This window comes from Sporosarcina luteola, from assembly GCF_007991495.1.
GTDB lineage: Bacteria > Bacillota > Bacilli > Bacillales_A > Planococcaceae > Sporosarcina > Sporosarcina luteola.
On the sequence record NZ_BJYL01000035.1, the window covers coordinates 1 to 57,671 of the forward strand.

59 protein-coding genes and 1 tRNA gene (1 of these 60 running past the window's edge) are annotated in these 57,671 nt (G+C 45.9%); 19 read left to right on the top strand and 41 right to left on the bottom strand.

All coding sequences use genetic code 11. The features are described 5' to 3' along the window. Positions 1–45 precede the first annotated feature (45 nt). Positions 46–1,713 carry an arginine--tRNA ligase gene (gene argS, locus SLU01_RS12900; RefSeq protein ID WP_147058980.1) on the bottom strand — a complete coding sequence of 556 codons (1,668 nt, stop codon included), beginning with the start codon at positions 1,711–1,713 and terminating at the stop codon, positions 46–48. Further along, positions 1,710–2,135 carry a YwiB family protein gene (locus SLU01_RS12905; RefSeq protein WP_170232709.1) on the bottom strand — a complete coding sequence of 142 codons (426 nt, stop codon included), beginning with the start codon at positions 2,133–2,135 and terminating at the stop codon, positions 1,710–1,712. The genes argS and SLU01_RS12905 overlap by 4 nt, the downstream gene beginning before the upstream one ends. Positions 2,136–2,298: 163 nt before the next feature. Here SLU01_RS12905 and SLU01_RS12910 point away from each other — a divergent pair, with 163 nt between their 5' ends. Continuing rightward, entirely contained in the window at positions 2,299–4,356 is a 2,058-nt protein-coding gene (locus tag SLU01_RS12910; protein ID WP_147058984.1) for a transglycosylase domain-containing protein, read from the top strand. A 562-nt stretch (positions 4,357–4,918) separates the two neighbouring features. Here the strand turns inward: SLU01_RS12910 and SLU01_RS12915 are convergent. Further along, positions 4,919–5,449, bottom strand: a complete 531-nt coding sequence (locus SLU01_RS12915) for a YwhD family protein (RefSeq protein ID WP_147058986.1) — start codon at positions 5,447–5,449, stop codon at positions 4,919–4,921. Between the two features lie 68 nt (positions 5,450–5,517). On the opposite strand from SLU01_RS12915, the gene thmT reads away from it, so the two are divergent. Next, the gene (thmT, locus tag SLU01_RS12920; protein WP_147058988.1) at positions 5,518–5,706 is read left to right on the top strand and encodes a 2-hydroxymuconate tautomerase; all 189 of its coding nucleotides are present in this window, start codon (positions 5,518–5,520) and stop codon (positions 5,704–5,706) included. Positions 5,707–5,914: 208 nt separating this feature from the next. Here thmT and SLU01_RS12925 read toward each other — a convergent pair whose 3' ends face one another. Both SLU01_RS12925 and SLU01_RS12930 read right to left on the bottom strand, forming a co-directional pair. Next, positions 5,915–6,424 carry a YwgA family protein gene (locus tag SLU01_RS12925; protein ID WP_147058990.1) on the bottom strand — a complete coding sequence of 170 codons (510 nt, stop codon included), beginning with the start codon at positions 6,422–6,424 and terminating at the stop codon, positions 5,915–5,917. 16 nt (positions 6,425–6,440) lie between these two features. Further along, entirely contained in the window at positions 6,441–7,739 is a 1,299-nt protein-coding gene (locus SLU01_RS12930; RefSeq protein WP_147058992.1) for an HD domain-containing protein, read from the bottom strand. 182 nt (positions 7,740–7,921) lie between these two features. Between SLU01_RS12930 and SLU01_RS12935 the strand changes: the two genes are divergently transcribed. Beyond that, on the top strand, positions 7,922–8,557 hold the full coding sequence (locus SLU01_RS12935) for an RsfA family transcriptional regulator (protein ID WP_147058994.1): 636 nt from the start codon (positions 7,922–7,924) through the stop codon (positions 8,555–8,557). Positions 8,558–8,602: 45 nt separating this feature from the next. On the opposite strand, the gene lipL is transcribed toward SLU01_RS12935, so the two are convergent. Beyond that, complete coding sequence (lipL, locus tag SLU01_RS12940; protein WP_147058996.1) at positions 8,603–9,436, bottom strand: octanoyl-[GcvH]:protein N-octanoyltransferase; 834 nt, start codon at positions 9,434–9,436, stop codon at positions 8,603–8,605. Between the two features lie 188 nt (positions 9,437–9,624). Here lipL and hemQ point away from each other — a divergent pair, with 188 nt between their 5' ends. Next, positions 9,625–10,374, top strand: a complete 750-nt coding sequence (hemQ, locus tag SLU01_RS12945; protein WP_147058998.1) for a hydrogen peroxide-dependent heme synthase — start codon at positions 9,625–9,627, stop codon at positions 10,372–10,374. A gap of 341 nt (positions 10,375–10,715) precedes the next feature. On the opposite strand, the gene SLU01_RS12950 is transcribed toward hemQ, so the two are convergent. Then, positions 10,716–11,369 (bottom strand): hypothetical protein, encoded by a 654-nt coding sequence (locus SLU01_RS12950; protein WP_147059000.1) that lies wholly within the window; start codon positions 11,367–11,369, stop codon positions 10,716–10,718. Between the two features lie 41 nt (positions 11,370–11,410). Further along, entirely contained in the window at positions 11,411–12,262 is an 852-nt protein-coding gene (locus tag SLU01_RS12955; RefSeq protein WP_147059002.1) for an aminopeptidase, read from the bottom strand. A gap of 85 nt (positions 12,263–12,347) precedes the next feature. Between SLU01_RS12955 and SLU01_RS12960 the strand changes: the two genes are divergently transcribed. Beyond that, positions 12,348–12,767: a cell wall hydrolase gene (locus SLU01_RS12960; RefSeq protein ID WP_147059004.1), complete on the top strand. Its 420-nt coding sequence runs from the start codon at positions 12,348–12,350 to the stop codon at positions 12,765–12,767. 18 nt (positions 12,768–12,785) lie between these two features. Beyond that, on the top strand, positions 12,786–13,175 hold the full coding sequence (gene gerQ / locus SLU01_RS12965; protein ID WP_147059006.1) for a spore coat protein GerQ: 390 nt from the start codon (positions 12,786–12,788) through the stop codon (positions 13,173–13,175). A gap of 269 nt (positions 13,176–13,444) precedes the next feature. On the opposite strand, the gene SLU01_RS12970 is transcribed toward gerQ, so the two are convergent. The 7 genes from SLU01_RS12970 to SLU01_RS13000 form a co-directional block, all read right to left on the bottom strand. Next, the gene (locus SLU01_RS12970) at positions 13,445–14,506 is read right to left on the bottom strand and encodes a beta-carotene 15,15'-monooxygenase (protein ID WP_147059008.1); all 1,062 of its coding nucleotides are present in this window, start codon (positions 14,504–14,506) and stop codon (positions 13,445–13,447) included. 100 nt (positions 14,507–14,606) lie between these two features. Then, complete coding sequence (locus SLU01_RS12975) at positions 14,607–14,813, bottom strand: hypothetical protein (RefSeq protein WP_147059010.1); 207 nt, start codon at positions 14,811–14,813, stop codon at positions 14,607–14,609. 69 nt (positions 14,814–14,882) lie between these two features. Further along, entirely contained in the window at positions 14,883–15,263 is a 381-nt protein-coding gene (locus SLU01_RS12980; RefSeq protein WP_147059012.1) for a DUF423 domain-containing protein, read from the bottom strand. A gap of 68 nt (positions 15,264–15,331) precedes the next feature. Beyond that, positions 15,332–15,595, bottom strand: coding sequence for a YwdI family protein (locus SLU01_RS12985; protein WP_147059015.1), 264 nt, complete (start codon positions 15,593–15,595; stop codon positions 15,332–15,334). Next, positions 15,592–15,768: a uracil-DNA glycosylase gene (locus SLU01_RS12990; protein ID WP_147059017.1), complete on the bottom strand. Its 177-nt coding sequence runs from the start codon at positions 15,766–15,768 to the stop codon at positions 15,592–15,594. The genes SLU01_RS12985 and SLU01_RS12990 overlap by 4 nt, the downstream gene beginning before the upstream one ends. A 15-nt stretch (positions 15,769–15,783) precedes the next feature. Then, entirely contained in the window at positions 15,784–16,467 is a 684-nt protein-coding gene (locus tag SLU01_RS12995; RefSeq protein WP_147059019.1) for a uracil-DNA glycosylase, read from the bottom strand. Between the two features lie 5 nt (positions 16,468–16,472). Further along, complete coding sequence (locus SLU01_RS13000) at positions 16,473–17,240, bottom strand: DUF4230 domain-containing protein (RefSeq protein WP_147059021.1); 768 nt, start codon at positions 17,238–17,240, stop codon at positions 16,473–16,475. A gap of 216 nt (positions 17,241–17,456) precedes the next feature. On the opposite strand from SLU01_RS13000, the gene SLU01_RS13005 reads away from it, so the two are divergent. The 3 genes from SLU01_RS13005 to SLU01_RS13015 all read left to right on the top strand — a co-directional run bounded on the left by SLU01_RS13005 (position 17,457) and on the right by SLU01_RS13015 (position 20,032). Continuing rightward, the gene (locus tag SLU01_RS13005) at positions 17,457–17,807 is read left to right on the top strand and encodes a YojF family protein (protein ID WP_147059023.1); all 351 of its coding nucleotides are present in this window, start codon (positions 17,457–17,459) and stop codon (positions 17,805–17,807) included. A 30-nt stretch (positions 17,808–17,837) separates the two neighbouring features. After that, on the top strand, positions 17,838–18,521 hold the full coding sequence (gene bshB2 / locus SLU01_RS13010) for a bacillithiol biosynthesis deacetylase BshB2 (RefSeq protein WP_147059025.1): 684 nt from the start codon (positions 17,838–17,840) through the stop codon (positions 18,519–18,521). A 158-nt stretch (positions 18,522–18,679) separates the two neighbouring features. Next, positions 18,680–20,032, top strand: a complete 1,353-nt coding sequence (locus tag SLU01_RS13015; RefSeq protein ID WP_147059027.1) for a YjiH family protein — start codon at positions 18,680–18,682, stop codon at positions 20,030–20,032. 56 nt (positions 20,033–20,088) lie between these two features. On the opposite strand, the gene SLU01_RS13020 is transcribed toward SLU01_RS13015, so the two are convergent. After that, a complete protein-coding gene (locus SLU01_RS13020; RefSeq protein WP_147059029.1) occupies positions 20,089–21,033 on the bottom strand; it encodes an L-threonine 3-dehydrogenase in 945 nt (314 codons plus the stop codon). A 189-nt stretch (positions 21,034–21,222) separates the two neighbouring features. Here SLU01_RS13020 and SLU01_RS13025 point away from each other — a divergent pair, with 189 nt between their 5' ends. Together SLU01_RS13025 and SLU01_RS18045 are read left to right on the top strand one after the other, a co-directional pair. Beyond that, the gene (locus SLU01_RS13025) at positions 21,223–21,879 is read left to right on the top strand and encodes a hypothetical protein (protein ID WP_147059031.1); all 657 of its coding nucleotides are present in this window, start codon (positions 21,223–21,225) and stop codon (positions 21,877–21,879) included. Between the two features lie 4 nt (positions 21,880–21,883). Then, on the top strand, positions 21,884–22,054 hold the full coding sequence (locus tag SLU01_RS18045) for a hypothetical protein (RefSeq protein WP_170232710.1): 171 nt from the start codon (positions 21,884–21,886) through the stop codon (positions 22,052–22,054). 71 nt (positions 22,055–22,125) lie between these two features. On the opposite strand, the gene SLU01_RS13030 is transcribed toward SLU01_RS18045, so the two are convergent. The 11 genes from SLU01_RS13030 to SLU01_RS13080 all read right to left on the bottom strand — a co-directional run bounded on the left by SLU01_RS13030 (position 22,126) and on the right by SLU01_RS13080 (position 35,142). Further along, a complete protein-coding gene (locus SLU01_RS13030; RefSeq protein WP_170232711.1) occupies positions 22,126–22,410 on the bottom strand; it encodes a DUF6958 family protein in 285 nt (94 codons plus the stop codon). A gap of 331 nt (positions 22,411–22,741) precedes the next feature. Further along, the gene (locus tag SLU01_RS13035; protein ID WP_147059035.1) at positions 22,742–23,932 is read right to left on the bottom strand and encodes a glycine C-acetyltransferase; all 1,191 of its coding nucleotides are present in this window, start codon (positions 23,930–23,932) and stop codon (positions 22,742–22,744) included. Positions 23,933–24,004: 72 nt separating this feature from the next. Continuing rightward, positions 24,005–25,087 (bottom strand): hypothetical protein, encoded by a 1,083-nt coding sequence (locus tag SLU01_RS13040; protein ID WP_170232712.1) that lies wholly within the window; start codon positions 25,085–25,087, stop codon positions 24,005–24,007. A gap of 100 nt (positions 25,088–25,187) precedes the next feature. Then, complete coding sequence (locus SLU01_RS13045) at positions 25,188–25,910, bottom strand: YczE/YyaS/YitT family protein (RefSeq protein WP_147059039.1); 723 nt, start codon at positions 25,908–25,910, stop codon at positions 25,188–25,190. Positions 25,911–26,000: 90 nt separating this feature from the next. After that, complete coding sequence (gene ybaK / locus SLU01_RS13050; protein WP_147059101.1) at positions 26,001–26,492, bottom strand: Cys-tRNA(Pro) deacylase; 492 nt, start codon at positions 26,490–26,492, stop codon at positions 26,001–26,003. 55 nt (positions 26,493–26,547) lie between these two features. After that, positions 26,548–27,147 carry a hypothetical protein gene (locus SLU01_RS13055; protein ID WP_147059041.1) on the bottom strand — a complete coding sequence of 200 codons (600 nt, stop codon included), beginning with the start codon at positions 27,145–27,147 and terminating at the stop codon, positions 26,548–26,550. A 112-nt stretch (positions 27,148–27,259) separates the two neighbouring features. Further along, the gene (locus SLU01_RS13060) at positions 27,260–29,425 is read right to left on the bottom strand and encodes a DNA topoisomerase III (RefSeq protein WP_147059043.1); all 2,166 of its coding nucleotides are present in this window, start codon (positions 29,423–29,425) and stop codon (positions 27,260–27,262) included. 109 nt (positions 29,426–29,534) lie between these two features. Continuing rightward, complete coding sequence (locus tag SLU01_RS13065; protein WP_246110985.1) at positions 29,535–30,815, bottom strand: diguanylate cyclase domain-containing protein; 1,281 nt, start codon at positions 30,813–30,815, stop codon at positions 29,535–29,537. Positions 30,816–30,842: 27 nt separating this feature from the next. Further along, positions 30,843–32,405, bottom strand: a complete 1,563-nt coding sequence (locus SLU01_RS13070; protein ID WP_170232713.1) for a putative bifunctional diguanylate cyclase/phosphodiesterase — start codon at positions 32,403–32,405, stop codon at positions 30,843–30,845. A gap of 163 nt (positions 32,406–32,568) precedes the next feature. Beyond that, positions 32,569–33,132 (bottom strand): NADPH-dependent FMN reductase, encoded by a 564-nt coding sequence (locus SLU01_RS13075; protein ID WP_147059049.1) that lies wholly within the window; start codon positions 33,130–33,132, stop codon positions 32,569–32,571. Positions 33,133–33,207: 75 nt separating this feature from the next. Then, positions 33,208–35,142 (bottom strand): cation:proton antiporter, encoded by a 1,935-nt coding sequence (locus SLU01_RS13080; protein WP_246110983.1) that lies wholly within the window; start codon positions 35,140–35,142, stop codon positions 33,208–33,210. A 135-nt stretch (positions 35,143–35,277) separates the two neighbouring features. On the opposite strand from SLU01_RS13080, the gene SLU01_RS13085 reads away from it, so the two are divergent. Both SLU01_RS13085 and SLU01_RS13090 read left to right on the top strand, forming a co-directional pair. After that, entirely contained in the window at positions 35,278–36,333 is a 1,056-nt protein-coding gene (locus tag SLU01_RS13085; RefSeq protein ID WP_170232714.1) for a PseG/SpsG family protein, read from the top strand. Between the two features lie 26 nt (positions 36,334–36,359). Continuing rightward, positions 36,360–36,545 (top strand): SE1832 family protein, encoded by a 186-nt coding sequence (locus SLU01_RS13090; protein WP_147059053.1) that lies wholly within the window; start codon positions 36,360–36,362, stop codon positions 36,543–36,545. A gap of 101 nt (positions 36,546–36,646) precedes the next feature. Here the strand turns inward: SLU01_RS13090 and SLU01_RS13095 are convergent, their stop codons facing one another. The 4 genes from SLU01_RS13095 to SLU01_RS13105 all read right to left on the bottom strand — a co-directional run bounded on the left by SLU01_RS13095 (position 36,647) and on the right by SLU01_RS13105 (position 40,191). Continuing rightward, positions 36,647–38,098, bottom strand: a complete 1,452-nt coding sequence (locus tag SLU01_RS13095; protein WP_147059055.1) for a phospholipase D family protein — start codon at positions 38,096–38,098, stop codon at positions 36,647–36,649. Positions 38,099–38,242: 144 nt separating this feature from the next. Beyond that, the gene (locus tag SLU01_RS13100; protein WP_147059057.1) at positions 38,243–38,788 is read right to left on the bottom strand and encodes an RNA polymerase sigma factor; all 546 of its coding nucleotides are present in this window, start codon (positions 38,786–38,788) and stop codon (positions 38,243–38,245) included. Continuing rightward, on the bottom strand, positions 38,760–38,894 hold the full coding sequence (locus SLU01_RS18370) for a hypothetical protein (protein ID WP_281288395.1): 135 nt from the start codon (positions 38,892–38,894) through the stop codon (positions 38,760–38,762). The genes SLU01_RS13100 and SLU01_RS18370 overlap by 29 nt, the downstream gene beginning before the upstream one ends. 55 nt (positions 38,895–38,949) lie before the next feature. Then, positions 38,950–40,191 carry a hemolysin family protein gene (locus tag SLU01_RS13105; RefSeq protein WP_170232715.1) on the bottom strand — a complete coding sequence of 414 codons (1,242 nt, stop codon included), beginning with the start codon at positions 40,189–40,191 and terminating at the stop codon, positions 38,950–38,952. 176 nt (positions 40,192–40,367) lie between these two features. Between SLU01_RS13105 and SLU01_RS13110 the strand changes: the two genes are divergently transcribed. Together SLU01_RS13110 and SLU01_RS13115 are read left to right on the top strand one after the other, a co-directional pair. After that, on the top strand, positions 40,368–41,765 hold the full coding sequence (locus SLU01_RS13110) for a dipeptidase (RefSeq protein ID WP_147059059.1): 1,398 nt from the start codon (positions 40,368–40,370) through the stop codon (positions 41,763–41,765). A 27-nt stretch (positions 41,766–41,792) separates the two neighbouring features. Next, on the top strand, positions 41,793–41,981 hold the full coding sequence (locus SLU01_RS13115) for a hypothetical protein (RefSeq protein WP_147059061.1): 189 nt from the start codon (positions 41,793–41,795) through the stop codon (positions 41,979–41,981). Positions 41,982–42,040: 59 nt separating this feature from the next. Here SLU01_RS13115 and SLU01_RS13120 read toward each other — a convergent pair whose 3' ends face one another. Further along, on the bottom strand, positions 42,041–42,634 hold the full coding sequence (locus SLU01_RS13120; RefSeq protein WP_147059063.1) for a nitroreductase family protein: 594 nt from the start codon (positions 42,632–42,634) through the stop codon (positions 42,041–42,043). Between the two features lie 183 nt (positions 42,635–42,817). Here SLU01_RS13120 and fakB point away from each other — a divergent pair, with 183 nt between their 5' ends. Beyond that, on the top strand, positions 42,818–43,663 hold the full coding sequence (gene fakB, locus SLU01_RS13125; protein WP_147059065.1) for a DegV family protein: 846 nt from the start codon (positions 42,818–42,820) through the stop codon (positions 43,661–43,663). 54 nt (positions 43,664–43,717) lie between these two features. On the opposite strand, the gene SLU01_RS13130 is transcribed toward fakB, so the two are convergent. From SLU01_RS13130 to SLU01_RS13145, 4 genes are all read right to left on the bottom strand, one after another. Then, the gene (locus tag SLU01_RS13130) at positions 43,718–44,203 is read right to left on the bottom strand and encodes an amidase domain-containing protein (protein ID WP_147059067.1); all 486 of its coding nucleotides are present in this window, start codon (positions 44,201–44,203) and stop codon (positions 43,718–43,720) included. A 67-nt stretch (positions 44,204–44,270) separates the two neighbouring features. Continuing rightward, positions 44,271–45,593 (bottom strand): ABC transporter substrate-binding protein, encoded by a 1,323-nt coding sequence (locus SLU01_RS13135; protein ID WP_147059069.1) that lies wholly within the window; start codon positions 45,591–45,593, stop codon positions 44,271–44,273. Further along, entirely contained in the window at positions 45,590–47,410 is a 1,821-nt protein-coding gene (locus SLU01_RS13140) for a diguanylate cyclase (protein WP_147059071.1), read from the bottom strand. Before SLU01_RS13140 ends, SLU01_RS13135 begins: the two co-directional genes overlap by 4 nt. Positions 47,411–47,617: 207 nt before the next feature. Further along, positions 47,618–47,690 (bottom strand) — tRNA-Ala (locus SLU01_RS13145). A gap of 28 nt (positions 47,691–47,718) precedes the next feature. Here SLU01_RS13145 and SLU01_RS13150 point away from each other — a divergent pair. Then, positions 47,719–48,777 carry a DUF2804 domain-containing protein gene (locus SLU01_RS13150; RefSeq protein WP_147059073.1) on the top strand — a complete coding sequence of 353 codons (1,059 nt, stop codon included), beginning with the start codon at positions 47,719–47,721 and terminating at the stop codon, positions 48,775–48,777. Positions 48,778–49,115: 338 nt separating this feature from the next. Continuing rightward, positions 49,116–49,601 (top strand): YusW family protein, encoded by a 486-nt coding sequence (locus SLU01_RS13160; protein ID WP_147059077.1) that lies wholly within the window; start codon positions 49,116–49,118, stop codon positions 49,599–49,601. Between the two features lie 45 nt (positions 49,602–49,646). Here the strand turns inward: SLU01_RS13160 and SLU01_RS13165 are convergent, their stop codons facing one another. Then, on the bottom strand, positions 49,647–51,476 hold the full coding sequence (locus SLU01_RS13165) for an ABC transporter ATP-binding protein (protein ID WP_174842654.1): 1,830 nt from the start codon (positions 51,474–51,476) through the stop codon (positions 49,647–49,649). Further along, entirely contained in the window at positions 51,457–53,199 is a 1,743-nt protein-coding gene (locus tag SLU01_RS13170) for an ABC transporter ATP-binding protein (RefSeq protein WP_147059080.1), read from the bottom strand. The genes SLU01_RS13165 and SLU01_RS13170 overlap by 20 nt, the downstream gene beginning before the upstream one ends. Before the next feature lie 290 nt (positions 53,200–53,489). On the opposite strand from SLU01_RS13170, the gene SLU01_RS13175 reads away from it, so the two are divergent. Next, positions 53,490–55,139, top strand: a complete 1,650-nt coding sequence (locus SLU01_RS13175) for a sensor domain-containing protein (RefSeq protein WP_147059082.1) — start codon at positions 53,490–53,492, stop codon at positions 55,137–55,139. A gap of 39 nt (positions 55,140–55,178) precedes the next feature. Here the strand turns inward: SLU01_RS13175 and SLU01_RS13180 are convergent, their stop codons facing one another. From SLU01_RS13180 to SLU01_RS13190, 3 genes are all read right to left on the bottom strand, one after another. Beyond that, positions 55,179–55,634, bottom strand: coding sequence for a threonine/serine exporter family protein (locus SLU01_RS13180; RefSeq protein WP_147059084.1), 456 nt, complete (start codon positions 55,632–55,634; stop codon positions 55,179–55,181). A 16-nt stretch (positions 55,635–55,650) separates the two neighbouring features. Then, positions 55,651–56,376 carry a threonine/serine exporter family protein gene (locus tag SLU01_RS13185; RefSeq protein ID WP_147059108.1) on the bottom strand — a complete coding sequence of 242 codons (726 nt, stop codon included), beginning with the start codon at positions 56,374–56,376 and terminating at the stop codon, positions 55,651–55,653. 229 nt (positions 56,377–56,605) lie between these two features. Beyond that, positions 56,606–57,671: the 3' portion of a beta-propeller domain-containing protein gene (locus SLU01_RS13190; protein ID WP_147059086.1), read on the bottom strand. It continues 1,082 nt past the right edge of the window; 1,066 of the gene's 2,148 nt are visible here — the last part of the coding sequence; the start codon falls outside the window, past its right edge; the stop codon is at positions 56,606–56,608.

A 57,671-nucleotide genomic window follows, 5' to 3' on the forward strand; every position in this document is an offset into this window, starting at 1 on the left:
AAAAACGCCCCGCCGCTGGAGTTCCAAGCGGAGGGGCGTATCATTTTACATTCTTTCCGGTGCTGCGACGCCGATGAGTTTCAAGGCGTTTGCGATTGTTGTGCGTGTTGCTGTTATCAACGCAAGTCGTGCTTCTGACAAATCGCGGTTTTCAGGGTCCAGCACTTTTTCTGCATTGTAGAAGCTGTGGAATTCTGCGGCCAACTCCTGGATGTAGATCGTGATCCGGTGCGGCGCGCGCATTCTAGCGGCATCGCTCACGATCCGCGGGAAGTCACCGATTTTCTTGAGGAGCGATAACTCCTTCTCGGATTGCAATAAATCCACATGATCCGTTGAAGCAGCCAAATCCGATTCCCCCGCTTGGCGCAGAATCGATGAAATCCGTGCATGCGCGTACTGCGCGTAGTAGACAGGGTTTTCATTCGATTGCGAAATGGCCAAGTCGAGATCGAAGTCCATTTGCGAATCGCCCGAACGCATTGCAAAGAAATAGCGGACTGCGTCTAACCCGACATCTTCGACAAGTTCACGCAAAGTGACGGCTTTCCCCGTCCGTTTGCTCATCTTGAATTTCTCGCCGTCTTTATACAACTGCACCATTTGCGCCACTTCGACTTCGAGCGTGTCGCGGTCGTAGCCGAGCGCTTCGATTGCCGCTTTCATCCGTGGAATATAGCCATGATGGTCGGCGCCCCAAATGTTGATGAGCTTGTCGAAACCGCGGCGCAGCTTGTCTTCGTGATATGCGATATCAGGCGTCAAATACGTATACGACCCGTCATTTTTAATGAGCACGCGGTCTTTATCATCCCCGAACGTCGTCGAACGGAACCATGTCGCACCCTCTTCCTCGAACACATGGCCATTCGCGCGTAGCTTATCGAGCGCGATGCCAATCTTCCCGTCAGTATACAATGAAGTTTCCGAAAACCAGTTGTCGAACGGCACGCGGAAATCTTCTAAGTCCTTCTTCAACTTCGCCAATTCGAAGTCAAGTCCGTATTTCCTGAAGAAATCCTGACGTTCTTTTTCAGACGTATTTACATATTTATCGCCGAATTCCTCAGCAAGCTGCTTCCCGATATCAATAATGTCCTGACCGTGGTAACCGTCTTCCGGCATTTCCTTTTCAAGACCTAATGCTTGGAAGTATCGCGCCTCGACTGAAAGGGCCAAGTTATTCACTTGATTGCCCGCGTCATTGATGTAATATTCCCTTGAAACATTGAAGCCGGCAAAATCGAGGATATTGCTCAATGAATCACCGATGGATGCTCCCCGCGCATGGCCTAAATGCAAATCGCCCGTTGGATTTGCTGAAACAAACTCGACTTGGACCTTTTCGTTTTCACCGTACGTAGACCGGCCATAATCTGCTCCTTGGGCAAGTACCGTTTTCACGACTTCGCCAAGATAATCGCTTTTCAATCGGATGTTGATGAAGCCTGGTCCAGCGATTTCGAACGACTTGATCGATGTCGCAGACGTGTCCAATTTCTCTAGAATCGCTTCCGCAATCGCACGCGGTGGCTTTTTGGCGATTTTCGTCAACTGCATCGCAATGTTCGTTGCATAATCCCCATTCTCTTTGTTTTTCGGTGTTTCGAGAATGATGTCCGGCATATCGGCTGCTTCTGCCATGCCCGAAGCGATTGCCGCCTCGCGGAATGCGTCTTTGATTTCTTGTTGGATTTTTTCAACTGCGTTCATGATTGTCCCTCCGTGTATGTAATTTTCAGTTCATGTATGCCAAGAAGTGCGCCTTCTGCATGCAGTTCATAGTGAGCTATGAATTGATTTTCCGTCACTTCGAGTTTCGTCGTCTTCACAATTAAGTCGAACGTCGCGGGACCGTTGCCATATGTGCCCGGCCGCATTTCCCCAGGCGTGAACGGCAAGCGCATTTGTACTGCCCCGCTTCGCATGATCAATGCGTCGTCTTCTTGCAATTTGACAGTCGTTTTCACTTGTTGTCCGTTCAAGTCTTCCTCGAATCGCAAATAGGTTTTACCGGCTTTTTCAACAACTAGCCCTATTGCTTTCAATTCGTGTTTTTCCGCCGCTTGTCCATTATGACGGATCGATGATTGAAGCAGGACATTCACGGTCCGTCCTTCTTTGATTGATTCCACGCGTGCACCGCCCTTGATTTCCAAAATATCTATTCATTATATCGTTTTTCCCCGTACTAATCCAATAGATCATCATTTTGTGAATCAAATCCTTGGCTTCCCCGTTTAATCTTTCGACTGCTGTTGCATACTGACTGGAAAGAACGGTGGGAGAAGGGATTGTATGAAAAGAGTCGATTATATAAAGAAAAAGAAAAGGCGGAATTTCTTTCGGCGGATCGCTTTGCTCATAGTCACTGCGGCAACAGCGTTTTTCACTATGTTTCTATGCCTTCGTTTATATGCGCAAATCACTGGCGCGCCTTCTTTAAGTGTGCCGAAAGCGAGTGTGTTCCTTGACAAGAACGGCAGGCAGATTGGTGATAAATTTTCCGCTGAACGCCGATATTGGGTAGAATTGGATGAGATTTCTCCGTTTTTACTTGACGCGGTCATCGCAACGGAAGATCGAAATTTTTACAATCATCACGGGTTTGATTACAAACGGATTGCCGGGGCTGTTTTGAAAGACTTGAAGACGATGCGTAAAGCTGAAGGTGCGAGCTCCATTACCCAGCAGTATGCCCGAAATTTGTTTTTGACACATGAAAAGTCTTGGAACCGGAAAATAAAAGAGGCGCTATATGCGTATCGGATGGAAGTCTTTTATGAAAAGGACGTCATTTTGGAAGGCTATTTGAATACAGTCTATTTTGGACATGGCATGTATGGAGTTGAGGCTGCGAGCAGGTTTTATTTCGCGAAGTCGGCGAAGGATTTGACGCTTGAGGAATCGGCGGTCATTACGGCGATTGCGAAAGGTCCTTCGGTTTACTCCCCATTGGATAATCCGGAACGTTCGCGCGATCGGCAATTGCTCATTCTTTCGCTTATGGAGGATCAAGGGTTCATTACAGAAAAACAGAAGGAGCGTGCGGCGGATATCGCGGTGACGCTGAAGACTGAGGACTGGGCCGATATGAAACGGGTTGCCCCTTACTTTTTGGATGAAGTATGGCGGGAAGCAGAAAAGATTTTGAGCAAGAAGGGCAGATATCCTGCGGAAGGCGGTTGGACGATCCGAACGACGCTCGACCCGCATCATCAAAAGACCGCTGAGGAATACATTGAAAAATGGATGCCCGAAAGCGAGCTGCAAGTCGGGTTCATGTCGATGGAGCCTGAGACGGGCGCCATTACTTCGCTCGTTGGAGGCGTCGATTATACAGAGAGCCCTTTCAATCGGGTGACGCAGGCGAAACGGCAGCCTGGATCGGCGATGAAACCGATTTTGTATGCGGCTGCACTTGAGGACGGCTATAATCCGCTGACGTTCATGTCTACGGAAAGAACGATCTTCACGTACGACGAAGGACGTTCAACCTATGAACCGAAAAACATTAACGGGAAATTTGCGGGACATCCGATTTCCCTCGCTCAGGCGCTCGCCATTTCGGATAATATATATGCCGTGAAAACGTTGGAAGATATCGGTTATAAAAAATTCAATAAAATGGCGGATCGGTTAGGGCTGGAGATTGAATACAAGGAATCCCCCGCTGTAGCGTTAGGGACATCCGAAGTTTCGCTGTTGAACATGACGAATGCGTATAACCGGATTTCGTCAGGCGGATTGGAAGTCGAGCCGACAACGATCTTATCGATTACGGATGCAGAAGGGAAAACTATTTACGAGCAGCCGAAAAAAACTACGAAACGAGTCATTACCGAACAGGATGCGTTTGTCATGACCCATTTGCTGACAGGCATGTTCGATCCTGTTTTCAACGATTATTCCGTCGCGACAGGATTGTCGATGCGCTCGAAGCAAAAACGGCCGTACGCCGCAAAATCTGGCACGACCATCTCAGATCAGTACCTCATCGGCTACTCCCCTTCGCTGACCGCGGGCATTTGGACAGGGTATGACGTCGGGCAGCAACTAACGGACCTTACGGATAAAGCAGCGTCGAAGAAAATTTGGATCGACTTCATGGAGACTGTGCATGAGGGCAAAACCCCTGAGCCATTCATCCCGCCAAAGGGCGTGAACGGCGTCATCGTCGACATCGAAACCGGCGGAATCGCAGTGAACGAATGTACGAAACAACGGCTCGTTTACCTAAAAGAAAAAGACATGCCGCAAAAACTATGCACCGACAAAAACTTGCGCGAGCAAAATAGCGGCGAAGACAGCGAATCCGACAGCTTCGAACTTTTTCCATTTTCGTTTTTTGAATGACGTAGTGGAATGGGAAGTTTTTGAGGGGGAATGAGAACTGTTTGAAGGAGAATGAGAACTCGTAGCGCGAGAATGAGAACTCTGGGCGTGGGAACGAGAACTCTTTGATGAAGAATGAGAACTCCATACGTGAAAACGAGAACTCTTTGATGAAGAATGAGAACTCTGGGCGTGGGAACGAGAACTCTTTGACGAAGAATGAGAACTCCGGGCGTGGGAACGAGAGCTCTTTGACGAAGAATGAGAACTCCATACGTGAAAACGAGAACTCTTTGATGAAGAATGAGAACTCCGAGAGAACTCCCTTTTCACGCTCTTCATTCAAAAATCAAAAAAGCTTTGCCTTCCGAAATACATCGGAGCGGCAAAGCTTTTTTACCGTTGAATGCGATCTGGCTCGTGATGGATCATTGCTTGGGTTGGTAATGAACCACCATTTGACAGCATTCGCATTATTCCGGTTGTCCTAGCTTACAAGTGCAAGCTGTAATTTCAGTGTACTTCCTTTTCTGCCGACATTCAACCTCAGAAGTTGCAGAAGTCATCAAATTTCACAGTTTGTTCATAATTCGGGTGATTCGGCGCCGAGATCGACACGCAATTTCGGCTCGCTGCGCTCCCACATCTCCTGATTATGCGAAGAGAGGAAGTCGGCTAAAATCTTTTTCGATGTGTCATCCATAAAATCGACCATAATGTGCCGCTTCATTGATTTGTCCATTCGATTCACATGATCCGCGAGAATTTTATAGCCTCGTCGTTTTGCCTTGTTTACGACCATTTCACAAGCGGTCACACCCGCATAATACGGGCCTTCTTCCTTGAAATCAATCGTGACCCAGACGAGCCAGTACGGTTTGCCGCCTTCGGAATCTTCGCGATTCGTCGTAAACTTGACCCCGCGCTCCGTATCGCTGCGGGCATGCATCGCCCCGATTTCAATGCGCGCCTCCCCTTCTTCGATATCGACGATGACCGGTGAGACGTTTTCAAGGGACAATGAGCCGATTCCAAATCCTTTATGTCCATCGGTCGGATCGTCTTTTATAATCGTGAATCCTAGTTTCTGTTTCGGTTTCTGTTCATTCGTCATTCCTATAACCCCTTTCATTCTGCTATTATATACACTATACCCAAGTTTGAGCGAAAGGGGGAAATAGTATGCCATATGTAACCGTAAAAATGCTTGAAGGCCGCACTGAGGAACAAAAGCGGAACCTATGCGAAAAAGTGACCGCAGTCGTTGCGGAAACAGTAGGTGCGCCTGTTGAAAACGTCGTCGTCTTCATCGAAGAAATGCCGAAAAATCATTACGCAGTCGCTGGTAAGCGCTTGAGTGACAAGGAATAATAGATGCGATGTGAGATGAGGTTCTCACATCGTTTTTTTATAATGAATTGAATGGCTTTGGACGCACGGGAGCTTGCTTTGGACGCGGGACGGACGGCTTTGGACGCACGGGAGCTTGCTTTGGACGCGGGCCCACGACGGACGCATGGCCAACTCCATAACGCGATTCCAACAAAAAAATCCCTTCGTTAAAAGGGATTTTCATCTATTACGCGACACCCGAACACGTTTGCAGCTCCGCGATGAATGCGAAGGCTTCGTTCATCTCGTCTTCGGTGAAGTTCAGTTTGTTTTTCACAATATGCACTTTGGCGATTTGCTCGTCCTTTGGCAAGTAGTCGAAATAGAGCAATGTCGATACGAGTTCTAGGAATCTTGAGCTTTTTCCGCTCAATCTGCTAATGCAGTCGCCTAGTTTCTCATGGGGTGTCTCCGCCATCTCACCGAAGCGCTCCCCTTCTTCCGTCACATTGTAGCTATATTGGACGTAGGATCCTTTGTCCTCACAGCGCTCGTCCAAGAAGCCCATTTCACAAAGCTCCTCGACCCGCAATGTCAATTCCTCCGAATAAGGGCCGTACATATGCAACTCGTATTTTTCAGCAAAAGGGAAATCCATCTTTTTCGCGATGTAGATCATCTTCTGCAGTTTTTTTCGTCCATTCACTTCATTCGCCATGGCAATGAATTGCACAATCCTGGCATGTTCTTGCAGCAAGCCACTCCACTCCTTCCTACCCTTTTAACATCCGCAAGATCTTGTCGTATAAAGGATTATCATCCCTGTTCGCAGCTAATCGATCCTCGGGGAAATAAATTTTATGGTCTGTCCTTCGTTTTCCTGATATGGCATCGACGATTTCCGATGAGCGGGATAGCTCACGCAGTTCGCCGTTCGGCGTTTGCAAATAGATCGGCACGCGTTCGTTCTCTTCGCCGGGCCGGTAGAAATCATACGGTAAATCGGATGATGAATCTGTGACGAGGTAATATTCCGGGTCGATGCCCGCTTCCTTAAACAAACTTTCCAGCTCGCCGATTTTCCGATATTCTGTCGCTGGGTCAAATTCGGCGTATTGGAACAGGCGGCGATTCAGGAAACGATCGCATAAGTCGGATAAAATCTCATCTTTTTCATTGCGCCACCATTGAAAATAGGTCAATAGCACACTTTCATCCAGTGATATATAATCTTCCAGCTCGATCGTCCGCTCAAAGAAAGATTTGAAGGGGATCGGGTCGTGCTGGAACCGGTAACCGCTCGTATGTAAATGTCTTGCGCGATGCAGGATTTTCATCAAAATGACTTCCGCACTTCGCGAAACCGGATGGAAGTAGACTTGCCAGTACATTTGGTAGCGGCTCATTATATAATCTTCCACAGCGTGCATGCCGCTAAACTTGATTACTACCTGTTCTTCTGCCGGGCGCATGACCCGTAAAATCCGTTCCATATCGAAATGGCCGTAAGAAACGCCAGTATAATAGGCGTCGCGCTGCAAATAATCCATCCGGTCCGCATCGATCTGGCTTGAAATGAGGCTGACGACGAGCTTGTCCGGATATGTCTTGCCGATAACGTCCGCGATTTTTTCAGGAAAATCGGGCGAGACGCGGCGCAGCACTTCATTCACCTCGGTGTCCCCTGTCAAAATCTCTTGCGTGAATTTCTCATGATCTAGCGTGAACACCTTTTCAAACGCATGCGAAAACGGACCGTGTCCGAGATCATGCAGCAATGCGGCGCACAGGGTCAATAGCCGTTCTTCGTCATTCCATTCTGTTCTGCCGCTGAAACCGTCGTCGATAATACGCCTGACAATTTCATAGACGCCGAGAGAATGTTGGAAGCGGCTATGTTCTGCGCCATGGAATACGAGATACGTCGTCCCGAGCTGCCGAATCCTGCGCAGTCGCTGGAATTCCCGCGTCCCGATGACGTCCCAAATGACTTTGTCGCGCACATGGATATACCGGTGGACCGGATCCTTGAATACCTTCTCTTCGAAAAGCTTTTCGTGTTTATAGTCCATCGTACACCTCCGTCGACGCGTTTTCTTAAGTATATCAAAAAGTTGATAAGGATGAAGTACGCTTTTCTTGAATCTTAAAGTATTTATTTTGGAAAGTGTTCCAGTTTGTATGAATAAAAGGATTCAACAATGTCCACACTGACCGTAAGAAAGAGACTATTAACATGGCAGGAGGCAAGGAGATGGTGAAAGTTAGACAGGATGCTTGGCTAGAGGAAAATGATATTTTATTAGCTGAGACGGTGCTGCGGCACGTCAGGGAAGGCAGCACACAGCTAAGCGCATTCGAAGAAGTAGGAGATGCACTGAACAGGACCGCGGCCGCTTGCGGATTCAGATGGAATGCGGTCGTTCGTCGCGATTACGAAAAAGAACTGGCAGAAGCGAAAAAAGAACGGAAACAAGCAATGCGCGTGTTGGGCGCGGACTTTAAAAGACGCAGCCAGCAACTATACAGCCCCGTACAAGGGAACGATCAGGATGAGATCACAGCAGTGCCTTTATCAGCCTTATCGCTTGATACCGTCATTGCGTATTTGATCCGTTTGCATCATACGGGCGGGGGCGACTCCGAATCACTTAGATGGAAGCAGACTGCTAAAATCGCAAACGAGAAGGTCGAGACTCTCCAAAAAGAGATCGATAAGCTTCATCAGGAGAATAAAACCCTCCGAAACGACTACGAGCAGTTCGTGCAAATCATGAACCGCGCGCGCCGCCTCGTCACATTGGATGATGATTCAGAGCGCACCGCACCAGTATTCACGATGGAACGCAACGGCAACCTCGTCTCAAAAGAACCGCCGATCAATCACTGATCCGGCGGTTCTTTTTCTTTGAGGTGTCGGTGGCAGGCGCCTTTTTTATCCGCGCGCAAGCATTTTCTGATTTCGCTCGACGACACGATTCAAGTAAAACAGATAGAGTTCCATTTCCTCCGTTGTGAGGCCGCCCATCTGAATGTCCTCCTCCGAAAGCGCACGAAGCAGCAGCTGGGTGCGGATATTGACGTCATTCACCGTCAGCGGCATGCCTAGCAGCTCCGAAAGCGATGCCATCACTTCCGGTTGGATCGTTGGATAGCTGAATTTCGTCTGCTCCCCTTGCAACCCTTTTTCGTATAAATCGCGGACAAGTTTTGCGCGTTCTGCACCGCTGCCTTCCACGCACAAGTACACTTGGACCGCAACGCCCTGACGGAGCCGTCTTTGTGAAATTCCCGCGAATTTACGCCCGCCGATGCTCAAATCATACGTCCCCGGACAATAGGAACCGACAATTTCATAGGCTTCGATTTGCTCGGATGCTTCTGGGAAAAGCAAGCGGACGAAGGATAACATGGATTCATAGCCTTCCGGAATATCGATGGAGCCGTCACGCTCCGATAGGACGATAGATATATTGAGCACGCCTTCATCCAGAACGACTGCGAGTCCGCCGGAATTCCGGACGATCGTTTGATAGCCGGTTTCGTGCAACAGCGGCAATGCCTCATCGATATGCGGCAGCCTGTGATCTTGGATGCCAAGCACGACGGTTTCATCATGCACCCAAGTGCGTACAGTCGGAACGGTCATTTTTTGTCCGACAAGATGGCAAAGTGTATCGTCCATCGCAAAAGACTCTAGCGCGGAACGGTTTTTAGCGGTCATCGATTCGTCGATGAAGCGCCATTTAGGTAGTTGTAGATTGGACATTTCTTTATCTCCTGGTCATTTGAATCTTATATTTTTCCGCTCTAAGCATACACTAGTTGCGCGTGCCATAACAGTCATATACTTCTTGTCGATTATGTGAAGTCGGCGGCTCTTAATCATGTTTTTGATTCCGTTGTGCTACACTAGAGGTAGCAGTAAATCCACGTATAAAGGAGTTTTTAATTCATATGAACGAAGCAGCGATTACACTCGATGGATGGTATGTATTACATGATTTCCGCACGATGGATTGGGCGTCTTGGAAGTTGATTTCCAAAGAAGAGCGTCAGGCAGCAGTCGACGAATTCATGGCTTACTTGGAAAAACTTCAACAAGCCGATGATAATAAAACCGGCAGCCATGCATTTTACACAGTTGTCGGCCAGAAAGCCGATTTTATGCTTATGACATTGCGTCCGACGATCGACGAATTGCAGGAGCTGGAAGCGGAATTCAATAAATTAACGATTGCAGATTATACGATTCCTGCGTATTCGTATGTATCTGTCGTGGAGTTGTCCAACTACCTTGCGGGCGAGTCGAATGATGATCCGTATCAGAACCCTTACGTGCGCGGACGTTTGTACCCTGAGCTGCCACGCAACCAGTACATCTGCTTCTACCCGATGGATAAGAAGCGCGAAGGCGAGGATAACTGGTATATGCTCGATATGGACAAGCGTAAGGAATTGATGCGCAGCCATGGCATGATCGGCCGCGGATATGCAGGCAAAGTGAAGCAGATCATTTCAGGCTCTGTCGGTTTCGACGATTTTGAATGGGGCGTTACATTGTTCTCGGATGATGTCCTCCAATTCAAGAAATTGGTTTACGAAATGCGCTTTGACGAAGTAAGCGCGCGCTATGGCGTGTTTGGATCGTTCTTCATCGGGACGTTGTTGGATGGAGATAAAAAAGCAGCGTTTTTTACAGTTTGATAAATAGTGAGGGAGCCCATTTTTACCGGGGCTCCCTTTTCAACTGTTGATTTCCGCTACAGGCGGACGCTTTCCGCGGGCATCGCCTCAGCCAATCGAACTACGAAGAGTTCGATTGGCCTTAATTTCTGCGTTCTTTGCAGAAATTAAGGCATCCTCATCCATCCTCCTGCTCGCAACGCTACGCTTGTGCTCGCAAACGTCGTTCTTCGTAACGACGTTCGCAGGAGTCGCCGCCTTTCGCTTCAATCAACGGAAATTATTCAAAAACACAACGTGATAATATAGAGCATTTCATTTACTTCAATCTTACTTTTGAAACGATTATCGATGAGAGAAGCCTATAAAACGCGTGTATTGTTTCCCTCAATCAATTTAAAATGAACGTCGTTTGATGTCCCACTTTCGATACGTTTTGGAATATCTGTTGCATCCAGTAACCCCTTCAAATTGATAGACTTTTCGCAATTTGCTTCTATAGTAATACTGTACGGACCACTCAAATTCATAAGGGATTCCATTCGTACTTCATCTTCCATGAAAAGGGTATCTATAAATTCTAGTTCAAATGAAACATCTTTATTGCTTCGATTATGCAATACAAATTTACATTCCCCATTCAATAAGCTTTCGCCCACAGATTCAAAATTACACTCACCATTGTTATCGTATGAAATTGCTGAAATACCATTTGCAAGTGTTTCTTGATACACGGTAATTAGAAACCGTGGTAAAACTGCATATACGATTACAACTAGTATGATTGTCCGAATACGATATTTTTTCATGCCAGCGACAAGCAAAATCATCGCAATTATAAATAAAACGGAACCCATTATACCGAGAAGAACATATCCGTTGTGATCGCGGATTGGAAACGACATGAATGTAGAGCGTGCATCTAACAGGACATTATCGGGAAATGGGAAAAACAAGTACATAGATATACCCAAAATAACAACTGAACTAATGAGTGCAGCTTTACTTCTTATCAACATATCCCTCCTCTCTTAATGGTATTTAACTGTCTACACTATTATTTTCTCAACCACTCCAATAGGTCCTTTTTCAGATCGTTGCCATTCCAAAATGTCAAGGCGGCTTCCTCGCCGATTCGCTCGACGAGTTGTTCGACGTAATCCGTTCCGAGCAGGTAGCCGAGGCGGTTGTGGCCGAAATAGCTGCCGCCGGACAGGCGGAACCATTCTTTTTCCTTCGCCATCTCCCACTCCCCGAGTGCATCTTCCAAAAATCTGCGCTTCACTTCGGCTTTATTCTCCTCATAGCACTTCACCCATGGATTCCCGTTGTTGTCATATGTAAAATAAACAGGCTCTTGTAGACCCGGGACTGTCTGCTTGGATAAATACGTGGCCGCTCCTTCGGTGAAAAGCGTCGTCAAGCCGTGCATCCAATCAACTTTGGACCAATCCATCCCTTGGCGCGTCGCCACTGAAAAATGAGTGACGTGGCCGATTTCATGGGCGGCAATCACTCTTAAGTGGTCCCGCTCAGCCGATAGTTTTTCAACTGCAAAATAGATTTCCCGTTTATTGTCCCTTGTTACGAATGCATTGGAGCCGAATGTGCCAACGAGCAGCTTATAGCTCAGCTCTACCTCCAGATTGTACCTCTCCCGATAAACGTTCGTCATCTCTTGAAGAATAGCCGGTAAGCTGTTAGAAATGGATCGGATGTCATCCAGTTTATCGTCATATTTCTGAAGCGCTGCGTTTAGACGCTCCTCCGTTCTCGGACAGTGAATCGGAAAATAGTTTGCATAGATCGCTTCATGTTCATTCAAATAATGTTCCAGACCGGCAAGTGACTGGTTTTCTTTTGATTCCCAAAAGCTCAAGAAACTTGGAATGTTATTTTCGATTTGCATGTGATCTCCCCCCGCCTACAGTATATCTAATTTTCGGTAATGATTGAACATTAAATCGCATATGGTGAACCGAGGGGGTTATGCTGTGGCAGTTATTAAGTTCACAGATAAGGAAGTTGACTTACTTGCAAGACTGATGCGTGCGGAGGCCGAGGGTGAAGGGCAGCTCGGCATGCTCATGGTCGGAAATGTTGGTGTCAACCGGGTGCGTGCCGATTGTTTGGATTTTCGAAACATCCGCTCACTCGATAATATGGTGTTCCAGCGACCCGGAGGCTTTGAGGCGACGACGAAAAGCTATTTTTACCAACGAGCGCGTGAAGTGGATCGGAGATTGGCAAGACGCACAATCGAAGGCGAACGCTTCCATCCCGCAACCCGTTCACTCTGGTTTTTCGAACCATCCGGCGCCTGCCCTGCCCAATGGTATAACCAATGGAACACCGGAAGATACAAAGCGCACTGCTTCTTCTCCCCTACCGAACAAGATTGTCCACAAATTTAAATTTGAAAGGATGAAAAAATGGTCCAATATTATTGGAACCCCGGCTTTCAGCAACAACAATTCCAACCGCAATTCCAACAACAATTTCAACCGCAAATGGGCTTCAACCCGCCACCGACAACGATTCCAAGCGGAAGACCCACTGGACAGTTCCGCGAAGAATCGTATATCGAGAACATCCTCCGGCTGAATAGAGGCAAGCCCGGCGTCTTTTTCTTCTCATTCGAACACGCCACCGGCCAATCCGGAACACGAAACCTTGCCGTACGAGGAGTAGTGGAAGCAGCCGGCCGTGACCACGTCATCTTAAGCGAAATCGGCACCGACCACCGCTACCTAGTCCCGATGATTTACTTTGACTACGCAGAGTTCGACGAGGAAATGAACTACTTTAGTCAACAACCTTAAGCAAAAGCGGAGGGCGGCCGCCTAGCCTCGACAGGCGATGGAGGGCTTGAAAAAAAGGCGCTCTTTGCCTTTTCTTTCAAGACCGAAGCGACCCGAGAGGCTGCCGCCCGCAGCTGGACGATAGCAAAAGCGGAGGGCGGCCGCTTTGAGGCGACAGGCATAAGGCGAAGATGTGGAGTGGCGCTCTTTGCCACGATGCAGCTTTGACTTATGACCCCGAGCCTCTGCCGCCCACAGCTGGACGAAAATCGAAAAAAGTCTTCCAATGCCTATTTCGGCAACGGAAGACTTCTTTTACTTTCAAGCATCATCCGGAATCTCTCCGGTTCATCCACCTTTATAGCTACCGTGCAAAACTCCTTTTCCATCCCTAAAAATAAAATCGCGCGCACTGGCCGACTGAAATGGATGATGCATTGCGGTTTCACCTCTTCAAAATCACGTGCAATGAACTCGATCACGTCTTTCGATTTCAAATTATATTGTCCCGCCTCATTCCCCCATTCGATTTTTTCAATCGCGTCATAGGGAATTTCCATGCGTTTCCCGAGTCCAAGGGAGATTTGCATATGAGCTTCATTCATTTTTAACGGATTCAAGCGCACAGTTTGAATATCCGCAAGAAAGTAGAAGACCGAATAGACATTTAACAAAAGAAGCACAATGGACAAGATCAAAGACTTATCATGCAGCCACCAGTGAATGCCGAGCGTTTCAATGACAATCGCATGTATAAGCATGATGTTGAATGCAAGCAGACTCGTTTTCTGATGCAATGTGAAAAATCTTTCCCCGACAGGCGGTTTCCGTTTCCACGAGGCAAATGCGTAATAGAACATGAGCGCTTCTGCTGCAACGATGGAAATGATCGGATGTGAGGAAACTTTTTCTTTCACTAGTGTTGGGAATGCAAATAAACCGCTAGCGTTTTCTTTTTTCAGCGTTCTAATGATACTGGGTAAATGTTTTGCCAACAGGAATAAGAGCCAAATTTCAGCAAGTACAATCAAGCCTTCCAAACCGATCGCTGCATAAGGAATGAACTTGAAGGGCTCGAAATGTTCGGCAGGGATAATGAAGCGTGCAGCGACAAGCCCGATTACCATGAAGGTGATGAATCGTTTCAACGTGAAGCCCTTTTTACGAGTCAACGCCAGAATCAGAAGCGGCGCAACAATGGCAAAATCAAGCAACGAGCCGAGCACGACAGCACGAGAGTCTGCCGGGACCGGAATCGCCGGCAGTCGATAGGCAAAATAATTGCTCATGAGGACAAGCAGTAGTAACCCGGCGAATAAACCTTGCTTTGATCGTGATGGAGTCAACACCATAGAATCCCCCCCTTTTATATTAGTTTATCAAAACACAGTTTATTTTTGATAGAAGGTTTTGACAATCTTGTGAGGATTGGGAGACGACTTTGAAAGCGGATTAGTAGTTCTTGAGCGCGGAACGGAGTTTCTTGAGCGCGGGAGTCACTTCCTTGAGCGCGGAACGGTGTCTCTTGAGCGCGGGTATCACTTCCTTGAGCGCGGAACGGAGTTTCTTGGGCGCCGGAGTCACTTCCTTGAGCGCGGAACGGTGTTTCTTGAGCGCGGAGGCTGCTTCCTTGAGCGCGGAACAACAATCCTTGAGCACCGCCCCTCTCCATATCGCGATTCAAAAAAAACGGTCTGAAGAACTGAGGCTCTTCAAACCGTTTCCTTATTATTTTCCGAATTTAATCGCTGCGATGATGAGCATGATCCAGCCGACGATGAAGGCGACGCCGCCGATTGGGGTGATGGCGCCTAAAATGCCGATGCCGGATAGGCTTAGGACGTAGAGGCTGCCGGAGAAGATGATGATGCCGGCGAGCAGCAGGTAGCCGGCCCATGTCAGTTGGGTGGACGGGCCCATGAGTGATGAGCTCATGAGGATGCCGACTGCGAGAAGGCCGATCGCGTGAAACATTTGGTATTGGACGGCCGTTTCCCAGATGGCGAGATAGTGTTCTGATAGTTTTTCTTTTAACGCATGTGCGCCAAATGCGCCGAACGCGACGGCGATTGCAGCGTTGACTGCTCCTGCGATAATGAAAAATGGCATATGGATTTTCCTACTTTCTTCGAAAAGATAATTGCTTCATCTCTCATCATAGCTCTTTTTGTGCTTAATTAAAAATCAAAGATTGAGCCGCCGTTCGCATCTTCTTCCTCAAGCGGTCTGCCTTCTAATGAAGAGAGTAATGGCTTATGAGAAATCGCCATCGTTCTTGGAGTGATGACCGGCTCGTCCTTCTGCTCATTGCCGACGAGAACGATTTGACAGAGTGCCCTCACAGCAGTTAATGCTTCACGGACTGCCGCTTCGTCGTCTGCTGCTTTTGCATATTTCAGCTGGCGTTCCATTTCTTCGATAATGCGTTCAGTTGGTATCATCGTTTCACAGCCCCTTTCTTCGGTTCGTATTTCATACATTCCATGCCGGATGATCGCTTCACGACGATGGACGGCAATTCGCGCGTCTTAAACCCATATGCTTTGCAGCCACGCGGGCTTTTCGGATCCCATGTTACGAAAAAGTATTGACATTGAAAACAGTTCACAGCCATTTGGCCATCACTCCCTTACAATCCGGCATCCGTCCGGCACCAGTCGACCGGGGATTCATGCCACCGTTCCAAAATCAGGTTCACTTTCGAATACGGTGTGCTGCCGAAAAAGCCGCGGCTTGCGCTGAGCGGACTCGGATGGACGGATTCCATAATGGCATTTTGTGATTCGTCGATCAGTTTCTTTTTTTCCTGAGCAGGCCTGCCCCACAAAACGAATACAACCGGTTCGCTCCGTTCGGATAAACGACGGATTACTTCGTCGGTAAAAAGCTCCCAGCCCATTTTTCGATGAGAATGCGCCTCTCCTTCCCTCACAGTGAGGACGGTGTTCAACATGAGAACGCCTTGCTTCGCCCAGCCCGTCAATGTCCCCGTTTCAGGAATGGCACACCCGATATCGGACTGCAATTCTTTAAACATATTTCGAAGACTCGGAGGGATTTTGACGCCAGGTTTTACCGAGAAGCTGAGGCCATGCGCTTGGCCGGAGCCGTGGTACGGATCCTGTCCTAAAATGACGACCTTCACTTCTTTGAATGGAGTCAATTTAAAGGCTGTCCACATATCTTCCATGCGTGGATAGACTGTATGGCTGCTATATTCTTTTTTGAGGGAATCGCGAAGCTGTAAATAATACGGTTTCTCGAATTCCCCCGCGAACACGTCATCCCAATCATTGCCGAACCTTACTGTCATGCAACTCACTCCTTGAATTCAATCGTCACGTCGTATCCCGCGAATGAAAACATTTCCCTCAACGTCTTTTCCGCATTGTATTGCGCCGTTTTCAATACACCCTGCCCTGTCGCTTCCTCAAGGATGAGCGTTTTCGCCTCCGCAGCCAGTTCATACGCCTCTTCAATATCTGCTTTTTCTCGGAAGACGCCTTCGTATGAATAGACTTCGACTTCGTCAAAATAAATTTCAGCGCCGCCTAAAAACTTCGCTTCCGGCAAGATAAGTTTTGCCGTCTTTTTCTCTTCATCTATGATTACATCTTTTTCTGTTAGATCAGACAGATCGACACCAGCTTTAACAGAACCCGGAATGACGACGAGAAGCTGCCGCTTCGTTCCCGGTACGTTCATGCCGATGCTTTGGCCAAATAACTGGTTGTCCTGCCGTTCAACAATGACTTTCGTATAGGCTTCTGCTGTAGCCATTTCATTCAACTCTTGTATATGTTCAAGAAACACACCTTTTTGTTCCGTAAAGGTGCTTCCAAGTGATAGAAATTTGAATGCGACGAATGGGGCGGCGATGACGAGCAGCAAAAGGATGACGCCGATGAGTAGAATTGATCGTTTCCAGCCAAATAAGAGCTTTCTGCTCATGCGTCTGAAATTGCCTGATTTGTATTTCCTTTTCCCGCCGAACGACTCTTCCACGGTCACCGCACTTTCAGACTCGGATGCTTTTAATTCTTTCAAAAGCCTTTCAAGCTCTTTAATTTTCTTCTTATCTTCCATACCCTCACTCACCTTCCTTTTACACTTCATTTCTATGAAATTCGTCTCATTTCCCTATTAAGTTGTACGTATAGCCTAACGAAAAGTTTCCTAGTAAACAATAGAAAGGTTGGAAAGAGTTATGAATCCGTCTCACAGCGAGCACCTCAAATGCATTCCCTCCCACTTTTCTATATACTTGAGCTATCCGTATTTTGTATAAAGGAGGATGAATTAATGGAAATCGTAAAACCGGAGCATTTACAGGAACTTCTTGACACATTTGCGAATAAAGATGTCTACATCCATCTGGAAACGACGAATGGTGCGTATGCCGCCCATTTCAAAGAAGGATTTTTCAACGCCGGAGCATTCATCCGGAATGTTGTTGTGAAATATGAGCTCGGCAAGGTGGCGGGAGAATCTCCGCATCGCGTCGGTTTAAAACTTCCATCCGGCTGGATTTATGCACAAGGCATCACCCACTATACAGTCGACGAGCATGACCGGCTCCTCATGTGCGGACTCGATCCCGATGGAAAGCTTGCAGTCGCTCTCGAAATAAGCGAAACACCGTTTACATATTAAGCTGTGCCGTAACGAACAGGAGGCTTTTCGATGATAAAAAAAGAACGCCACGTACTTGTCATTTTCCCGCACCCGGACGACGAAGCTTTCGGTGTCTCGGGTACAATCTCAAGCTACATCGAGATGGGAGTTCCCGTCACGTATGCCTGCTTGACATTAGGCGAAATGGGTCGAAATCTTGGTAACCCGCCATTTGCGAACCGTGAAACATTGCCGCAAATCCGCAAGAAAGAATTGCAAAATGCTGCGGCTTCCATGGGCTTAACCGATTTACGGATGATGGGCTTGCGTGACAAGACGATTGAATTTGAAGACGACGAAAAGATGATCCAACTCGTCACCGATTTGATTGAAGATACAAACCCGTCCTTAATCATATCGTTCTACCCGGGTCTCTCCGTCCATCCCGATCATGACGCAACGGCGCGCGCAGTCGTCCGCGCAGTCAGAAGGATGCCGGAATCCGAGCGTCCGACCATCTATACGATTGCATTCGCGAACAATACCGCCGAAGTGCTCGGCGAACCTGATATTCTCCATAACGTCGAGGCGGTCGCCCAGAAGAAAATCAACACACTTAATTCCCACGCTTCCCAAACGGTCTGGATGATGCGTGATATGGAAAAAAGATTAGCGGAGAAAGACCCTGAAGCACTGAAATGGCTGCACAACGAACGATTTTTCACCTATAAGTGGGATCAAGATTTCGAATGATCCTAAAAGCTCCGATTCCTTCGGGGCTTTTTTACTAACCAGATTCAAAAACAGAAAAGTAGGACTTTACTACGTTGTATTTACAATTATGACGTAAACACTTAATATGTATAAATATACAATAACGATGACTTTTTATTCAAAGGGGCGACATAGATTTGAGAAAACATACTACATCTACTTGGCTTTACTTTTTAATTCCATCCATTCTTGGAATCATCCTTTTCATGATTCCATTGAAATTCGGGGAAGAATGGAAAGTGCCCATCGCAAAACTTGCCGATATCCTATCGGGCTGGCTAGAACCGGCAATGCCGATGGCAGCAATGATTATTATTACGATCGCGGCGATCGGATCATTGATTTATTCAGTCCTGCCGCGTACAAGTTCAAAACCGTCTTTCATGGAAAGCATATTCAAAGTTACACCATTTTGGACAATTACCCGTATTATCGGTGCTGTTTTCGCCATTATGGTCACATTCCAAATCGGTCCAGAAGCAATTTGGAGTGAAGATACAGGTGGTTTGCTTCTTGCACCGGATGGACTTGTTTCGTTCTTATTCACGATTTTCTTATTCGCTGGTCTTTTGCTTCCTTTACTATTAAACTTCGGTCTTTTGGAGTTTTTCGGAACGATGATGGTGAAAATCATGCGTCCTTTATTCAAACTGCCGGGTCGTTCTTCAATCGATGCGCTCGCTTCTTGGATTGGCGACGGCACAATCGGCGTCCTGCTGACGAGCAAACAGTATGAGGAAGGCCATTATACACAAAGGGAAGCTTCAATTATTGCAACGACGTTTTCTGTCGTTTCCATTACTTTTTCACTTGTCATTATCGATACTGTCGGCATGTCGAATTATTTCCTTCCGTTCTACGGTACTGTCCTTTTGACAGGTGTCATTTTGGCATTGATCATGCCTCGGATTTATCCTTTACGCAGCAAGAAATCGGAGTATATTGACGGACGTAAATTTACCGGTGCTGAGGAAAAACTGCCTGAAGGCTATAATGTCGTGAATCACGGCTTGGAGCATGCGTTGGATACGGCTTCCAGAAACCGTTCGATCGGCAAGATTTTTACGGATGGAATGCGCAACGTACTCGATATGTGGGTGGGCGTCGCGCCTGTCGTCATGGCGTTCGGTACGGTCGCGCTTATCCTAGCCGAATACACAAGCATCTTCACGATTTTAGGAAAGCCATTTGAACCAATCCTTGCCGTTCTCGGAATTCCTGAAGCGGCAGAGGCAGCACAAATGATGGTCGTTGGATTCGCGGATATGTTCTTGCCGGTCATCTTAGCTGACGGCGTCATCACGTCCCCAATTACATTGTTCACAATCGCGACGGTTTCTGTCGTTCAATTGATTTATATGTCGGAAGTCGGCGGACTTATTTTAGGAACAAAAATACCGCTAAACATTTTGGATTTAATTATCATTTTCCTCCTGCGTACATTGATCGCACTTCCAATCGTCGCAGGCGTCGCACATCTGCTATTCTAATAAATCACAAATAAAGACCGCGGATTCTTTCATAGGAATCCGCGGTCTTTATGCATTTATTTATTCAATTTCCGTTTTAATTGCTCCAACATATCTGCTGTCATTGCGTCTAAATCGTATTTTGCTTTAAAGCCCCATTCTGCCACAGCCGCTGATGGGTCGATATTGTCAGGCCAGCTATCGGCGATTGCTTGGCGGATTGGATCGACGTCATAAGCCATTTTGAAATCAGGTATATGCTTTTGGATGGAAGCTGCAATTTCACCCGGTTCGAAGCTCATCGCTGTTACGTTGAACGCATTGCGGTGCATCAATTTCGCAGCATCCGCTTCCATTAAGTCAACAATTGCTTGTAAAGCATCCGGCATATACATCATGTCCATATGCGTTCCTTCTGCGATGAAGGACGTATACTTCCCTTCCTCGATCGCTTTGTAATAAATATCAACAGCGTAATCCGTCGTTCCCCCGCCCGGTTGCGCAACATAGGAAATCAATCCCGGGAAGCGTACGCCGCGTGTGTCGACGCCGAATCGGTTGTAGTAATAATCGCATAGCAATTCGCCCGCTACTTTATTGACACCATACATCGTCGTTGGCCGTTGCAATGTGTCTTGGGGCGTATTCATTTTAGGCGTTGATGGACCGAATGCGCCGATTGAACTTGGCGTGAAAAATTGCATATCAAGTTCACGCGCTACTTCAAGGGCGTTCACAAGTCCGCCCATGTTCAAATTCCATGCAAATAGTGGCTGTTCCTCCGCTTTTGCAGATAAAAGCGCTGCCATATGCATGATTGTATCCGCACCAAAATCCTTTGCCAAATCATGCATTTTCTTGCCATCCGTTACGTCCAGGACAGAAAATGGTCCTTCAACCGCCGTTTGCGGTTCACGGATATCTGTCGATAAAACATTATTTTCACCATATTCTTTTTGCAGCTTCGCAATCAATTCAGAACCGATTTGACCAAGCGCACCTGTTACCATAATTTTTTTCAAATCATACTCCTCCTAAAGGTCATATGTGTTTATGGGAAGGACATTCTTTTCCTGTATAACTTAAAATCGTTTAAATCAAGCATAAAAAGATTATATTATGTTCTTCTGAAAAACACAATAACAGTTCTCCTAGTTTAATCTTTTCCTCTGATTTTTCTGTTATACTTAAGGAAAAACATGAGGTGTGCGATGTTCAGTAAATACGTCAATTTCATAATTGTTATCGCTATAAGCGTTCTACTAGCGTTATCTTTATTCGCGTCCGGCATGCAGACATGGCTTGTTTTCACGATCGTCATGGTCTTCACTTTTATTATGACAATGGGGTACCCTTTCTATATCATTTACAAATCGAAAAGTTTAAAACTGATTGACCGTTATCTCACTAATCATCGAAATAAGCCGATTTTCGGATATGCGCATGCGCTTGCGCACGGGACGGAAGAGGAAATCATAACTCAATTGAAGAAAATCTTAAAATCGTATGCCAATGCAGAAGTACAAGAAGTATATAAAGCGAATTTGCTAGTGTTTCAAAAGGACTGGAGAGGTTTGATAGACGCTTCGAAATCAATGGAGAATGTTGCGTACCGTGATTATTACGCAGGGATCGGGTATACAATGAGTAATAACATGGGGAAAGCTACCGAACATGTACAGAAGCTCCGAACTCCATGGATGGTCCATTCGCTGAAGGCAATTATTGCCCTCAGACAGAAAAAGCAAGATGTGTTTGAAGACCAAGCTGTCCTTGCGTCCAAACAAGCTGTTGGAATGCAGCGCTTCGTCGTCCATCACACATTAAAGAGAATGGCGGAGGGGACTTTTTCGACAAAGGAGGTGTGAAAACATGATCTTTGTGGAAAACGCTTTCGTTGAATTAAAGGACGGAAGGCGCGGCCTAATTGTTGAAATACGGCCGAACGAACAGCCACAGTACGACATTGAACTGCCGAGTGGTGAACTCACAACCGTGTTTCACGACGAAGTTTCCAAAGAGGTCCATTTGCCAACACGATAGTTGAAATTTGGACAACGCAAAGAAGACCCATCTTTTTAGGAGGATGGGTTTTCTTTATTGTATAAAATCATTCAACTGGCTGATGTCACAAACAATTGCCCGTTCAGCAATGGGCATTCCAATTGACCCCTTGCCTCGAGGTCCGTCACAATCGCTTCCATATACCATTGGATATTGCCGTCCAGTGTCGATAATAGCTTCATTGTTCTGCTCGCAAGCTCCTCATAAGAAATAATCCCGGCTTCACGAATAATCATAATCATCACTTTTTTCACTTTCTCATATCTAAACTTTACAATCGATGCACCGGCTTTGCCGTTCGATTGCAAAAGTTGCACGCTTTCATTATATCGCATACGCTCCACCTTTTAGATTGTATTTCTACTCATCTATTACCCCTTTTCTCCTATTTTAATCATTTAATATGAATAAATGTATCGGCTTCTCGAATATGCGAGTGAAAAGAATGAGCCTATGTGCGATTTAATGAGCCATTCCTGGAATAAACGAGCCGTTGTGCAAAAGAATGAGCCGTTTTCAGGATAAACGAGCCGTTGCGCGAAAGAATGAGCCGTTCTCAAAAAGAATGAGCCCTTGCGCGATTTAATGAGCCGTTCCTCATCTTCTTGCCCATTCAAAAAACTGTCGCACCGGCAATTTTCGCCGATACGACAGTCATTTCACATATTAAGAAATTACCCCTAATTCTTTCCCTACTTTTTCATAGATGGCGAGCGCGTCGTTGAGCATTTCCTCTGTATGCGCCGCAGTCGGCATATTGCGAACGCGGCCCGTGCCTTTTGCGACTGTCGGGAAGACGATCGATTTCGCGTAGACGCCTTCTTCGATCAACCGTTTCGAGAATTCTTGTGTCAGCTTTTCGTCACCGATGATGCATGGCGTAATTGGTGTTTCCGAGACGCCGATGTTAAAGCCTAGCTTCTTCAAGCCGTCTTTCAAGTAGTGGCCGTTCTCCCACAACTTATCATGCAATTCGGTGGAAGCCATAATTTTATCCAAAGCGCCCATGATTGCCGCAACGTCGCCTGCCGGCAATGCTGTCGAGAATAAAAATGGACGGGAGCGCACTTTCAACCAGTCGATCAAGTTTTGCGTTCCCGCGACATATCCGCCGACAACACCGATTGCTTTCGACAATGTACCGATTTGGAAGTCGATTTCCTTTTCAAGGCCGAAATGCTTAACAGTTCCTTTTCCTTTGCCTAGCACACCTGATCCATGAGCGTCGTCCACGTATGTGATCAAATCGAATTCTTTCGCGATCTCCACGATTTCAGGCAACTTCGCAATATCGCCATCCATCGAGAATACGCCATCCGTAATATACATAAGCTTGCCGTACTGACCGGATTCCTTCGCTTCTTTCGCCTTCGCGCGCAAGTCGTCCATATCCTGGTGATTGACACGGATAATTTTCGCCCCGGAAAGTCGGCAGCCATCAATAATAGAGGCGTGATTCAACTCATCCGAAAGAATCGCATCTTGTTTATTCATAACAGCTGAAATGGCCGCCATATTGCAGTTGAAGCCGGATTGGTATGAAATTGCTGCTTCCGTTCCTTTAAATTCCGCAAGCTTCTTCTCCAGTTCAATGTGGATATCAAGTGTACCGTTGATCGTACGGACCGCTCCTGCGCCAACGCCGTATTTTTCAGTCGCGGCGATATTAAGCTTTTTCAAATCTTCGTCAGTCGCGAGACCTAAATAGTTATTCGAGGAAAGGTTGATCAGATCTTTCCCTTTAATTTTGATGATCGGGCCATTTGGACCTTCCACCGGGTCAATTTCATTGTAGAGACCTTGGTCGCGCAATTCCTGTAAATTTTCTTGTAAAAATGCATCGAGGACTTTTGACAAATTGATCTTCCTTTCAAACGGGTTATGCCCCCATTTTAGCACATAGGGGCTGAACTCGCCGAAAGAACCGATTCACACATCTATCCATTCCGATAATTGCCGGGCCTTTTCCTCAAACTTTTTCCGGGCGATCGTCTTATCGAGCAATTCCCGCAGCCTTTCTTCCGACTGGGCGAACGCATGCATATAGCCTGTTCCGTCCATGATCTTTTCCTTATATCTCCCGCTAATTTCCTCGATTTTCTCATCTGCTTCCGCATCTTCTTCGCATAACGGAAACAAATCTAAAATCTCATCTGCCGGGCTTTCCGGATCATATTCATGCGGCGCCGTCGCGTCAAACAAGCAGACAGACAGCTCGGGTAATAAAACAAGATCGACGCTATTCGGCTCAAGCGCGCACCAACCGTACAACACATCGATCCCTCGGGATTCCGCTTCTTTTCCGAGCGCCTTCAACATCGTTGATTTCCCCGTGCCCGACAACCCTTTCATCAGTATCCGTCGTTTCATCCGATTGGTGATGGATGGAAGGTAATCGCGCGAACCTCCTACAGATAATGACCCCGGTATACGATGAGAAACCATCGATTTCTTATGCAATTTCATCATTCCAAAAAGCTCTTCTTTCAATGAATCAATCATTTGCTCATGCTCTTTCCACATCATCCTTACAATATTCACCTTTTCCCATTCATCATGGATCCGGTTCGCTTCGGACATGGCGGCGAGCATTTTCGACTTCGCTTTATTCGACTCTTGGAGAATCTCTGCAATCTCATATGATCGGCTATTCAGCTGTTCCTCATCATACATATCGTAGAAGCTGATGACACGGTGACGCCCTCCGAGTTCGGTAGGCTCGAGTGACACGGGGTGTGAGGATTGAAGAATGAATAGGCTAAGCTCTGTCACAAAAATGGCATCCGCATTATCGGGATTGATCGGGCTATTGAAACGGTCCACATTAAACCCACGTTTGATAAAACGCGATGCCGCATCGTTCAATATGCCGGATATGACATTCGTTGGCGGTGCTTTTAGAAAAATCGTTTTCTCCGCGGTGTCAATCAGTTTATCGTATTGATGCGAAATCCCACGTCCCGTATAAGCTGTCCCCATATATTCCGTAATTGTACCGTATATGATGACCATCCTTTCTTTTCAGTTACTAGGTTCATACGTCTACCATATGCCCAAGAAATAAAAAAAAGCACGGCTTGTCTGCACGTGCTTCCAAAAGGTTTTTTGAAATTTACTGCTTGCTGTCCACTGGTATTCTTCGAGGTGCTTCATTTTTCTCCTGAAGCGCCTCCTCCCGCGGAAGTCGGGCAGCCACTTCAACGATACCAAAAGCCTGTTCCGCCTCTGCATCTGCAAGCTTCATTAATAATTTCTGGCACTGCGGCAAAGCATAATGGACAATTTGACCGATCAAAAGAGCAATGAGGACAGTTCCCAAGCCTACGGGACCACCTAACAGCCAACCTGCGACCGCCACGACTACTTCAATTGTCGTCCGTACTTTTTTAATGCCAAACCCAAGCTTCTCGACAAAGATGAGCATGAGACTGTCACGCGGACCCGCTCCTAAATTCGGTGCGACGTAAATACCGATCCCATAAGCCATAACTGCTACGCCAAACGTAAAGATGATCACTTGGCCGGTCATCGAATGGAATTCCGGAAGTAGCCAATTGAACAAATCGATAAATACACCGACAAGCACCATATTCAGCCAAGTTCCGAACCTCGGCCATTGCTTAAGCACAAAAGCCGTACCAACAACAATAAGGAGGCCTGTTATAATTCCCCACGTCCCAATCGTCAAACCGAAATTCCGGTACAAACCGACATGCAGGACATCCCAAGGTCCAATGCCGAGACGCTGTCCTTTAATCGTCATTGTAATCCCTAATGACAGGATGATCATACCGACAAGGAAGAAAGTCCATCTCCATAGTATTATCTTTCTCATTCGCATTCTTCTTTCCGCACTATCCGACAATAATGATAGTCTTATTGATTATCCCTATTGTAGCATGTGTTGGGTGTGCAAGAAATGTTCCTAGTCTTTACAAACGTCAAAGAACGAAGCATCTGCCGCTTTGGCAAGATCTTCCGGGGCCAATTTCATTTGCAAACCCGGCTTGCCTGCACTGACGATCATCTTCTCCAGATTTTCCGCGGATACATCGATAACCGTCGGATATTTCTTTTTCATGCCGACCGCAGAACAGCCTCCACGCACGTAACCCGTTTCCTTCGTCAAATCCTTTAGCGGAAGCATCTCCAGCTTTTTTACCCCAACCGCCTTCGCCGCCTTCTTCAAATCCAGTTCTTCAGCAACCGGGATGATGAAAACAAATAACTCCTTTGGTGAAGTTATCGTCACCAGTGTCTTGTAGACCGATTTGGCCGCTTGCCCCGTCTTCGCAGCAACTGACACGCCATCCAACTGGCCGTCATTCACATCATAAGTCATCAGCTCATATGGTACTTGCTCATTTTCCAATAGCCGCACTGCATTCGTCTTCGCCGATTTCTTCTCCTTTGCCATCTCCCCACACCTTTCCGGAATGCAAGAAAGACCGCCAATATGACGGTCCTCCCTCTTACGCACTAGCATTAAACCGTGGCCATTCGGCAATAAAACCATTCCGCTTCGCTTCAGTTTGAATCGAATAAGCGGAAATTGCCTTGACGAATCGTTTCCGTTCCAAAAGTACTTCCCGTTCAAGGTCGGTCGGAAGATCCATGGATGCCACTTTGAGCGCTTCCGCCTTTTCACGGCTCACCTCTGCATCCCTCTGCGTTCGTTCCCTCATTTGAAGGGCAAGGCGCGCTTCTGTATCCATGATTTTAGCTGAAGCCGTTGCAGCTAGTTGATGATCCGCGGTTGTCGGTTCCGGCACCGAAATTGCTTCACGGCGCACATCCCGCCACGCATCAATCGTTTCTTCCAGCGTCTTTCCAAGCGGAAGAATAACTTGTTTTACGAGACCGGCATCCAATTTTCGGAATTCCTGGCTTTCCGGCTGAATGTCTGGCTCGTTTTTACCAGTCAGCAGCGCTTCCAAATCATTCAGCGTCTTTTGATTGCGTCCATTGTATTCCGCCTGGCGGTCATAGGCTTGCTCCGCATTCCTCCGTCGGACGGCGTCATACCGCTGTAATTGATCGGCTGCGGATGCAAACGTCATAATGGCATTCATGTCACTCACCTCCCAGTAGTTTCAGTTAGGTATAGTATATCCATACTTTTCATCCAAATAAATCCTGCAAAAGAGCTAAAATCTGATTATTCGATAGTCTATTTTACTGATTTCACTTCTCAAACAGTTTTTTCAGCGCATCAGCCATCGCAGTATTCGCTGGCTCTTCCTGCTTTTTCATATACTTCTGCACATCGCGTTTATCAGCCTTTTTACCGCCTGACTGCGATCGGCGTTTTTCAAATGCGGAGAGCTTTTCCCGATGGCCGCATTTGCAAACAAAGATTCTTCCATCGCCTTCCCCGCGCAATTCTAGTTTCTTTTTACAATTCGGGCAGCGGGCATTCGTCAATTGTGAGACATTGCGGCGATGACCGCATTCACGATCCTGGCAGACAAGCATTTTGCCGCGTTTGCCATTCACTTCAAGCAACGGCTTGCCGCAATCCGGGCACATCTTCCCTGTTACATTATCATGTTTGAACTTCTTCTCATCTGTTTTAATTTCACTGACCGTCTTCTTCGAGAAATCGATCATGTCTTTCATGAAAGCTGTTTTTTTCATTTTCCCATTGGCGATTTTCGTCAAGCTCTGCTCCCATTCAGCTGTCAATGCAGGTGATTTCAAATCTTCCGGCACAAGCTCAAGCAGCTGTCTGCCCTTCGAAGTCGTGTAAATGTCATTCCCTTTTTTCTCGATGACAAACGAACTGAATAGCTTTTCGATAATATCCGCACGCGTCGCGACTGTTCCCAATCCGCCTGTTTCGCCCAGCGTTTTGATCAGTTCCTTAGATTCTCCCGCCATGAATTGCGTCGGATTTTCCATCGCTGCAAGCAATGTTCCTTCATTGAAACGCGCTGGCGGTTTCGTCTGTCCGTCTGTCATGACGATGGCACGGATTTTCACTTCCGACCCTTTCGTAAAGGCAGGCAAACGGTCCGTATCTTCTTCTTCCTCATCTGTGGAATAAACCGCCTTCCATCCTTCGTCCGTGACTGTCCTTCCTTTCGCCTTGAACAACTCTCCGCCTACTTCAAGTTCAGCAGTCACTTGCTCATAACGGAACGGTCCAAAGAAAACCGCAAGGAAACGTTTTACGATCAAATCATAAAGACGCTGTTCCTTATCGGATAAGTTTTGATAAACCGGCGTCTCCTCCGTCGGGATGATCGCATGATGATCGGATACGCGTTTATCGTCAATGACGCCTTTTTGCGGCTTCACTGCATTCGAGCGCAGCAATACATTGACAGATTTCCGGTATGGTCCGATGTCGACAGCTTTGATGCGTTCTTTCAATGTACCCGCCATATCCGACGTCAAATGTTTCGAATCTGTCCGCGGGTACGTCACTGCCTTATGACGTTCATATAGATTTTGCAATGTTGACAACGTCTCTTTCGCTGACCAGCTCCAGCGTCGGTGCGCTTCCTTCTGCAACTCCGTCAAATCGAATAATGGAGGGGCCGGCTGCTGCTTCGGCGCCGTTTTTACGTCCTTCACCTTGCCGGAATGAACCCCATCCAGCTTCGCCAATAAATTCTCTACTGCTTCTTTATTGAACGACTGCGTCTGCCCTGCTTTATCAGACCATGTGAACCTCGCCGTTTCTGTCAATGCCTGTAATCCATAATAGGATTTTGGCTTGAACTCACGAATTTGTCTTTCACGCTCAGCAATCATCGCGAGCGTCGGCGTCTGTACACGTCCTGTTGATAATTGCGCATTGTATTTCACCGTCAATGCGCGCGTCGCGTTAATGCCGACGACCCAGTCCGCTTCTGCGCGGGCGACCGCTGCTTCAAATAAGTTTTCGTATTGACGGCCGTCCTTCAAATTATTGAAGCCGTCTTTAATCGCTTTATCGGTCACAGATGAAATCCAAAGGCGCTTCACAGGCTTGCGGTTCTTCGCCATTTCAAGTATCCAACGCGCAACCAGCTCTCCTTCCCGCCCGGCATCTGTCGCGATGATGACTTCACTTACATCATTTCGACGCAGCTGTGCTTTCACAGCATTGAATTGCTTTGATGTCTGTCGGATTGGCGTCAATTTGAATGGTTCCGGAATGATCGGCAAATATTCAAGCTTCCATTCCTTAAATTCGGCACCATACCCTTCAGGATCTGCATGTGTCACCAGATGGCCGAGTGCCCATGTGACGATATATTTTTGACCTTCCAAGAAGCCGTTCCCTTTTTTATTACAGCCGAGCACACGTGCGATATCTCGCGCCACAGATGGCTTTTCGGCTAAGACTACTGATTTGGACATGAGTATTTCCCCTTTCTACATACTACGATTATACGGGAGAACGCCATTAGTTGCATGCCTCGCGGAAATAGAAAAACCTTCTTGCAGCTTGCCAAGAAGGTTTTTCTGTTCATGTATTGACTCGGAAGCAATTCCGTCCCGCTTCTTTCGCCTTGTATAATGCGAGATCCGCCTGTTTATTAATCGCATCATTTGTAATTTCTCCATCTACCGGAGAGATTGCCACGCCGATGCTTGTTGTCACTGAAAATACTTGTCCTCCAAAATGCCAAGGTTCACGGATGGATTGTAAAATGCCCTCCGCCACGCTGACGACTTCTTCTAATGACTTGATATTCTGCAAGATCACCGCGAATTCGTCTCCCCCGAGCCTCGCGACAGTGCCCCGGTCTTGCACAGCATCACGGAGTCGGCTAGCAAATTCTTTGATGACTTGGTCACCTCGATCGTGCCCGAAGCCGTCATTGATCTCCTTGAAATGGTCGATATCTAGAACGAACAAAGCAACTTGCCCTTGCTCTCCAGTAAGCGCTTCGGTCAGCTGATTATAGAAGGAGCGGCGGTTCGGCAAATCGGTCAATACATCATGATACGCAATATGCTTTAATTTATCTTCATAGAGCACCCGGGATGAAATATCGCGTGAGACAGCAACGAAATGTATAAATTCGCCTTGCTCATTGAAAACAGCCGAGCCGTGCAATTCGAACCATACCCAATCGCCGTCACTGTTTTTCATCCGATATTCCTGCTTCATATGCCGGTTGTCTCCGGCTGAATCGTCTACAGTGAAATGGAGGACCATTACGTCATCCGGGTGAACAAAATCGGAGTATGGCCGTTCGATGAAGTCCTTATCTTCAATACCAAGCAAGTCTTCCGTAGAGGGGGAGATATAGTCGACATTGCCCTCCGCATTGATAAGGACGATTAAGTCAGTGGAATTCTCGGCAATGATTCTGAATTGGTCGCGACTTTCCAAAAGCTCAATTCTTGAATTTTCCAGTTCGTCTTCCGCAAGTTTCTTGTCTGTAATGTCATGCACTAACACGACAATATGGACAACGTCTCCGTTATCATCGAACAACGGTGTCAGTCTCGTTTCTGAATAATAAAGGTTCCCTCGGGGCGACCGAAAGGCATCTTCATAAACAAACTCCCTTTTCGAGCGTATCACTTGCAGATGATTGGAACGAAAAAATCGATAATCCTCTGCATGATGGACTTCCTGCAATCTTTTACCAACCGATTCTTCAGTAAGTCCGATTCGATCCATTGCCACTTGATTAATAAATTCATAAAAAAGATCGTCGCCATCCTCTACTCGGATGACTAATAAAATATCTTGGATTCCATTCATTAAGACTTGATTAAGAAATACAGCATCCATGTTTTTCAATCGCCTTTCACCCCTCCCTTACTTCTGCTCCCTTAAAAGAACTTCGAGCTCACTCGCAGGCAAGGGTCGACTTATTAAATAGCCTTGGCCAAAATGACAACCGTATTGCCGTAATGCTTCACGCTGCTCTTCCTCTTCTATTCCCTCTGCAACAAGCTTCATGTCTAAATGATTTCCCATATCGATGATTGTTCTAACAATCGAATCTGTTTTGCTATGCTCCAACATGTCTTTCACAAAGGAGCGGTCGATTTTCAAACGATCGATTGGCAAATAACTGAGCACGCTCAACGAGGAATAGCCTGTACCGAAATCGTCAATGGAAATTTTAACGCCTATTGCTTTCAACTGTTTAAAAACAACTCCAGAAATGGTGTCATTCTGCATGAGCGACTCTGTAATTTCTATATCTAAAAAACGTGGATTCAGCTGGGTTTCATGTAAAATATTTTCCACTGCCATAGGAAATCCTTTTTCATTCACTTGACGGATCGAAGCATTCACAGCAACACTTAAATCATGAAAACCGATGGATTGCCACTGTTTCACTTGGCGGCATGCCGTCTCCAACACCCACTTTCCAATGGGGATAATAGCACCGGTCTTTTCCGCAATGGGAATGAACTCGATCGGCGAGAGGAAACCTAATTCAGGGTGTTCCCAACGAAGCAATGCTTCTACAGCGATGATCTTGGACGTTTGCAAGTCAACAACCGGTTGGTAGTGCAAGGTTAGTTGCTCATTCTCGATTGCCGTCCGGAGTCCATTTTCCAATTTCATCTTACGGATGTCGCCTTCCGCTTCTTTAGAGGAATAGAAACAGTATGTATTCCCACCCTCCTCTTTCGCGGAATACATTGCTTTGTCCGCATTTTTAAGCAATGTTTCAGTATTCTTTCCATGGTCCGGGTAAATGCTGATCCCTACACTGACCGTCGTAAAGATTTCATCGCCACTTATTGAAAACGGCTCATTGAAAGCGTCAACAACTTCCTTTGCGATTTTTTCGTATTCGGTTAAATCCGAGTGGGGAGCCAAAATGATGAACTCGTCCCCGCCATGACGGTATAGCATATTATCATCCGACAATCTGTTCCGCAAACGTTTGGAAACGAGTTTAATGAAAATGTCGCCATAGAGGTGGCCCATTGTATCATTAATGACTTTAAACCGATCTAAATCGATGAAGAAGATGCCGGTTTTTTCAAATTGTGACGTTATTATAATACGATCAAGCGTGTTGAATAATTGCGCGCGGTTCGGCAGATCGGTCAAATAATCGTTTGCAGCCGAATAGGAGAGTTCCAAGTTTTTCAGTCCGATTTCTGCAATTGCTTTCTCGTTTTCCATCAGTTGAAATTCAAGTTCATTCTCGTATCGGTTTACTTTTTTAAATAAAAAAATGAAAATCGGTATGGCGAGGGTGAGTATGGCTGTTGTTTCAATCACCTCATACCAAATCGGATTTTCAAATTGCATATTGAAAAGTCGGAAGAAGATTACTTCTAACATATTTGGAATGATAATGATGGCGATGGTGCATAACCAGAAGCGGTTATCTTTGATAAAAGGCTTCTCCATGTACATCATCCTTCCATAGTTGAATTTGCGGTAGTTTCCTCACATTCTACTATACTTCGACATTATTCGCAGTATCTTTTTGTTGAAAAGACAGAATATTATTCATTTACGTAAAAAACCGCCGAGCCATCCTTGAAGGTGGCCGACGGGTTTTATAGGGAATTTATTGAGCATCCAGTATATCTGTTGATAGGTCTTTGCTCATTTCTGTGTATTTCGTGAACACTCTTGCCAGTTCGCGCAGACGATTGTGGACGTCTTCGTCAATGATGCGGTTGTCTTGATCGAAATGGCTCTCGTGGGTATAAACAAAATTCGGTGTTACGAGACAGCGGAAGTAGTCTAAGATGGGCTTCAGCTGATTTTCGACGACTAGATGATGTTGGTAAGTGCCACCGTTTGCAACAATCGAAACTGGCTTGTAGCGCATCGCGTACGGATGCAGCATGTCGAACGCATTTTTCAGCACGCCTGGGATAGAGCCTTGGAAAATAGGTGTAGCGATAATATAAGCGTCCGCTTCTTCGAATTTCCGGACCATTTCCTTCATGTCTGCATTATATTGTTCTGACGGACGACCGTCTACGAATTGATGGTCATAATCCGCTAGATTCATCCGCTCAATTTCGAATTCATTGCCTTTTTCTTTTATATATCCTTCGACCGTATCCAGCACTGCGCCTGTTTTGCTGCCGATAATGGTCCCGTCTACAAACAAAACTTTCAATGGTCATCCTCCTCAAAGCTGTTTCTCCATTTTCAATGGTAACACAAGAGTCAGACCATTTACCTTAAATCGGGCTCATTTGGCGTTTTCTGTCGAAATAGGCGCAGCGCCTGGTATTTCACGTTTTCCACTTGGTGGTTCCTCTGTAAACAGTTCCTCCAACTTTTCGTAAGGAATTTCTTTTTCTCCATTTTCCTCTTCCAACCGTTCCTTCACCCGTTCAATTGTCTTTGCCGGGGAGGTGAGTGCAATAATTGCATCCCCCGCAACGGCTTGCAATTCAACTTGTGGGGTAAAGAATTCAATGGACCCATCGGCGCGTAATATATAGAGCAAAATTGATTTATCATCACGTTCACGTAAATATTGAGTGTAGCTGTATTGCTTCGTCAGCAGCGTCTTTCGAATGACATGGCCTGCATGCATCCGCTCTTCCAAACTATAGATCGAGATGGAAGGTGAAAACAATGTTTGGCCTCCCATAATCGTAAATGTTTCTACATCCTTCCCAACATGGAACGCTGTTTGGAATAAATGATCGCGTCCAAGATCCGGCGCGAAGTCCGCACATACATGGGCATTGTACGTATCTGTCTTTGTCATTGACAGCATATACCGATACGGCGTCAAATCAATATGATATTCCACCTGCTCCGATAGGATATCTCCTACATAACTGTCAAGTCCCCGTTTCCTCGCTTCCGACAATGCTGCCCATGATTGATCGATCAGAAGCACATCATTGCCGGTGTCTTTGATTGATTGAGCAAGCTCCGCTGAAAAACGCGAACCTCCCACTATCGCGACGCCGGACTCATCTGTCGTCGTCAAATTCAACTTTTTCGCAATGAATCCAATTGAAAAACCGTGCAAGACGACTGTTGAAAATACAAGTGCAAACGTGAGCGCAGTCAACAGTTCAGCGTCTTCATACCCGTTTTCGAGCAATATCGATGCGAAGTAACCTGAAACGGTCAAAGCGACAATCCCTCTTGGTGCAATCCAACCGATCAACAGCTTTTCCCGGACATTCAAATCCGTTCCGATCGTAGAAATCCAAATCGACAATGGCCTAACGACGAAAAGCATTGCAGCAACGTAAAGTATGATCGAAGGGTTGAAGATTTCGATCAATATTTTCGGATCAAGAGAAGCGGTAAGCATGACGAAAATACCCGAGATCAGAAGGACCGAAATGTCCTCCTTGAAGTGGCGGACGTCATTCAATGTCGTTAAGCGCATATTCGCCATCTTCATCCCCATTGCAGTGACTGCGAGAAGACCGGTCTCATGCATGATTTCATCCGAGAATACGAATGTGCACAAAACGACGACAAATAGAATCGGCGCTTTCAAATACTCCGGAATGCTCCCCCGCTCAAATGCATTTCCAATGACTAATGCAGCAATCCATCCTAGGAACACAGCGAATGCGGAAGCTGCGAAAAACAGCAATAGCGCCTTCAACGTCACTTCGCTGTTAATGAATTTGATGAATTCAAAAGCGAATACAGCGAGCAACGCACCGAACGGATCGACGACAATCCCTTCCCATTTCAAAATCGCGGCAGGCCGCGGTTTCAATTTCGCTTGCCGAAGCAACGGCAAGATCACTGTCGGCCCTGTCACGATAAACAATCCGCCGATGATGAATGCTACTTCCCAAGACAAACCAGCCAAGTAATGTGCGGCGAGTGAACCCGCAATCCATGCGATGAATGCACCAACCGTCACAATCCGGCCTACCGGCTTACTGAAGCCTTTAATTTCCCGGACATCCAAGTTCAGGCTTCCTTCAAATAATATAATAGCGACCGCGAAAGTTATAATCGGTCCGAAAAGATCTCCCATGCTTTCCTGCGGGTTGATCAATCCGAAAATCGGACCTACAAGCAATCCTGCGACAGACATGACAACGATAGCAGGCATGCGGTATTTCCATGCAACCCATTGTGAAAGGATTCCGATTAAAATAACGAGCATCAAGTCGAATAATAACGAATCAAACAATGGAAACTCCCTCCGTTTCCTCAAGAATAAATGTTAGTTTACCACATTTCCAATTTCATTCCACGTATTTGTACATAACTCTTTTTTCGAAATCATAGGGTAAAAAGGAGAGTCAGATTCATAGGAATAGAAAGGGTGATTCCGATAGAAAACTCAAAGAAGAAAACTGTTGCATTTTACATCGCGAGGTCCGATGGAAAAGGTTCATACCCCGCTAGAAGGGCGGCTCTGTTAGCACAAGCTATTGTAAATGAAGTGAACGTATTATTTATAGTTGGTGATAACTCCCCTTCCCCTCCCGATGGGTTCAACTCCATTACGATCGGCAAAAAAGCCAATTTGATACAAACACTGAGGTTCGTAAGGCCTGACCTGCTTATCCGTGATTCAGGTTCAACGATTTCAGAGGAAGTAGAGAAAATAAGGGAAGTTGTCCCATCCATTTTGCATTTTGATGATTTTGGCGATGGAGGCAAGCAGGCAGATTTCGTTATCCAAACATTGCTGGAGGAAGCGGGCGAGGAGTATCCCGAACATTACACAGTCAATCGTCAGCTTTTCATTGCCGATCCGTTGATGCACCCATTCAAACAATCCGGAATGGAGAAAAAGCCACCTGGCCCACTTCCCCATCTGGTCGTTTCGTTCGGCGAAGAAGATGAAGGCAATCTGACATACCGGGCTTTGCGCCACGTGTCCCAACTGCAGATTCCTTTGAAAGTGACAATTTTAGTCGGGGAGAAATATCCTCATGATATAAGCACCCTTCGAATGATGGCGCTTGGCAGACGAAACACGATCGTTCAGCAACCCCCTTATGACGTTGCGGAGATTTACGCAACGGCAGACGTGATTTTATGCGCTTCAGGTTACATGCCTTACGAAGTTGCAGTCATGGGCATTCCCTGTGTGGTGCTGTCGCAAAATGATTTCGAGCTAGGACTTGCTTTTCCAAAAGAACAGCATGGCTTCGTCCATCTCGGCCTAGGTCGGAAGGTGAAACAATCGAACTTGTTGAATGCCATCATGGAGCCTTTATTGCATGAAACATTACGAAAAAGGGCGATCGATCGACAAATCGCACTCAATCTAGGAGATGGAAAAGAGACTGTGCTTGAGACCGTCTATTATTTACTGGAGCATCCAAAACGGGGAACGGGCGGAAAAGCAATGTCCGATATGCTACACTAAAGGAAAAGACGATTGGAGTTTTTCCTATGAATAAAAGACAGATCGAATCCGCAATTGCAGAATTGAAAATGGATTACATCAGCCTGCAAGGAGACGTCGAAAAGCTGGAATCGACCGGACATGCCGACTCCGTCCACAAAGCGGAACAACGGCTAGCTGCAATGGAAGAAAAACTGGCCGAACTAAACAAGCAACTCGCTGAATTCGACTAAAAAACTAGAGGTCTCTGCCACTCGAACAATTCAAAACAAAACAAGCTGCCCGCAAACAGATAACTGTTCGCGAGCAGCTATTTTCAGGTGGCAGCACCCTATTAATATGTGGTCAATTTTAAGAGTTCTTGCAATCGGTAAATGCCACGTTGGTAGAAAGTGAAACCGTCTTGGAATTCTTCGAAATCGAGCGTGTAAAGGGCGTCTTCATTGTTCCAGAGCCTTTTGAAATAGGCATCGATTTCTTGCGTGAGTTCGCTATCATTTGGCGCGATGATCCGAAGATTGGCTTCAAGATTGTAATTATTCAACGTCCGATCGGTCAAATTGGCGGAGCCATTCGTAATATACGTCTCTTGTGCAGTTTGAACGACGACAAGCTTCGTATGGTATTGTCCGATGACGGTGTTATACCAACGTACGCCGAGCTTTCCATCAGTCTCCTCCATCATCTTTTGAAGAACTGGACGATTGGGCAGGCCTGACTTTTCATTTCCGAACGAGTTTTCATTCGGATCCAGAATCATTTCGATTTGGACGCCACGGTTTGCCGCTTCGACAAGTGCCTCCACGACGTCCAGCTTCGCGATGAAAAACATCCCCATACGGATCGAATCTCCTCGTTGCGTTGCTGCGATGTCACCTAACAGCGCGTCAAGTATCTTTTTTTCCGTCAAATATTGCACCGCGTAGTCTCCGTCATGCTGATCCTTTATAGTTGCACGGGGCAAGCTGCCGCCGTTCGTATACCGGATGACTGCTTCCTCTGCCTCCAAAATGTCATTCAACACTGACCCTTTCACTTTCATGGCAACATTGCCGTGGAAGCCGCTTGCGTCATGCGGATTTCCGGAGGTCACGATTGCCGCCTTGTCAGTCACGAACGTCTTCCGATGATTCGCTTTCACATTCAACAGGATCATATAGGAACGTAGCGTCATCTTCGGCGCTTCGCTCGCCATCGCATTCGCAATCCAACCGTCCTTTTCAACATTGACCCAACGGAAAATCGTCCGATACAGACCCGAATAGATCGGCGTCGAATCACGTAATTGATCCAAATCGGTATAGACAACTTCAATACCGGCGTCTTCAAGCTTTCCGAACCATTTTGACTCGTACGAACCATAGCCCGTATTTAATGGATCCGTAATATAAATGATGTCCATTTTCGGATTCGCCTCTTTTTTTTCAATCAACTTCGCCGTCAGCGTCTCTGCAATTTCAGGGAAATCCTCGTCTTCATCTGAATAATGATCCATTAGGAAAAAGTCGAGCACGATAAATTCCTCCGCCTCGTCTATCATTTTATAAATTTCTTCAAAAATGGACAGCTCATGCACCATGCCATCCCCGTCTTTGTTTTGCGCGTACGTCAAATCCGTCAGCATTTCGACGTCATCCGTCCAATGCAACTCCCCTGCGTAATTCACCCCTTCAGGCAAAGGCTTATATGTATGCCATACAATTACACCGACATATATTAATAAAAACAGCAAGACACCCATAAGAACGAACCACTTTGGCCTTACCCATTTTCGCTTTTTCTGCATCCAATCAACCCCACTCTACTCTTCTGTACAAGTTTTCCCCTTACCACCTGCAAACAAACTAGTATTTTCACATAGAAACAAACGCGCGCTGCAAATAAAAAAAACGCCTCTAATTTGCTAGAGGCGATCCATTCGATGAATTTATCAAGCAGTGACATATTCCTGCACCGTCGTATCGTCCATCATCAATTCCTTCAAATACTTCTTCGCCCGGAACAGTCTGGATTTCACTGTACCGATCGACACTTTCATCAAGTCCGCGATTTCAATCAATGAATATTGATAGACGTAGAAGTACTCAATCGTCGTCCGATAAATACCATCCAATTGGCCAATTTTTTGCTGGACCATCAATTGAATATCGTTTTGCTCAATCATTTCTACCGGCGTCGGGTTATCACTGGGAACCAAATCTAATATCGGAACGTCCAATGTTTCAGGTTGGTTCATCACATGCTTGCTTCTTCTGACATCTTTTCTGTAGCGATCACGGAATGTATTCATACAGATTGTCGTCAACCAAGCTTTCATACGATCTACACTATCCATTTTACCGCTATAGCGGACAACCTTCACCCACACGTCTTGCATGAGGTCTTCGGCTTCCTCTTTATTGCGTGTCAATTTCAAACATAAATGATATATGTATCGGCCATATTCTTCATATAGCTCCGTCAAGTCCATCTTCATTCGATAACGCCTCCGTTTTGTATCTGTTGACCTCATTATCGATGAATTCTCCATTACAAACTATCGCTTTCCCTTTCAGGAAACTTACATTTGTGTAAGCATCCATCATAAAAACACCCCGCAACCGGCAAATCCACCAGTTTACGGGGTGATACGCTTTATTATTGAGCTTTTTCTTCAGACCGTTTCGTAATTTTCATCTTCACAATTCGGCTACGGTCCATTTCTTCGATTTCGAAAAACAAGTTGTCATATGTAAACCGTTCGCCCGGATCAGGGACATGTCCCAGTTCCTGCATGACGAAACCGCCGATTGTTTCATGATCGGATGGCAAGTCGACACCTAGCAGGTCGACCGCATCGATAATTTCAAGCCGTCCGTGACAGACGAGCATATGATCATCCTTTTCATAGACGAGCACTTCTTCGTCAAAGTCGGTTTCATCCTCGATATCTTGTCCGATCATTTCCTCGATGATGTCTTCATGCGTGACGATGCCAAGCGTGCCTCCATATTCATCAAGGACGATCGCCATATGTTTCTTTTTCGCAAGCATGAGCTTGAACACTTTTTCCACACTCGCGGTTTGAACGACGAAAAGCGGTTCTTCATCCATCATTTCGGAAAGTTTCTTTTCAGGATGCATCGACCATTCGATCAATGCTTTCGAATAAAATATCCCTACTACCCTATCAATACTTTCCTCGTAAATCGGATAACGAGTGTAGAAATATTCCAAAATCGTGTCCCGCACTTCTTCGTAAGTAGATTCAATCGGCAACCCGATTAAATCTGTTCGATGTGTCTCCATTACATCGGAGACGTCCTTATCAGGAAAATCCAGTACGCCCTTTAATCGGAGCGATTCCGCCTGCTCGAATGTCCCTTCGGTTGATGCAATGTCTACCATGGAACGAAGCTCTTCCTTCGTCAACGTCGCCTCTGTCACCGCACCTTTTGAAATGATGCGAATGAAGACGTTTGTGAATAAAGCAAGAAGCGCTGTCAAAGGGGTAAGCAGTTTGACAAGCACAGTGATTGTCGGCGCAACGACGTATGCAATTTTATCGGCAAACGTGGCGGCAATCGTCTTTGGCAGTACTTCTCCGAAAACGATCAGCACGACTGTCAAAATCCCCGTTGCCAACCCGACTTGCCAGCCTTTATCGATGGCAATCATCGTAACAATTGTCGGCATCATGATATTCGCCACATTATTTCCAATCAGGATGGCAGTTATCATCCGGTCTGGTTTGGAAATGAGATTTCTAAGCCGAATCGCCTGCCGGTCGCCTTGCTCGGCCCGTAGCTGGACTTTCATCCGATTGACTGCCGTTAATGCCGTCTCACTCCCTGAAAGGAAGAACGACATGAATAAAAAGAACCCAAGCGCGATAAACAAAAGTGATTCCTCCCGGAGTTATCTGTACTTCATTTGTACTTCATCAGTTCGTTCTTTTAACAACTTTTACATATCATATCATATCCATAATAATTTCGTCCTTTTAAATAACTTCATTCTCTTTGACATGATATACTTATTTCTAATCACGAACTAATTTGAAAAGAGGGATTCACTTGAACCATTTAGAATCATTGGACGCTTACTTCACTTCCAACAGAGAAGAACATTTGAATGAACTGAAGGATTTTTTACGCATCCCGAGCATCAGCGCATTATCCGATCACAAAGATGACATGCAAAAAGCGGCTGAATGGCTGGAGGCTTCATTCCAAAAAGCGGGCTTGGAAAACATTTCAATCGACCCGACTGAAGGCCACCCTGTCGTATACGGAGATTGGCTGCACGCTGAAGGGAAACCGACTATTTTATTCTACGGCCATTACGACGTTCAACCCGTCGACCCATTGAACTTATGGGAAAGCGGTCCATTTGATCCGGAAGTCCGGGACAATAAATTGTACGCGCGTGGAGCGAGTGACGACAAAGGACAAGTCTTCATGCATATCAAAGCGGTTGAAGCACTTATGAATGAAAACGGAAGCCTACCTGTGAATGTGAAGTTCATCATCGAAGGCGAAGAGGAAGTCGGCAGCCCGAACCTTGAGAAATATATCGAGGAAAATAAGGAGAAGCTTGCCGCTGATATTATCATCATTTCGGACACGGGAATGTATGGTCCAGGGAAACCGGCCATCTGCTATGGTTTACGAGGATTAGCAGGCGTACAAATAGATGTAAAAGGCGCGAAAGGCGATTTACACTCCGGCATCTACGGTGGCGGCGTACAGAACCCGATACACGCAATTTCAGAAATTCTTTCGTCGTTCCATGATAAGGAAGGAACGATCGCAGTAGAAGGTTTTTATAGCGATGTGCGTCCTTTGGCGGATGAAGAGCGCGAAGCATACCGTGCCCTTAATTTCGATGAAGAGGCGTTGAAAGAGGAAATCGGCGTCAACGAACTTTTCGGCGAAGAAGGTTATTCCTATTTGGAACAGACGTGGACACGCCCAACCCTTGAAGTGAATGGCGTTTTCGGCGGATTCTCAGGTGAAGGCATTAAAACCGTGTTGCCAGCAGAAGCCGGCGCGAAGATCACTTGCCGTCTCGTACCTGACCAAGATCCTGAAGATATCGTAAAAAAACTACGCGCACATATTGAAAAGCATAAGCCAGCAGGCGTTACAGTGACTGTTACCGAATTTGATAAAGGGAAACCTTTCATTACACCATTCGATCACCCGGCTATCCAAGCCGCAGGCAAGTCGTATGAAAAGGTTTATAATGTACCGACTGCTTTCACACGTATGGGCGGTTCGATTCCGATCGTGGCGGCATTCGACGAAATCTTGAATTTACCAGTCGTCCTTATGGGCTTCGGTCTTTCAAGCGAGAACTTCCATGCGCCAAACGAGCACTTCCATTTAGAGAACTTCGATAAAGGTTTGCGCGTGATCGGGGATTATTATTACGAACTCGCACAGTTTGCGAAAGATGATTTAAGAAAATAAAATTCAGCAGCGGCCGGCTTACTTTGAATGGCTGGAGACGTGTTTTGGACGCGCGGTGACTTGCTTTGGACGCGCGGCGACCTACTTTGGACGCGCGGTGACTCGCTTTGGACGCGCGGTGGCTCGCTTTGGACGCGCAGCGACTTGCTTTGGACGCGCAGCGACTTGCTTTGGACGCGCGGCGACTTGCTTTGGACGCGAATCCTCTTTATTTGAAAAAAGAGCTGTCACAGAATGTCAGTGTTTGACTTTCTGGACAGCTCTTTCTTTACTGCTTATTTCTCTTCGCCATTCTCTTCAATGCCATAATACGTCACGACATCCTCAAGCGGTGTGCGGACACGTCCTTTTGGAATGTCATCATAATAGCCGAACTGCAGCATGCTCATGATCCGCTCGCCAGGCTTCACGCCAAGCTCTTCGCGGAATTTTGGATTGTCAATGAAAGGCGGCGTTTTCCAACACGTACCAATCCCTTGGTCCCATGCAAGAAGCATCGCATTTTGGATCAATGCACTTGCTGCCGCATAGTCCTCCAGCCGTTCCTTTTGACGAGCATCCTCTTGGACGACGACGAAAACGACAGCGCCAGGGGTGCGGAATTTTTTCATTTGCTTCTCCAATTCCTCTTCGGACAACTCTTTCCACTTTGGCACGCCATATTCTTTCAAGACGTCTTGGAACTTTATATATTCTTTGTTGGCCGCAACGATGAACCGCCATGGATTACGCAAGCCATGGGTCGGCGCCCATCTTGCATCTTCCAAAATGGAATTTATATTTTCAAGATCGACCGGCTGCCCGTTGAAGTTTTTAACCGAGCGGCGACCAATAATCGCTTCCCTTACAGAAAGTGCTTGTTCATTCATGCTTATGAACTCCCCTTTGTATCGTATACTGATGACCATTATACACGAAAAGAGAACAACTGGGGAATCTCTCACCAATTTCAACAGTCAGCCAAATTATTTCACCCGATATGTATTTCATGATAATACTTTCTATAGTATAGTAATGAAAGAAATGAATGTTTAGAAAAGGATGACTGCCAAATGACGAAGAAGCCGATAGCATGGATAACTGACAGCACTGCCTATATTCCAGACGAATTGAAAAAGCACCCCGATTTCTTTTCAATTCCGTTAAATATACATTTCGGGGAAAAGCAATTTATTGACGGTGTCGACCTGACGCCAACCCAATTATATGAAAATATTAAGAATGCAACAGAGTTCCCAAAGACATCCCAACCTTCTGCCGGTGAGTTCGCCGAGCAATTCAAGAAAATAGCGGAAAACTATGAGCAGGCGATTGCCATCCATATATCAGGCGAATTAAGCGGCACCCTTGCCTCATCCATGGCAGGCGCAGATATCGCGGGCTTCCCGATTACATTCATCGACTCTCGCTCCCTTTCATACGGCATCACAGGCTTGATAGAAAAAGGGATGGAGTTGCAAAAAGAAAGTGCAACCGTTCCGGAAATCAAAGAGCAGCTCGAAAAAATGACAGGAACATTGAAGAATTTTATTTTCATCGGGCAATTGGAGCAGTTGTACAAAGGCGGTCGGATGAGTGGCGTTCAATTTTTCCTTGGAAGCTTGTTGAAAGTAAAACCGATTATCCAAATTTCAACGAGCGGCAAATTGGAAGCAATCGATAAAGTCCGCTCTGAAAAGAAAGCGCTTCAGTATTTAGTCGATAAAGTAGCCGGTGGCCATCCGACAGGTAAAGGGAAAGTCTATTTAATGCAAGGAAATGTGCCGGAGCAGGCCGAGGATTTAAAAAAGTTGATCCTCACACAGGTGCCAGGCCTTACGGTGGAAATCGGAGACATCAGCTCCACCCTGGCTGTTCATGCGGGTGAAGGGACAATTGCAGTATTGTGGTATGATTGATTAAAAGAAAAGCCAAAAAGACGGATTGCCTCGATGGTTCCGTCTTTTTCCTTTTCAACTGAACTGATCATTGATTTTAAAGAAGACATATTTGGCATTTTCCCGCCACGCGTAGGAATCTTTATAGTCCCATGTCCGATGGTATGCATCATACGTATGGGCGTTGACGAGCGGCATTGCGCCGTCCTTCGCCGTGACGATCGTCGTATGGTCGAACCGTCCATCTCCTTGGAAGTCGTAGCAAATGACATCGCCGAGATCGAGTTCCTCCGGAGAACTAACCTGCCTTGCAGTCAACCCCTTTTTCGAGCCCGCCAAATACCACCGCATTGAATGGGCAACCGACCAACTGAAGCTCCATGTTCCTCCTTGCAGCCACCATCCCCGCTCCCGATTTGGATAGCCGTACATCGGCGCCCCGCCTGCGAGCAAACATTGCGATATATAACTCGTACAGTCAACGTCAAATGAAGGAAATGCCGGATTCCTGCCATTCCACCACTCATCCGCGTATCGGACCGCCGCTTCCCGGTTATACAATTTTCATAAACACCCCCGTATTCCCATCGTATGAGAAAGGGCATGGCACCATGCAGAACGGGTAACATTACTTCGTTAAATCAATCCCTCGAAGGACTTCCATCTGTTCGCCGTACTTTTCGTTTAGTGTTTTGATATAATCTTTATATATTTCTTCAGGCTCTTTTTCTCTATCAATCCCTGGAAGTATGACATTGTATAGAGTCAAATACAGCTCATCATCAAAGGGTGTCACTTTATTCACATCCGACTTCGCTAACAATTCATCATACAAAGCATACGTTTTTTGATTGCCAAAGTAAGGGTTCACTTGGTCCCTTCGCCATTTCTCCATACGCGTAGGTTCATAAGCCGGGACGAGCGGCCATTCCTCAAAATCCATCCCCTTCTCCATCGTGAATTCGATGAATTTCCAAGCGAGTTGCTTCTTTTCGCTATGGGACGGGATGGCGAGTGCTGTGCTACTTGACCAACCACTTAAACTGAGCGGCGGTTTGGCAGCTCTCCATTTGCCTGATTGGTCGGGTGCGAATTCCGGAAGATACTTTTCCCCCCAACTCCCTAGCGTCAACATGATTACTTCCTCATTACGAATCGCTTGCTGCCCTTCCTGAAGCCAGATATCCTTATTGGCAGGATAACGGTTACGTATAATCGTTTCCGTCAGTTGAATGGATTTCAAAAACTCTTCTTCCGGAATATTATTTTCATAATTAGCATTGAGAAATCCAAACTTAGCAATGTACAGATCGATGGCAATCGTATCCCATAAGAATATCGAGTGACCCTTCGCTTTCATCTTTTCGGCAAGCGCAAAAAGATTCTTCTCTGACCTTAAATAAAGGCTTAACGCTTCAGAATTAGAGGGGAACCCGTATTTATCCATCAGATCCGCTCGGTAATAAAGGACGACAGGACTAAGGGCGACAGGCAGCGCAAACAGCTTATCCTCATTTATGGATAAATGATTATTCCATACAGTTTCCGAAACACCTTCCTTAAAACGATCCGCGTTGTACGGCTCCGCAGATAAGTCCTCGAAGCCTTGAAGTGTCGAAAACTTGCCAAGAAATGAACTGTCCATAACGAATATATCAACGGGCTCATCGTCAGCCATTGCTTGCATATAGTCCTGCAGCTGTGTACCCACAGACTTCTCCACGACTTCCACTTGGACACCCGGATTCGCCTTTTCAAACTCTTGAATATGCTCATCTCCGAATTCAATATCCGACCAGATGATTAAATTGTCATTATTTCTTTCATGCTTTATTTCCTCACTCACGCCAGCAGTTAAATCAAATGGTGAAGAATCTCCAACCGGCTCGCATGCAGCTAGTAGAAGGCATGAAAGCACTATTATAATAGGAACAAAAATCATTTTTTTCATTTGTTTTCATCCCCTTCTTGCGAGATCGTGTCATAGAAGGTGAAGCGGCTTCTTCCTTCAGCAGCTTTCGATACATACATTGCCATGTCACCATGATGCATCAATTCATCAACAGAATGTGAATCGTGAAGATACAAACTAATGCCGATGCTAATACCGACTTGCAATAAGTTATCATTGTAGTGAATCGGTTGTTCGACCTGTTTTATAATGGATTCAGCCATTTCAGCAGCTCTTTCCCTTGAAGAATTCGGCAGCAATACGACAAATTCATCTCCACCGAGTCTAGCGAGCGTGCCCACCTTGCCGCATGCTTCCGTTAATCGTTTCGCAATCTGCTTTAAAACAGCATCCCCTGTGTCATGGCCATATGTGTCATTGATACCTTTAAAGCCATTCAAATCCATGAATAGCAATGTATGTGGGTCTCCCTTTTCAGCAAAACCAACCGAGTCTTTCAAAATCCCCATGAAATAGGAGCGGTTCTTCACCCCGGTAAGCGAGTCATAATAAGCCATATCATGCAGACGATTCCTTGATTCCTGCAATTCTCCAAACATTTCAGTCAATTCGAAAGACGTTTCTTTGAAATTATCCGTCAACTTATTGAACTCAATCATTCGGGTCGTCGGCCACTTAATATGCGCTGACTCCTTCAATTTCTTCGGAAGGCCTGTCGTCGTGTCGGAGAGTTTACCGAAAGTCCGTATTATATACGCCTTCAAAAGTGCAGTAAAACCTATACCGATAACGATGAATAACAATAGATTCGCATATTCCAATGCGAAACTTTTAACTTCCTCTTCAAACATAGTTCTCAGAGGCGCTTCAATGAGAATACGCATCGAATTCTTCTTGAATTCAACAGTATATAGATAACTTGTTTCACCAATGATCGCCACATCGTCCATGCCATTAGGCTTTTCCGGCATCCACTGATAACTATTCTTCCCTATCTCTGTGAAATGCCCTTCATCGCTGAATTTGGCGACTGTGCTTTCCAAAGTGGATGGTGAGTTTGAATATAAGATCCGATTATCTTTATCCATTACATATACATGCATATTTTGCTCGTCGATAGCCCCTATTAACGAATCCACTTTTGCGACTTGCAAAACACCTTGGAGACGTAACGCTAAAATCGAATACTCATCCCAATCCCTCAACTCATTCGTAATAATCTTCGCCCGCCCTTGCAGCTGACTGCTCATCGATCGCTCAATTTGGTTTTGTGTGTAATGAAGATCACCGATTAGAAAAATCGAATACGGAAGAGCGATCGCCAGTAGAACGATGTGCGATATAAGGAAGTGAAATGAATAGGTATTCTTTTCACTTCCTTGGATCCATCTTTTAAAAGGAACATATGTCAGAAGAATTTCAGCAACAAGTGCGCAAAGAATGTTATTGAGTAACTTGCTAACCAAAGCCAAAACGGCAAACCAACCATCTAAGCCACTGAATACGTAAATATAAATAATAAAGATTGGCATTCCGATCATCAACCAATAGAGAAGAGCGCTCTGAAACACGCCCCATTTACGATACTTCAAAAGCAGACCGACTGCTGCCACTTCTGTTATTAGCAAGAAAGCGCCTATCATAGACCCATCAATATATAAACCTACTCCCGCAGTAATCAATGCGGAAAGGAGACCAACCGGAAAACCATATAATGAAAGGATAATAAGTAAAAAGATCGTCGGAATAATAAAGGTGAGTCCAAAATCCAATAGAACCGGATAGATATTCGCAACAATGGATATTGTTAAAAGTGCCACATAAACAAGCACAGATAAATACTTACGTTTTTTCATAAGCCTTCACCTCATATTCTCAAAAACTCCTACTTAGTATACAGGAGGGGCTATTAATTTATCAATTAATAGTTTAGACCCTTTTTACTATACATACCATTGCAACTAGCTAAATAAGCACTAAAAAAGGCTTTGGAATGTATTCATTCCAAAGCCTTTGATAGACCGCCCCCAGTATTAATGGTTTTTTTACGAAGTAAATAATGATGGAGCATACCGGGTTCGAACCGGTGACCTTCACACTGCCAGCGTGACACTCTCCCAGCTGAGCTAATGCCCCGTAAATCTGATACAATATAGATTATAGCATGGTCTACGAAAAAGACAATAGATTGGGGGAGATCTTCTTGCAGCATGCTGAGCGGGAGATAAGGGATCCGGTGCTTCTTTGTGATCGGAAAGGGATGCTGAATCCCGAGGCGATCGGTTTTGCCCGACGTCCACTGATAACAAGCAATTTAAAAGGCCATTTTATGCGGAAAAAGAAATGGAATTATTGGTGTGTCTACGGGGAGGACCTTCTCTTTTCCGCGACGATCAGTCATCTCGATTATGCGGCGGTCTGTTTTGTTTATATACTCGATTACGAGACACAGCGTTTTTATGAAAAGCAAGTGACGCTGCCGATTAGCCGGAAAGTAAAGATGCCGGATGATGTGCTTGGAAGCGTAAAGTTTGTCGATAACCGGATTTCCGTTCAGCTTGTGCATATACAAGGAGAAACTCATCTTTCAGTTACCATTCCTGATTTTGATAATGAAGTGCTTCATGCTGATTTGCACATTTCTCACCCGGAGCGAGATGATTCCCTCAATGTCGTCATTCCGTGGAAGCGGGATTTGTTCCAATTTACAGCAAAGCATCATTCATTACCAACATCGGGTTTCGTGAAAATTGGAGATAAGCGGTATAATTTCAATCCCGATTATAGTTTTGCCGTACTCGATTACGGGCGTGGCGTGTGGCCGCGCGAGGCGGATTGGAATTGGGCGATGGCGTCACAGCGGTTAGGCGGCCGGCGGATCGGATTGAACTTTGGCGGGAAATGGACCAACGGAACTGGTATGACGGAAAATGCCGTATTCGTCGATGGCGTCATGACGAAGATTCATGAAGACGTCATTTTCACATATGACACAGAAGACTTCATGCGCCCTTGGCATATCCACACAAAGTTTTCCGACCAGGTCGACATGACATTCACCCCTTTCTTTGAACGAATTTCTAAAACGAATGTGCAACTCGTTCGAACAAACGTCAATCAGCTAGTGGGCTATTTCAACGGCCGCGTCAAGCTGAACGATGGCTCCGTCTTGCGCATCCGGCAAATGCTCGGTTGCTCGGAAGATCATCGCGCGAAATGGTAAGACTGCTACAACCGGCCAAGTGCCGGTTGTTTTTATTTGGAGCAAATTTGCGTTATCCGTCACTCCCAGCAGTTTATCACCACTTACATCAACTTTATCACCACTCAGACTTGGTTTATCACCACTCACAACGACTTTATCACCACTCAGACTCGGTTTATCACCACTCACCTATTATTTAGGCGAAACTATGCAATACTTGCCGAAAAAATGCGGCGCGGACAGCTTCCCATTCCTCGACTTCCTTCATGACGCGATTCCACAAAATGATCTTCGTGTTTAATTTCTTGAAATGAAGGAAATTAATAAATAGAGACTATGACAGGAGGTTTGCGATCATGAAGAGCACACTGAAAGCAGCGATGTTCTTTTTATTCGCCGTGCTGATACTTGGGGCGTGTGGGAAATCGGACAACGATGATGTCGGCAAGGGGCCGGATGCGCCTTTGCAAGAGGATAATACGGTTACCATTAAGGATGATACGGAAGGTGGAACGTTGGACTCCGGTGACGGGTATGGTTTTGATAAGTTCGATTTGGATATAGAGGTCGATGGCCAGGATGCTGTAGATGTGGAGTATGCTGTTGCCAAATCCCATGCTGCATCGTATGAGAATAAGTTGGCTGGTGTGAAGTTGAAGGATACGGAAGCCTTTGACAAGATCGATGAGTTTTTCATGGACATCATGCTGACGAAGGATACGTCGGAGCAGGAAGCCATTGATAAGATTATGCAGTGGTTTGGTTTGGATACGTATACGGATTTCGATTTAGAAGTCGATTTCGATGAGGGTACAAAATTGGATATCGAAGATAAGAAATAATTCGCTTGGCAATTATAAAAGGCTGCGTCCCCCGCAGCCTTTTTCTTATATTTTCGAATCCATTAACATCGTATAGTAAACCCCTTGTTTTTCGATCAAATCCTCTTGACTGCCGGATTCGATCAGTTTCCCTTGTCCCATGACGTAAACCGTGTCCGCTTTTCTAACCGTATTCAGTCTGTGGGCGATGACGAAACTTGTACGCCCTTCCATCAACCGCTCTAACGCTTCTTGAATTTCGAGTTCCGTAACGGTGTCGATGCTGCTTGTCGCTTCGTCAAGTAGCAGCAATACAGGATCGGCAACGAGCGCCCTTGCAATGGATAGCAATTGCTTCTGCCCTTGCGAAATTTCTCCGCCGTCCGCAGTCAAGATGGTATTATATCCATCTTCCAACCGCTCTATGAAGCTATGTGCGTTTGCCTTTTTGGCAGCCTCTATCACTTCTTCGTCTGTCGCATCCAGCTTTCCGTAACGGATATTTTCCATGACGGTCGCTTCGAAGAGGAACGGATCTTGCAAGACAAATGCTATTTGGCTGCGCAACGTTTGACGCGGCAAGTCAGTGATCGGAATGCCATCGATCAGGATCTGACCTTCGTTCGTTTCATAGAATCGGGCGAGTAGCTGCATGATTGTCGTCTTTCCTGCCCCGGTTGCACCAACGAACGCCGCAGTTTCTCCTGGTTTTACATGGAAGGAAACATTATCGATCGTATAGCCATCCGTTTCAACCGCGTAGCCGAAGGACACGTTCCGGAACTCGACATCCCCTTTCAATGTCGTATCTGCGTGTTCCGTTGCATCGTCCTTTTCAACAGGCTCATCCATAATTTTGAACACTCGCTCCGCCCCTGCGATTGCGGAAAGCACTGTGTTGAATTGGTTCGACAAATCATTCAACGGTCTTGTGAACTGACGTGCGTATTCGGAAAAGATGACGATTGTCCCAATTGTGACAAGACCATCCCCTTTCAATGCAAGCAGACCACCGACTCCTGCAACAATGGCGAACGCCGCGTTATTCAGCATGTTCATCACTTTTGGAATGAAGCCTGAATACGTCATTGCCCAGAACCCCGTCCGACGAAGTCGATCACTCTTTTCGGCGAACTCTTCCATTACACGTTCTTCTTGAGAAAATGCTTTGACGATCCGTTGCCCGGAAATCGTTTCCTCAATCATCCCATTCAATTCACCGACAGCTTGCTGCTGCTCCTTGAACAACAATCCCGTCCTGCGAGTAATCCATCGAATAGCGATGAACATGACTGGAACGATAAGCATTGTCAACAACGTCAATATCGGACTTAAATACAGCATGACAGCCAAAGTACCTGTCAATGTCAAAATACTCGAGAACACTTGGATGAATGATGAATTGAGCGTTTGGCTAATGTTTTCAATATCATTCGTCAAACGACTCATCAATTCCCCGTGCTGCCTTTTATCGAAAAACGTCACCGGCAACTTTTGTAAATGAGCAAATAAATTCGTGCGCAGCTTAAGGATCGTTTGTTGCGCGATGCCTACCATCCAAAAGCTTTGGAAATAAGTTGAGGATGACAAGCCCACATAGATTGCGATCAGCAACCCAATCTTGCCCGCAAGCCCGTCAAACTGCATAGGGATGATATAATCATCAATAATTTTACCTATGAGAAATGGTCCCAATAATGCAAGCCCGGAACTGATGAGAACAAGTGAAAGCACAGTAATGAGCAACCCTCTTTGTTCATCGACAAGCTTCCAAATTCTTAGTAACACAGATTTCCAATCGCTAGCCCGCTCCACTTTCTTTCTACCAGGTCCTTTAATATCCTCTTTCTTAATGATCGGTTCATATCCGAAAGGCTTACGAATGATTTTCACCATTGATGATCACCTCCTCTTCCGTTTGGGAATCGGCAATTTTCCGATATAATTCAGATTGCTCCATCAGTTCAGCATGGGTGCCGTATCCGACAACTTTCCCTTCATCGAGCAATAGAATGCAATCAGCGCCTCTCGCCGTCTGTACTTTTTGAGTGACGACGAGCATCGTTGCGGCTTCCTCTTCCAACGCATCCCATAAGGCATTTTCCGTTTTAACATCCAATGCGCTCGTGCTGTCGTCAAGGATCAGGATGGAAGGTTTCCGGACAAGTGCCCGCGCGATGGAAAGCCGCTGCTTTTGCCCACCAGACAGATTGACCCCTTTTTGTCCGACACGCGTGCCGTACTTCTGAGGGAATAAATCAATTGATTCATGGATTTGCGCCTTTTTAGCAGCTTCCTCCAGTTCATCCGGTGCCGCATCGGTATCCCCCCAAGAGAGGTTTTCAAGAATAGAGCCTGTAAATAGGATGGATTGCTGAGGTACGAGGCCGATCGTATCCCGCAAGTCCTTTAACGGCCACTCCTTCACTTCCAACCCATCAACGAAGATTTTTCCTTCGGTTGCTTCAAAGATTCGCGGGATCAGATTCAGAAGTGTAGACTTTCCGGATCCTGTAGCTCCCATAATGGCGAGCTTCTCCCCTGGCGAAACATGGAATGAGACTTTATCTAATATCGGTTCGGCCTTCCCTTGATAATTAAACGATACATTCTCGAACCGTAAATCACCTTCTAAACGTTGAAGGCTTGAGCTTTCAGAATTGTGGTTTTCCAAATCTTCACTTGCGAGCAGCACTTCCTCCATACGCTCGGAAGAGGCCTTCGCCCGTGAGAACGCAACGATGATCCATGCGAACATTGAGAATGCGCCTGTCATCCGCATCGCATAGTTAACGACCGCGACAAGCTCCCCGACTTGCGCGTCACCGTTACGGATTTCAAAGGAACCGAACCAAAGGACCGCCATCAAGCTGACGTTCATGACAAATAATAGAATAGGCAAGATCAGCTCCATCATCCGCATCGCTTTGACAGTATCTTTTCGAAGCATGTCGGCAACTTTCGAGAATCTGCTCGCTTCATACATGCCACGTAAATAGGCTTTGATCAAACGGACTGCTTGCAGGTTTTCTTGGATTACACGGTTGACCCGGTCGAGTCTATGTTGCACCGTAGCAAAATAGCCGACCCCTTTTCTAGCCATAATGAATAAGAAAACAAATAGGAAAGGAGCTCCTATTACTAAATAAAGTGCCAATTTCACATTGACAATAAAGGCCATGACTAAACTTCCAACGACCAGCAGAGGTGCCCGCAACAGAATGCGCATTCCCATGAACAAAATGTTTTGCGCCATCGTGACGTCACTTGTCAATCTCGTGATCAATCCCGCTGTCGGAAACCTTAAAAATGTGGCCATTGAGAAAGCTTGTACTTGACGGAATAACGCCTGCCGCAAGTCAAACGCAAAGCCTTGCGCAGCATGTGCAGCGAAATAGGAATTGATTACACCGGAAAAGAATGCAACAAATGCAAGTCCCATCATGACGCTTCCCCATGTCCAAATGACGCTTACATCTTCTGCCAAAATTCCGTCGTCAATGATTTTCGCAATCAATAAAGGCTGAATTAGTTCGACTGAAAGCTCCAATAACATGAGGCACAAGGCGATAAAAATCGGCCACTTATATGGCTTCGCATAAGAAAAAACTGTTTTCATTTCACCTAACCCCCAAAAACTCTTTCGTATTACGAATTATCTTTATGTTGTCACCATTATGCCATATTACGAGATTTCTGTATAGAGTGCATATTGAACAATCCAAGATTTCAGGAAATTAACCAATTTACTAATTGTAAAAGCCGGATGCTTTTTAGGAATCCAGTGAATTGAACTGATGAGTAATCAGTTGCCTTATAAATGTGCTATTTTTATTAAAAGATATACTGTATATTTACCAATCTTCCTATATAATAATATACAAATGACATCCGAAAGGGGACAAAAAGATGGAGCCGGCAAAACAATTCAGTAACCCCGAATTGCCGCATATCATGGACAGTCTCGTACAATACCTTATGGTAACCCGTACGGATGGTGAAGGCTTGATCACTTATACGAATAATAACTTCCTTGACACAAGCAAGTGGACACCAAAACGAATAATTGGAAAATCCTTTTGGCAAATGTTTTCCGAGGATGAAGATCGGCAAGCGAAGGCAGATCGTATATGGAGCAGATTGGAAAGCGGAAAATCATGGTTTGGCGAAGTGGAAAAGCAGACAAAGAACGGAGAACCATACTTCGTTAAAATGATTGCAATCCCTACATCAGGTGCGGCCGGGTTGCTTGATTCCGCTACATTTCTGGAGTTAAATATTACAGAGGACGTGAAGTTGCAAGAAAAACTTCAGCAAATTGCCTTTATCGACTTTGAGACCGGACTGATGAGCCGACATAAGTTAGAAATGATGGTCAATGAATCTATTCAGGAGGACAAGCACTTTTCATTCGTCTATATCGCAATCGATCATTATTATACATTGAAGGACTTGCAGTCTTTCGACTCGGAATCGATACTGATTCAAGAATTTACGAATCGGTTAAAGCGATATTTCCAAGGGGATCCGATCGCGAGGATCGGAGTCAGTCAATTTGTCGTAATGACTTCGTTTGGAGACTGGTTCGTCCAAGGTTTTCTCGAGTTTTTGAAGGAGCAGCCAATCTATATCAATAACCACCCATTGCCTTTATCAGTTAGCGGCGGCATCGTTCGCTATCCTGAAGACCAGCAATCCTACACTCAACTCATCAAGGCCGCTTTAGCTACGGCAAAGAGCATTACCGATCAAGGCGGAGGACGAATTTCCTCGTTATCGGCCGATTCCCATAAGGATCTGAACCGTAGATCGAATATCGATAAGAAAATGCTGACGGCGTTGGATCACAATAGCTTTGAAGTCGTCTATCAACCGCAATTGGATATCGCCAGTGATAAAGTGAAGGTATACGAGGCGCTTGTCAGATGGGAAGATGCGGAACTCGGTCATATTAACCCTGAGGAGCTTATCCCAATCGCTGAGGAGAACGGCCTTATACATGCCGTAGGTGCTTACGTTATCGAAGAAGCTGCCAAGCTAGCGGTGAAATTGACTGCTGAAAAACCCGACATCAGCATATCTGTTAATACATCTGTGCGGGAGTTCGGCAACTCTTCGCAAATGAAGGATAAATTGACAGGCATTTTGCAGGAAACAATGTGTCCTCCAGACAAAATCCAACTGGAAATCACAGAAAAATTCGCTTTTCAAGCCGAACAGGAACAATCGATTATCAGTCAGATGAAAGCGCTTCAGGATACTGGCATCAGCTTCATCCTAGATGACTTCGGAACTGGATATGCCTCATTTAGATATATGCAAAACTTACCGATTTCAAAAGTGAAAATTGACAGGGTATTTATCAGCTCTTTATTGACGATGCCAAAAACAAGGCAGCTCGTTGAGGGAATGATCCTTTTCAGTAAATCGATGGGCTTGTATGTCATCGCGGAAGGCGTTGAGACTGAGGAACAGTTTGAAGCATTGAAGGAAATGGGCGTCGACGCTGTCCAAGGCTATTTTATTGGAACTCCGAAAAAGGGTACCGAAATTGTTTAGTAATGAAAACGGAGCACCGAGAATTGGGGCTCCGTTTTTTTAGAGTTTATGAGCGCTTCGTTTTTTCATCCGCGATTTGAAGATGAGTTGAATAATCACTTCCGCAAAAACAAGGCCCATTGCAATCGCTCCAGACACCATAAAAGCCCGAGTCGCAAAGGAGATTGCGGTCAGATTATCATTTTCAACGAAATGCCTCATTGCATTATAAGCCGTCCCACCAGGAACGAGTGGTATAATACCCGCGACGCTGAAAATGATCATTGGCGTCCTGAAACGCTTGGCGAAAATATGGGCGACGAGCGCTACTACAAAAGCTCCGAGAAACGAAGCTTGGACAGGGTCCCCGGAAAAGACATTGAACACACTGTAAATCATCCAACCAGCCATCCCAACAAACCCACAGTAAAACAGCATCTTCCTTGGTGCATTAAAAATGATGCCGAACCCAGCTGCAGCAAGGAAGCTAAAGATCGCCTGCAACAACCAATCCAATGGAACCCCTCCTTTCTTAGAATGATAATACGAGCGCAACTCCCGCACCGATGGCAAAGGCGGTCAAAAACGCTTCCGCCCCTTTCGATAAGCCTGACATGAAATGGCCAGCCATCAAATCCCGCACTGCATTCGTAATGAGCAGTCCAGGTACGAGCGGCATAACCCCGCCGATAATAATCTTATCCAAATCCGTCCCGAAATTCAGATGAACAAAGATGTATGCGACAAGCGCAACGCTGAGCGCGGCTATGAATTCGGCAAAGAACTTTACTTTCGTCAGCTCATGGACTATTGTCACAAAAATAAGACCGACGCCACCCGCAATAAAAGCAGCAGGCATATCCGACCATATCCCTTCGTATAAAACGAGGAAACAAGCACTTGCAATGCTCGCAGCAAGAATTTGCAGCCATAACGGAAACATGACATTCGCCCGTTCAATTTCCAACAGCCGGCCATAAGCTTCTTCCAATGTATATTCGTTTGTGGACAGTTTTCGGGATACTCCATTGACAAGCGCAACCTTTTCAAGATCGGTTGACCTGCTCCTTATGCGGATCAGCTTCGTATGATAAGGACTTCCAGGCGATAAAATGATCCCAGTAGGCGTCACAAAACTTTCAACCGCCGACAGCTCCTGCGTCCTAGCCATCCGCTCCATCGTATCTTCCACCCGATATGTCTCCGCCCCCGCCTCCATCATCAGACGGCCAGCCAGCAAACAACAATCGATCGCCATCTCCTTATCAACAACCGACACACTCTCACCCCACTGTCCTTTTCACCCATTTTAAGGGAAGACTAGCAAAAAAACAACGCACACCCATGGTGGCAGGCACCCAAACAATTAGCCGTTGCGCGAAAGAATGAGCCCTTCTTGGAATAAACGGGCCGTTCTGCGAAAGAATGAGAAAACGATTCAAACAACGACATAAAAAAACGGAGCTTACTTCAGCCCCGTTTTTTCTTTATTTCACTTTCAATGTTTCAATTTCCTTGAACGTATTCAAATCATAGCTAATAATTTCCCGAGGGGATAAGGTATAGACGGAGTCTCCGCTGTAAATCAACCGATGGACTTGAGCTTCCCACTCTTCGTATTGCTGACCCGCTGCTTTCGGTTTCACTAAATCACCTTTCAGCAAGATGCCACGATCTGCCGTTATTTCATAAATCATCGCACCAGACCCTTTGTAATCCACTTCGAATTCCTTCCCTGTCTCCTCATAGATGCTGACCGGGAAGCCAAATAGGCTCCTGTTTTGATGTTGGAATAACGCTTTGTGATCGTATTGCAATGGAGAATAGGTCCCTTGCCCTCCAATAATTTCTGTATACTTCTCCTTCGGATGATTGAAATCGGTGACGTCGAATAAGGATATCTTCATTCCCTTTGTCACAATGAACGGCTCGCCTCCCGATGGATTTTTCCGAGCGACAGTTTCATAACCGAAGCCAATCAAATGATTTTCATCCAATGGGTGCAGATAGTTAGAGAAGCCTGGTATTTTTAATTCACCTAACACTTCCGGCTTTGCGGGATCCGCAACATCAATGACGAACAATGGATCTGTCTCTCTGAACGTCACCATATATGCTTTATCGCCCATGAACCTTGCAGAGTAGATCCGCTCGCCTTCCGCGAGTCCTTTAACCGATCCAGACAACTGCATTCCTTCATCCAAAATGAACAGATGGTTTTTCGAAGGATTTTTATCATCCCACATATTTCCTTCCGTCATGACAACCCGGAAATTCCCCTCATACTCATCCATAGAGAATTGGTTCAAAACAGTCCCTTTCAACTCGGCGGAGCTGTAAAAATTGACATTCGTTCCATCCAACTTGAACTTGAAAAACTCCGTATCGACTTTCGCGGGATGCCAGATCATCATTTCTTTGTTGCCGGATTTCGTGCTCATTTCATATTTCGCAGCGGTTAAATACAAATGGTCTTTCGTCATATACATTTGTTCGCTGCTGCCGAGAAAACCTTTCGTCTCAAGCTTTCCTGTTTTTGCTGAAGATAAATCG

Coding starts and splice junctions, on each gene's coding strand:
- argS (WP_147058980.1), bottom strand. CDS start 1,713: ATGAACGCAGTTGAAAAAATCCAACAAGAAATCAAAGACGCATTCCGC.
- SLU01_RS12910 (WP_147058984.1), top strand. CDS start 2,299: ATGAAAAGAGTCGATTATATAAAGAAAAAGAAAAGGCGGAATTTCTTT.
- SLU01_RS12915 (WP_147058986.1), bottom strand. CDS start 5,449: ATGACGAATGAACAGAAACCGAAACAGAAACTAGGATTCACGATTATA.
- thmT (WP_147058988.1), top strand. CDS start 5,518: ATGCCATATGTAACCGTAAAAATGCTTGAAGGCCGCACTGAGGAACAA.
- SLU01_RS12930 (WP_147058992.1), bottom strand. CDS start 7,739: ATGGACTATAAACACGAAAAGCTTTTCGAAGAGAAGGTATTCAAGGAT.
- SLU01_RS12935 (WP_147058994.1), top strand. CDS start 7,922: ATGGTGAAAGTTAGACAGGATGCTTGGCTAGAGGAAAATGATATTTTA.
- lipL (WP_147058996.1), bottom strand. CDS start 9,436: ATGTCCAATCTACAACTACCTAAATGGCGCTTCATCGACGAATCGATG.
- hemQ (WP_147058998.1), top strand. CDS start 9,625: ATGAACGAAGCAGCGATTACACTCGATGGATGGTATGTATTACATGAT.
- SLU01_RS12955 (WP_147059002.1), bottom strand. CDS start 12,262: ATGCAAATCGAAAATAACATTCCAAGTTTCTTGAGCTTTTGGGAATCA.
- gerQ (WP_147059006.1), top strand. CDS start 12,786: ATGGTCCAATATTATTGGAACCCCGGCTTTCAGCAACAACAATTCCAA.
- SLU01_RS12970 (WP_147059008.1), bottom strand. CDS start 14,506: ATGGTGTTGACTCCATCACGATCAAAGCAAGGTTTATTCGCCGGGTTA.
- SLU01_RS12980 (WP_147059012.1), bottom strand. CDS start 15,263: ATGCCATTTTTCATTATCGCAGGAGCAGTCAACGCTGCAATCGCCGTC.
- SLU01_RS12985 (WP_147059015.1), bottom strand. CDS start 15,595: ATGATACCAACTGAACGCATTATCGAAGAAATGGAACGCCAGCTGAAA.
- SLU01_RS12990 (WP_147059017.1), bottom strand. CDS start 15,768: ATGGCTGTGAACTGTTTTCAATGTCAATACTTTTTCGTAACATGGGAT.
- SLU01_RS12995 (WP_147059019.1), bottom strand. CDS start 16,467: ATGACAGTAAGGTTCGGCAATGATTGGGATGACGTGTTCGCGGGGGAA.
- SLU01_RS13000 (WP_147059021.1), bottom strand. CDS start 17,240: ATGGAAGATAAGAAGAAAATTAAAGAGCTTGAAAGGCTTTTGAAAGAA.
- SLU01_RS13005 (WP_147059023.1), top strand. CDS start 17,457: ATGGAAATCGTAAAACCGGAGCATTTACAGGAACTTCTTGACACATTT.
- bshB2 (WP_147059025.1), top strand. CDS start 17,838: ATGATAAAAAAAGAACGCCACGTACTTGTCATTTTCCCGCACCCGGAC.
- SLU01_RS13025 (WP_147059031.1), top strand. CDS start 21,223: ATGTTCAGTAAATACGTCAATTTCATAATTGTTATCGCTATAAGCGTT.
- SLU01_RS18045 (WP_170232710.1), top strand. CDS start 21,884: ATGATCTTTGTGGAAAACGCTTTCGTTGAATTAAAGGACGGAAGGCGC.
- SLU01_RS13030 (WP_170232711.1), bottom strand. CDS start 22,410: ATGCGATATAATGAAAGCGTGCAACTTTTGCAATCGAACGGCAAAGCC.
- SLU01_RS13040 (WP_170232712.1), bottom strand. CDS start 25,087: ATGGTCATCATATACGGTACAATTACGGAATATATGGGGACAGCTTAT.
- SLU01_RS13045 (WP_147059039.1), bottom strand. CDS start 25,910: ATGAGAAAGATAATACTATGGAGATGGACTTTCTTCCTTGTCGGTATG.
- ybaK (WP_147059101.1), bottom strand. CDS start 26,492: ATGGCAAAGGAGAAGAAATCGGCGAAGACGAATGCAGTGCGGCTATTG.
- SLU01_RS13055 (WP_147059041.1), bottom strand. CDS start 27,147: ATGAATGCCATTATGACGTTTGCATCCGCAGCCGATCAATTACAGCGG.
- SLU01_RS13060 (WP_147059043.1), bottom strand. CDS start 29,425: ATGTCCAAATCAGTAGTCTTAGCCGAAAAGCCATCTGTGGCGCGAGAT.
- SLU01_RS13065 (WP_246110985.1), bottom strand. CDS start 30,815: ATGGATGCTGTATTTCTTAATCAAGTCTTAATGAATGGAATCCAAGAT.
- SLU01_RS13070 (WP_170232713.1), bottom strand. CDS start 32,405: ATGGAGAAGCCTTTTATCAAAGATAACCGCTTCTGGTTATGCACCATC.
- SLU01_RS13090 (WP_147059053.1), top strand. CDS start 36,360: ATGAATAAAAGACAGATCGAATCCGCAATTGCAGAATTGAAAATGGAT.
- SLU01_RS13095 (WP_147059055.1), bottom strand. CDS start 38,098: ATGCAGAAAAAGCGAAAATGGGTAAGGCCAAAGTGGTTCGTTCTTATG.
- SLU01_RS13100 (WP_147059057.1), bottom strand. CDS start 38,788: ATGAAGATGGACTTGACGGAGCTATATGAAGAATATGGCCGATACATA.
- SLU01_RS18370 (WP_281288395.1), bottom strand. CDS start 38,894: ATGGATGCTTACACAAATGTAAGTTTCCTGAAAGGGAAAGCGATAGTT.
- SLU01_RS13115 (WP_147059061.1), top strand. CDS start 41,793: ATGGCTGGAGACGTGTTTTGGACGCGCGGTGACTTGCTTTGGACGCGC.
- SLU01_RS13120 (WP_147059063.1), bottom strand. CDS start 42,634: ATGAATGAACAAGCACTTTCTGTAAGGGAAGCGATTATTGGTCGCCGC.
- fakB (WP_147059065.1), top strand. CDS start 42,818: ATGACGAAGAAGCCGATAGCATGGATAACTGACAGCACTGCCTATATT.
- SLU01_RS13135 (WP_147059069.1), bottom strand. CDS start 45,593: ATGAAAAAAATGATTTTTGTTCCTATTATAATAGTGCTTTCATGCCTT.
- SLU01_RS13140 (WP_147059071.1), bottom strand. CDS start 47,410: ATGAAAAAACGTAAGTATTTATCTGTGCTTGTTTATGTGGCACTTTTA.
- SLU01_RS13150 (WP_147059073.1), top strand. CDS start 47,719: ATGGTCTACGAAAAAGACAATAGATTGGGGGAGATCTTCTTGCAGCAT.
- SLU01_RS13160 (WP_147059077.1), top strand. CDS start 49,116: ATGAAGAGCACACTGAAAGCAGCGATGTTCTTTTTATTCGCCGTGCTG.
- SLU01_RS13165 (WP_174842654.1), bottom strand. CDS start 51,476: ATGGTGAAAATCATTCGTAAGCCTTTCGGATATGAACCGATCATTAAG.
- SLU01_RS13170 (WP_147059080.1), bottom strand. CDS start 53,199: ATGAAAACAGTTTTTTCTTATGCGAAGCCATATAAGTGGCCGATTTTT.
- SLU01_RS13175 (WP_147059082.1), top strand. CDS start 53,490: ATGGAGCCGGCAAAACAATTCAGTAACCCCGAATTGCCGCATATCATG.
- SLU01_RS13185 (WP_147059108.1), bottom strand. CDS start 56,376: ATGGCGATCGATTGTTGTTTGCTGGCTGGCCGTCTGATGATGGAGGCG.